Annotated in this window: 46 protein-coding genes and 1 riboswitch (2 of these 47 cut by a window edge); of the genes, 40 read left to right on the top strand and 6 right to left on the bottom strand. The window is 52.4% G+C overall.

All coding sequences use genetic code 11. The features are described 5' to 3' along the window. The 10 genes from MHI42_RS10765 to MHI42_RS10720 all read left to right on the top strand — a co-directional run. Positions 1-524, top strand: partial view of a precorrin-8X methylmutase gene (locus MHI42_RS10765; protein WP_342423750.1) — the 3' portion only. 142 nt of this gene lie to the left of the window's left edge; 524 of the gene's 666 nt are visible here — the last part of the coding sequence; its start codon lies off the left edge, out of view; the stop codon is at positions 522-524. A gap of 673 nt (positions 525-1,197) precedes the next feature. Next, positions 1,198-2,322 (top strand): cobalt-precorrin-5B (C(1))-methyltransferase, encoded by a 1,125-nt coding sequence (locus MHI42_RS10760; RefSeq protein WP_342424718.1) that lies wholly within the window; start codon positions 1,198-1,200, stop codon positions 2,320-2,322. Continuing rightward, entirely contained in the window at positions 2,315-3,538 is a 1,224-nt protein-coding gene (gene cbiE, locus MHI42_RS10755; RefSeq protein ID WP_342423749.1) for a precorrin-6y C5,15-methyltransferase (decarboxylating) subunit CbiE, read from the top strand. The genes MHI42_RS10760 and cbiE overlap by 8 nt, the downstream gene beginning before the upstream one ends. 230 nt (positions 3,539-3,768) lie before the next feature. Then, positions 3,769-4,518 carry a precorrin-2 C(20)-methyltransferase gene (gene cobI / locus MHI42_RS10750; protein ID WP_340989369.1) on the top strand — a complete coding sequence of 250 codons (750 nt, stop codon included), beginning with the start codon at positions 3,769-3,771 and terminating at the stop codon, positions 4,516-4,518. 5 nt (positions 4,519-4,523) lie between these two features. Beyond that, positions 4,524-5,318, top strand: coding sequence for a precorrin-4 C(11)-methyltransferase (gene cobM / locus MHI42_RS10745; RefSeq protein WP_342424717.1), 795 nt, complete (start codon positions 4,524-4,526; stop codon positions 5,316-5,318). Next, positions 5,266-6,420, top strand: a complete 1,155-nt coding sequence (locus tag MHI42_RS10740; protein ID WP_342423748.1) for a cobalamin biosynthesis protein — start codon at positions 5,266-5,268, stop codon at positions 6,418-6,420. Before cobM ends, MHI42_RS10740 begins: the two co-directional genes overlap by 53 nt. A gap of 36 nt (positions 6,421-6,456) precedes the next feature. Next, positions 6,457-8,079, top strand: a complete 1,623-nt coding sequence (locus MHI42_RS10735) for a cobyrinate a,c-diamide synthase (RefSeq protein WP_342424716.1) — start codon at positions 6,457-6,459, stop codon at positions 8,077-8,079. An 828-nt stretch (positions 8,080-8,907) separates the two neighbouring features. Beyond that, positions 8,908-9,789, top strand: a complete 882-nt coding sequence (locus tag MHI42_RS10730) for an ROK family protein (protein WP_342423747.1) — start codon at positions 8,908-8,910, stop codon at positions 9,787-9,789. A gap of 256 nt (positions 9,790-10,045) precedes the next feature. Then, a complete protein-coding gene (locus tag MHI42_RS10725; RefSeq protein ID WP_336102641.1) occupies positions 10,046-11,062 on the top strand; it encodes an HRDC domain-containing protein in 1,017 nt (338 codons plus the stop codon). A 169-nt stretch (positions 11,063-11,231) separates the two neighbouring features. Further along, entirely contained in the window at positions 11,232-12,173 is a 942-nt protein-coding gene (locus MHI42_RS10720) for a 1-phosphofructokinase family hexose kinase (protein WP_342423746.1), read from the top strand. Positions 12,174-12,263: 90 nt separating this feature from the next. Here the strand turns inward: MHI42_RS10720 and corA are convergent, their stop codons facing one another. Then, a complete protein-coding gene (corA, locus tag MHI42_RS10715; protein WP_042211571.1) occupies positions 12,264-13,199 on the bottom strand; it encodes a magnesium/cobalt transporter CorA in 936 nt (311 codons plus the stop codon). Positions 13,200-13,623: 424 nt separating this feature from the next. Further along, a riboswitch (SAM riboswitch) is annotated at positions 13,624-13,755 on the top strand. Between the two features lie 119 nt (positions 13,756-13,874). Between corA and metA the strand changes: the two genes are divergently transcribed. The 3 genes from metA (at position 13,875) to mqnC (ending at position 17,352) form a co-directional block, all read left to right on the top strand. Then, a complete protein-coding gene (metA, locus tag MHI42_RS10710; protein WP_042135138.1) occupies positions 13,875-14,792 on the top strand; it encodes a homoserine O-succinyltransferase in 918 nt (305 codons plus the stop codon). Positions 14,793-14,853: 61 nt separating this feature from the next. Further along, the gene (locus MHI42_RS10705) at positions 14,854-16,020 is read left to right on the top strand and encodes an aminotransferase class I/II-fold pyridoxal phosphate-dependent enzyme (protein ID WP_171718920.1); all 1,167 of its coding nucleotides are present in this window, start codon (positions 14,854-14,856) and stop codon (positions 16,018-16,020) included. 195 nt (positions 16,021-16,215) lie between these two features. Further along, positions 16,216-17,352, top strand: coding sequence for a cyclic dehypoxanthinyl futalosine synthase (gene mqnC / locus MHI42_RS10700; RefSeq protein WP_042135145.1), 1,137 nt, complete (start codon positions 16,216-16,218; stop codon positions 17,350-17,352). A 659-nt stretch (positions 17,353-18,011) separates the two neighbouring features. On the opposite strand, the gene MHI42_RS10695 is transcribed toward mqnC, so the two are convergent. Continuing rightward, a complete protein-coding gene (locus MHI42_RS10695; RefSeq protein ID WP_342423745.1) occupies positions 18,012-18,338 on the bottom strand; it encodes a hypothetical protein in 327 nt (108 codons plus the stop codon). 161 nt (positions 18,339-18,499) lie between these two features. Here MHI42_RS10695 and MHI42_RS10690 point away from each other — a divergent pair, with 161 nt between their 5' ends. Further along, positions 18,500-22,921: a bifunctional 2',3'-cyclic-nucleotide 2'-phosphodiesterase/3'-nucleotidase gene (locus MHI42_RS10690; RefSeq protein WP_342423744.1), complete on the top strand. Its 4,422-nt coding sequence runs from the start codon at positions 18,500-18,502 to the stop codon at positions 22,919-22,921. Positions 22,922-23,031: 110 nt separating this feature from the next. Here MHI42_RS10690 and MHI42_RS10685 read toward each other — a convergent pair whose 3' ends face one another. Further along, positions 23,032-23,214, bottom strand: a complete 183-nt coding sequence (locus MHI42_RS10685) for a hypothetical protein (RefSeq protein ID WP_039303325.1) — start codon at positions 23,212-23,214, stop codon at positions 23,032-23,034. A gap of 185 nt (positions 23,215-23,399) precedes the next feature. On the opposite strand from MHI42_RS10685, the gene MHI42_RS10680 reads away from it, so the two are divergent. From MHI42_RS10680 to MHI42_RS10585, 20 genes are all read left to right on the top strand, one after another. Further along, positions 23,400-24,242 carry an SPFH domain-containing protein gene (locus tag MHI42_RS10680; protein WP_042135152.1) on the top strand — a complete coding sequence of 281 codons (843 nt, stop codon included), beginning with the start codon at positions 23,400-23,402 and terminating at the stop codon, positions 24,240-24,242. Positions 24,243-24,254: 12 nt separating this feature from the next. Beyond that, positions 24,255-24,428, top strand: coding sequence for a toxin-antitoxin system HicB family antitoxin (locus MHI42_RS10675; protein WP_039303331.1), 174 nt, complete (start codon positions 24,255-24,257; stop codon positions 24,426-24,428). Between the two features lie 208 nt (positions 24,429-24,636). Continuing rightward, entirely contained in the window at positions 24,637-24,771 is a 135-nt protein-coding gene (locus MHI42_RS10670; RefSeq protein WP_342423743.1) for a hypothetical protein, read from the top strand. Positions 24,772-24,869: 98 nt separating this feature from the next. Beyond that, positions 24,870-26,807 (top strand): threonine--tRNA ligase, encoded by a 1,938-nt coding sequence (gene thrS, locus MHI42_RS10665; protein ID WP_042135157.1) that lies wholly within the window; start codon positions 24,870-24,872, stop codon positions 26,805-26,807. A 140-nt stretch (positions 26,808-26,947) separates the two neighbouring features. Further along, the gene (locus tag MHI42_RS10660; protein WP_042135159.1) at positions 26,948-27,709 is read left to right on the top strand and encodes a 3D domain-containing protein; all 762 of its coding nucleotides are present in this window, start codon (positions 26,948-26,950) and stop codon (positions 27,707-27,709) included. 130 nt (positions 27,710-27,839) lie between these two features. Beyond that, the gene (locus MHI42_RS10655; RefSeq protein ID WP_156118574.1) at positions 27,840-27,983 is read left to right on the top strand and encodes a hypothetical protein; all 144 of its coding nucleotides are present in this window, start codon (positions 27,840-27,842) and stop codon (positions 27,981-27,983) included. A 243-nt stretch (positions 27,984-28,226) separates the two neighbouring features. Beyond that, positions 28,227-29,312 carry a cell wall-active antibiotics response protein LiaF gene (gene liaF, locus MHI42_RS10650; protein WP_340988279.1) on the top strand — a complete coding sequence of 362 codons (1,086 nt, stop codon included), beginning with the start codon at positions 28,227-28,229 and terminating at the stop codon, positions 29,310-29,312. Next, entirely contained in the window at positions 29,313-30,383 is a 1,071-nt protein-coding gene (locus MHI42_RS10645) for a sensor histidine kinase (RefSeq protein ID WP_039303347.1), read from the top strand. Next, entirely contained in the window at positions 30,380-31,033 is a 654-nt protein-coding gene (locus tag MHI42_RS10640; protein WP_039303350.1) for a response regulator transcription factor, read from the top strand. Before MHI42_RS10645 ends, MHI42_RS10640 begins: the two co-directional genes overlap by 4 nt. A 461-nt stretch (positions 31,034-31,494) precedes the next feature. Next, positions 31,495-33,186: a trypsin-like peptidase domain-containing protein gene (locus MHI42_RS10635; RefSeq protein WP_171718925.1), complete on the top strand. Its 1,692-nt coding sequence runs from the start codon at positions 31,495-31,497 to the stop codon at positions 33,184-33,186. 128 nt (positions 33,187-33,314) lie between these two features. Then, positions 33,315-34,001, top strand: coding sequence for a response regulator transcription factor (locus tag MHI42_RS10630; protein ID WP_042135165.1), 687 nt, complete (start codon positions 33,315-33,317; stop codon positions 33,999-34,001). A 1-nt stretch (position 34,002) separates the two neighbouring features. Beyond that, entirely contained in the window at positions 34,003-35,454 is a 1,452-nt protein-coding gene (locus MHI42_RS10625; protein WP_342423742.1) for a HAMP domain-containing sensor histidine kinase, read from the top strand. A gap of 56 nt (positions 35,455-35,510) precedes the next feature. After that, a complete protein-coding gene (locus MHI42_RS10620) occupies positions 35,511-36,467 on the top strand; it encodes a 4-hydroxy-3-methylbut-2-enyl diphosphate reductase (protein ID WP_342423741.1) in 957 nt (318 codons plus the stop codon). A gap of 244 nt (positions 36,468-36,711) precedes the next feature. After that, positions 36,712-37,758, top strand: a complete 1,047-nt coding sequence (gene aroF, locus MHI42_RS10615; RefSeq protein ID WP_039303367.1) for a 3-deoxy-7-phosphoheptulonate synthase — start codon at positions 36,712-36,714, stop codon at positions 37,756-37,758. A gap of 282 nt (positions 37,759-38,040) precedes the next feature. Further along, positions 38,041-39,465 carry a type I glutamate--ammonia ligase gene (glnA, locus tag MHI42_RS10610; RefSeq protein ID WP_042135170.1) on the top strand — a complete coding sequence of 475 codons (1,425 nt, stop codon included), beginning with the start codon at positions 38,041-38,043 and terminating at the stop codon, positions 39,463-39,465. Between the two features lie 849 nt (positions 39,466-40,314). Further along, entirely contained in the window at positions 40,315-43,059 is a 2,745-nt protein-coding gene (locus MHI42_RS10605; protein ID WP_342423740.1) for a cellobiose phosphorylase, read from the top strand. A 241-nt stretch (positions 43,060-43,300) separates the two neighbouring features. After that, on the top strand, positions 43,301-44,185 hold the full coding sequence (locus MHI42_RS10600; protein ID WP_342423739.1) for a hypothetical protein: 885 nt from the start codon (positions 43,301-43,303) through the stop codon (positions 44,183-44,185). 107 nt (positions 44,186-44,292) lie between these two features. Beyond that, on the top strand, positions 44,293-45,384 hold the full coding sequence (gene serC, locus MHI42_RS10595) for a 3-phosphoserine/phosphohydroxythreonine transaminase (protein WP_171718992.1): 1,092 nt from the start codon (positions 44,293-44,295) through the stop codon (positions 45,382-45,384). A 159-nt stretch (positions 45,385-45,543) separates the two neighbouring features. Continuing rightward, entirely contained in the window at positions 45,544-46,008 is a 465-nt protein-coding gene (trmL, locus tag MHI42_RS10590; protein ID WP_039303379.1) for a tRNA (uridine(34)/cytosine(34)/5-carboxymethylaminomethyluridine(34)-2'-O)-methyltransferase TrmL, read from the top strand. Between the two features lie 175 nt (positions 46,009-46,183). Continuing rightward, positions 46,184-46,438 carry an AbrB/MazE/SpoVT family DNA-binding domain-containing protein gene (locus MHI42_RS10585; protein WP_039303382.1) on the top strand — a complete coding sequence of 85 codons (255 nt, stop codon included), beginning with the start codon at positions 46,184-46,186 and terminating at the stop codon, positions 46,436-46,438. Positions 46,439-46,795: 357 nt separating this feature from the next. Here MHI42_RS10585 and MHI42_RS10580 read toward each other — a convergent pair whose 3' ends face one another. Together MHI42_RS10580 and MHI42_RS10575 are read right to left on the bottom strand one after the other, a co-directional pair. Beyond that, entirely contained in the window at positions 46,796-47,863 is a 1,068-nt protein-coding gene (locus tag MHI42_RS10580; protein WP_342423738.1) for a phosphodiester glycosidase family protein, read from the bottom strand. Beyond that, positions 47,860-48,267: a hypothetical protein gene (locus MHI42_RS10575; protein WP_039303387.1), complete on the bottom strand. Its 408-nt coding sequence runs from the start codon at positions 48,265-48,267 to the stop codon at positions 47,860-47,862. The genes MHI42_RS10580 and MHI42_RS10575 overlap by 4 nt, the downstream gene beginning before the upstream one ends. A gap of 277 nt (positions 48,268-48,544) precedes the next feature. Here MHI42_RS10575 and MHI42_RS10570 point away from each other — a divergent pair, with 277 nt between their 5' ends. The 5 genes from MHI42_RS10570 (at position 48,545) to MHI42_RS10550 (ending at position 55,379) form a co-directional block, all read left to right on the top strand. Continuing rightward, complete coding sequence (locus tag MHI42_RS10570; protein WP_340988270.1) at positions 48,545-49,201, top strand: response regulator transcription factor; 657 nt, start codon at positions 48,545-48,547, stop codon at positions 49,199-49,201. 67 nt (positions 49,202-49,268) lie between these two features. After that, positions 49,269-50,486, top strand: coding sequence for a PLP-dependent aminotransferase family protein (locus MHI42_RS10565; RefSeq protein WP_039303393.1), 1,218 nt, complete (start codon positions 49,269-49,271; stop codon positions 50,484-50,486). A 241-nt stretch (positions 50,487-50,727) separates the two neighbouring features. Beyond that, a complete protein-coding gene (locus MHI42_RS10560) occupies positions 50,728-52,185 on the top strand; it encodes a 6-phospho-beta-glucosidase (protein WP_342423737.1) in 1,458 nt (485 codons plus the stop codon). Positions 52,186-52,480: 295 nt separating this feature from the next. Next, positions 52,481-53,335, top strand: a complete 855-nt coding sequence (locus MHI42_RS10555; protein ID WP_340988267.1) for a PRD domain-containing protein — start codon at positions 52,481-52,483, stop codon at positions 53,333-53,335. Between the two features lie 148 nt (positions 53,336-53,483). Beyond that, positions 53,484-55,379, top strand: coding sequence for a beta-glucoside-specific PTS transporter subunit IIABC (locus MHI42_RS10550; protein ID WP_342423736.1), 1,896 nt, complete (start codon positions 53,484-53,486; stop codon positions 55,377-55,379). 482 nt (positions 55,380-55,861) lie between these two features. Here the strand turns inward: MHI42_RS10550 and MHI42_RS10545 are convergent, their stop codons facing one another. Then, the gene (locus tag MHI42_RS10545) at positions 55,862-56,653 is read right to left on the bottom strand and encodes a DUF2161 family putative PD-(D/E)XK-type phosphodiesterase (RefSeq protein WP_342423735.1); all 792 of its coding nucleotides are present in this window, start codon (positions 56,651-56,653) and stop codon (positions 55,862-55,864) included. Positions 56,654-56,823: 170 nt separating this feature from the next. On the opposite strand from MHI42_RS10545, the gene MHI42_RS10540 reads away from it, so the two are divergent. Further along, positions 56,824-57,671: the beginning of a PrkA family serine protein kinase gene (locus MHI42_RS10540; RefSeq protein ID WP_039304496.1), read on the top strand. The gene runs 1,048 nt beyond the window's last position; the window shows 848 of its 1,896 coding nt (coding positions 1-848); the start codon lies at positions 56,824-56,826; its stop codon lies off the right edge, out of view.

The following is a 57,671-nucleotide window of genomic DNA, read 5'->3' as shown; positions in this document are numbered from 1 at the left end:
CTTCTGCCGATTTTGAGCTGGGGCGCAGTCTTGTTTTTCACCCGCGGGCGATTGAGGCCGGAATCAGCGCCATTCTGCAGGGCAAGCCGATTATTGCCGATGTGCGGATGGTGGAGGCGGGCATTGCCAAGGAGCGGATTCAGCGGTACGGCGGGGAAGTCAGGGTTCATATTTCAGATCCGGATGTGATGGAAGAAGCGAAGGCGCTCGGGACTACACGGGCCATTATGGCTACGCGCAAAGCTTGTGCACAGGCTCCGGGAGGGATCTATGTGATCGGCAACGCGCCGACTGCCCTGCTGGAACTGATTCGTCTGGTAAAAGAAGGCGCAGCGCAGCCGGGTCTTGTCATCGGCATGCCGGTCGGGTTCGTCTCGGCAGCGGAATCCAAGGATGAGCTGCGCAAGCTCGACATTCCTTACATCACGAATATCGGCCGCAAAGGCGGAAGCACGATCGTGGTCGCAGCGGTCAATGCACTGAGTCTGCTGGCAGACCGCCGGGCTGCGGGCGAATTGAATTAGGCCTGCGCAGGAATAAGCGGGACCTGTGCTAGCGCTGGGCCAAAACTCTATAAGGGTTGGGTCAGAGCGGGTTTTGAACAGGATATGAACAAGTTCTAATCTATATGCCAGGCTTATGAGGTATGTTTACTTAACTGCACTTTGTACAACTAAAACGTCTGATTTACAACCAATTATCCGTTTAGCTGTATTTCGTACAATTAAACTACTGTTTTTTGCTTGTTCTCACCCATTTGGGCAGATTTAGTTGTACAGAGTACAGTTATAAGATGCTAGCCTACCTTTTCGCTGATTTTAATTGCACAGTATACAACTATTATGGAATTTTCACTTGGAACTGAATACATCAATGACTACATTGTTGATTGAGCTCACTTATTTAATTGTTAACGTGTCTAAATATATCTAGGATGCTCCGAATAGGTTGCATATCATCACAAAGAGGGATTGCCATGAGCGAGGAAACACCAGACAACCGGACAGATCAGAATAGGAGGAAACGGAGGTGAAGCATGATAATGAGTCCGCGGCAGAGTACACTGCAAAGCGGGTGTCTGAGCATGATGCAGAGTACGCAGCGAATCGCGAGCCTGAGCATGATGCGGAGTACGCAAAGTATGCAGCAAAACGAAAATCCGAGCATGTTGTTGAGTCCGCAGCCAACCCAGGCGGTCTGTCAGCGTCACCTTCTGCTGCTCCTGCCTCCTCAACTCCTGCCGCCCCGCTGCGCAGGGGCTACACCACAGGTGCTTGTGCCGCCGCCGCTGCCAAAGGTGCGGCATTGCTGCTGATTACAGGCGACAGGCTTGCCGCTGTGGATATTGATCTCCCGGCGGGCTTCCGGCACTCCTTTGAACTTACAGGCTGGCAGCGCGAAGGAGCGGACTCGGCAATCTGTGCCACGGTTAAGGATGCCGGAGATGATCCGGATGCCACGCATCAGGCCTGGATTGAAGCAGCGGTGAGCTGGCTGGATCACCCCGGTGTGGAGATCGACGGCGGCCGTGGCGTCGGCCGGGTGACGAAGCCTGGGCTGCCGGTGCCCGTCGGAGCAGCGGCGATTAATCCGGTGCCGCGGCGGATGATACTGGAGGCGGTGTCCGAGGTGCTGGAGGAGCATGGCGCGGCGCGGGGGCTGCGGGTGGTCATCAGCGTGCCGGAAGGCGAAGCGATTGCCCTAAGAACGCTGAATCCGCGGCTCGGCATCATCGGCGGCATTTCTATCCTCGGCACGCGGGGCGTGGTTACCCCGTTCTCCACCGAAGCCTACAAGGCTAGTGTGGTTCAGGCGATCTCGGTTGCGGCCGCGACGGGGAACGGGCAGATTATTCTGACCACCGGCGGCAGCAGTGAGAAATATGCGATGGCGATGTTCGGCGGGCTTCCGGAGGAAGCTTTTATCCAGATGGGGGAATATGTAGGCTTCTCACTGGAGCATGCCAAGGCCTACGGAATCCGGAAGGTTACCTTTGTGGGCATGGCCGGTAAGTTCTCCAAAGTCGCTCAAGGCGCTATGCTGATCCACTCGAAGAATGCACCTGTTGATTTCGGATTTCTGGCAGCCGTGGCGGCGGAGGCCGGGGCAGATGACAAGCAGGTGAAGGAGATTGCTGCCGCCAATACAGCCTCGCAGGTGGTGGATATGATGACCGAGGCGGGGAATTCCGCTTTTTTTGAGAGCCTGTGCCGGCATGCCTGTGAACAAAGTCTGAAGCATATGAACGGGGGCATGGTTGTGGAAATGGTATTGATGACGATGAAGGGCCGAGTGCTGGGAAGGGCGGAGATCCGTGGGTAACCTGATCTATGTTATCGGTATCGGTGAGGATGGCGCCGGCGGCCTGACACCGGATAGCTTAAGCAAAGTGAATAACAGTGAGGTACTGCTTGGCGGAGAACGGCAATTGAATTTTTTTGGCGGATATACCGGTGAGAAAATCGTTCTGCAAGGCGGGCTGAAGCCCTTTACAGATAAGCTGGAGAGGTTGTGGAGGGAGCGGCGGACCGTGGTTCTGGCCTCGGGGGACCCGCTCTTTTTTGGCATCGCGGGGTATCTTGTCCGCAAGTTCGGGCCGGAGCATGTTGAGGTTATTCCGCACTATAGCAGTGTGCAGCTCGCGTTTGCCCGGCTAGGGGACAGCTGGCAGGATGCCGAACTGATCAGTCTGCACGGGCGCCCCATCCAGGGACTGGCCCAGCGCATAGACGGCAAGCTCAAGGTGGCTCTGCTAACGGACGAGAGTAATACGCCTGCGGTGATTGCCGCTTATTTGCGTGAGTTCGGGATGATAGAATATGAAGCGTTTGTGTGCGAACGGTTGGGGGGAGCGGAGGAAGTCTGCCGCTTCTGGACGCTGGATGAGATGGAGACTAGTGAATTTGCGGCGCTGAATGTAGTTATCCTGCGCAGAAGGCCGGGAACCGGCTCATCATTGCGGCGCGGCTTCGCTTATCCGGACGAGGAGTTCCAGCAGCGGAAGCCGGAGAAAGGCCTCATTACGAAACGTGAGGTCCGGGCTCTGGTCCTGTCCGAGCTGAATCTGTCCGAGGATGCGGTGGTGTGGGATATCGGCTCCGGCTCCGGTGCGGTTGCGGCGGAATGTGCGCGGATCGCCAGGCTCGGCAAGGTCTATGCCCTGGAAAAAGGAGCGGAGAATCTGCCGAACATGGAAGCGAACCGCCGGAAGTTCCGCGCCGATTTCCAGATCATACATCAAAAAGCGCCGCAGGGGCTGGAGAGTCTGCCGGATCCGGATGGAGTGTTCATCGGCGGCAGCGGCGGGGAGCTGGCGGATATTATAGCGCTCTGTGCCGCGAGACTCCGGCCGGAAGGGCGGATTGTCGTTGGAGCGATCACCATTGAGACGTTATATAGAAGCATGGAGGCGTTGAAGCAAGCAGGCCTGGATTGCGGGGTAACTATGCTTCAGGCATCACGCGGCAAGCCGATTCTCGGCATGACCCGGTTCGAGGGTATGAATCCCGTGTATGTGGTTAGTGGACGGAAGAGCTGAGGCAGACCAGAACAGATTAGATTTAGACCAGATCAGACGTTCAGATATAAGGAAACAAGAAGCGATCAGAAACAAAGGAGGAACATGCGATGAAGACCCATGTAACGGCGGCGAGTCAGCAGGCAGTGCAGGCTGTGGACGGGCAGGAAGCATCTGAGGGAGAAGGAATTGCCGCTGAAACGCAGCTGGCAGAAGCGGCGATGCAGGCCGCAAGTGCGCTCTATGATGCTATGGATGAGGAAGAGCTGAAGCTGGAGGAAAGACTGACTCCCCGAGCGATCGGGACGTTGTACGGTGTCGGTGTCGGCCCCGGTGATCCGGAGCTGATTACGCTCAAGGCCTGCCGGCTGCTGCGGGAATGTCCGGTGATTGCCTACCCGGCAACCAAAAAAGGCGGCAAATCCTACGCCCACGAAATCATCGAGATGCATGTGAAGCCGGATGAGAAAATCATGCTCGGACTGATCTTCCCGATGACGAAGGATCCGGTGCAGCTGGCAGGCGGCTGGAACCGCACTGTGGAGCTGTGCTGGAGTGAGCTGAAGCAGGGCCGGGATGTGGCTTTTGTGACGGAGGGTGACCCTAATCTGTTCAGCACCTTTATTCACCTGGCCCGCTTAATGCAGGAGCTGCATCCTGGTGTACCGATCGTCTCCATTCCGGGGATTTCCTCGGTGCTGGGCGCGGCGGCTGCCCTGGAGCAGCCCTTGGCGGACGGAGATCAGCGGGTGGGAATCATCCCGGCGACAGATGACCGCGAGGCACTGAAGGAAGCGCTGCTGCATCACGAGACGGTGGTATTCCTCAAGGTGGCCAAGGTGCTGGATCTGGTGCTGGATGTGCTGGATGAACTTGGGCTGTCCGGCAAAGCATCCGTCGTTACCAAGGTAACCTCACCTTATGAAACGGTATGGCGCGATGCGCGGGATCTGCGGGGCAAGGAGCTGGAGTACTTAAGTCTGATGGTGGTGAGCAAATGACAGATATCGTGCTCGAACCTAAAGTATACATTGTGGGTGCCGGACCCGGCGATCCGGAGCTGATTACGGTAAAAGGCAGCCGGATTCTGCGCTCTGCGGACCTCGTGCTCTATGCCGATTCCCTGGTCAGTGAGGAGCTGATCCACAGTGCGAAGCCCGGTGCAGAGGTGCTGCGAAGCTCAGGGCTGGATCTGGAGCAGCAGGTGGAGCTGATGGCGGCAGCAGTCCAGGCCGGTAAAAGCGTAGCCCGCGTCCACACGGGCGACCCGTCCATGTACGGCGCGATTCTGGAGCAGATGTCGCTGCTGAAGCTATGCGGCGTCCGCTATGAAATTGTGCCGGGTGTAAGCTCGGTCTTTGCATCCGCTGCGGCGCTTGGTGCAGAGCTGACCGTGCCTGATCTGACACAGACGGTAATTCTGACCCGTGCGGAAGGACGCACACCGGTGCCGGAGCGCGAGCAGCTGCGCAAGCTGGCCGAGCATCACTGTACAGTGGCGCTGTTTCTTAGTGCCTCCCTGGCCGGGCATGTGACCGGAGAATTCCTGGCTGCAGGCTGGAGTCCGGATACACCGGTAGCTGTTGTGAAGCGGGCCACCTGGCCGGATCAGCAGATTCTGCGGACAACGGTGCAGAATTTGGGGCCGGATCTGCGGGAGGCGGGTATCACCATGCATGCCATGATCCTGGCCGGCTGGGCGCTGGACCCCGGGCTGACAGACCGCGATCAGCACCGCTCCAAGCTCTATGACAAGGCATTTACCCATGGCTGCCGGGAAGGAATTGGCTCTGGTGAGTAAGCGGCGGTATGCAGCGGTCGCGATCACGCGAAACGGCATCGGGCTGGCGCTGAAGCTGGGAGCGGGGCTCGGGGAGACGGAAGTCTTTTGTTTTGCCAAGTATAGTATCGGGGTGGAGGCACGGCCTGGGGAGGTTTCAATTTTTGACGGGCCGGTAAAAGATTTGCTCCCCCGGCTCTTCCGGGATTACGAAGGCGTCATTCTGTTCTTCTCACTGGGCGCCGCGGTCCGGCTGATTGCTCCGCTGCTGCAGGACAAAAGAACCGATCCTGCCGTCATCGTCATTGATGAGCGCGGGGAGCATGTTATCAGCATGCTGTCCGGCCACCTCGGGGGGGCCAACAGACTGACGCTGCAGATCGCCGGGCTGCTCGGCAGTCATCCGGTAATTACAACGGCTTCTGATGTGCAGGGCACCTTCGCTGTGGATCTGCTTGGCCGGGAATATGGCTGGCGCGCGGACAGCTTTACCCGTATGAAAAGTGTCAGTGCTGCGCTTGTCAACGGGGAAGCGGTAGCTTTTGTCCAGGAGAGCGGAGAGCCGGGCTGGCTGCCGCCGGGGGCAGTGCTGCCTGAGCATGTACGCGTATTCGCCAGCAGGGATGAGCTGCGAAGCAGCGGCTTCCGCTTCTGTGCAGCGATAGTGGTTAGTGACCGGCTGCCGGATGAAGATGAGCCGGAGGAGGCCGTGCTTGCTGAATGCGCTGTAGTCTATCGTCCGCGCAGCCTGGTGCTCGGTTTGGGCTGTAACCGCGGAACCTCTGCGGAAGAGCTTGAAGCTGTAGTGCTGCATTCGCTGGCAGAACTCAGGCTATCGCTCTACAGTGTGCGGAATGTGGCTACTGCCGGGATTAAGGGCGATGAGGCCGGATTGCTGGCTCTGTGTGCCAAATACGGCTGGGAGCTGGCGTTGTATTCACCGGAACAGCTGAACACAGTCATGCTGGACAATCCTTCGGAGGTAGTGTTCAGAGCGACCGGAGCGTACGGAGTCTGTGAGCCTGCCGCACTGTTGTCTTCAGGTGCGCAGGCGCTCCTGCAGCGCAAACATAAAAGCGGAAATGTGACAATCGCCGTAGCGCGGGTTGTCTATGCCGGTTAGAGCGGGGGAGAAGCGGTGAGAGAGACATGGAATGAAATGAAGGACCGGGAGCCGTTCTTGCAGACACGCCCGCGCTTTGTAGTAGCAGGCACGGGCAGCGGCTCCGGCAAAACAACGGTCACACTGGGACTGATGCGGGCGTTTGCCCGGCGCGGCCTGAGGGTACAGGGCTTCAAATGCGGGCCAGACTATATCGATCCTGCGTATCATACTGCAGTCACTGGCCGTTCTTCCCGCAACCTGGACTCCTGGATGACTTCAAGCAGCTATCTGCAGGAATATTTCCTGCGCGTATCGGAGGATGTGGATCTGTCAGTCATCGAGGGTGTGATGGGGCTGTATGACGGCAAAGAGGACACAGCACTCACCGGATCAACGGCAGAAATCGCCATCCTGACGGACAGTCCGGTGCTGCTTGTAGTCGATGTCCGCAGTATGGGACGCAGTGCTGCGGCCATTGTGCTCGGCTTTCAGCAGCTGGAGCCGGAGCTGCGGATTGCTGCGGTCATAGTGAACCGCTGCGGCAGTGAGGGCCACTACCGGATGGTCCGGGCAGCGATTGAAGCGGCCTGCGGCATTCCGGTCATCGGCTGGCTGCCGCGCGACGGTGGTCTCGATATCCCGGAGCGCCATCTGGGCCTGCTTCCCGCTGTGGAGCGCGGAGAGCTGGAGCCTTTGTTCGAGCATGCCGCCGATCTGCTGGCGGAAGGCACCGATCTGGAGCGGCTGCTGGAGCTTGCCGCAGCTGCGCCTGCATTGCAGTATCCGCCGGAACCGGATGCGGTGCTGCAAGCGCAAGGGCCCTCGCAGGGCTGCCCGGGTATACTGGAGCCAGGAATGCCGGGGTTTACGGCGACTGAGACTCCGGGTTTGGGCAGCCCGCCGGCAATGGAGCCTGCATCACAGGAGCGGCCTGTGTCAGCAGGGCCAACCTTGTCTTCAACGGCAGTACGGATAATGCCGGCGGATACGGACAGGCCGGCACACCGTTCTGTCCAGCCGGTCATTGCCGTAGCCCGGGATGCGGCGTTCAATTTCTATTACGCCGACAATCTGGAGCTGCTCGAGCGCGCAGGTGCGCGGCTGGTTCTGTTCAGCCCGCTGAGCGGAGAGGGAATCCCGCCGGAGGCCGACGGAATCTATATCGGCGGCGGGTTTCCGGAAGAATTCGCTGCTGTGATTGCAGCGAATTCGCTCTTCCTGGACGGCGTAAGAGCTGCAGCTGCAGACGGAATGCCGCTGTATGCGGAATGCGGCGGCTACATGGTGCTGGCCCGCAGCCTTACTGACCGCTCCGGCGCTGTGCATGAGATGGCCGGGATCATTCCGGCGCACACCGTAATGCAGGAACGCCGCGCCGCTCTCGGGTACCGTGAGGTGACAGCCCTTCACGATTGCCTGCTGCTGAAGCAGGGCGGGCGACTGCGCGGCCATGAATTCCATTATTCCGGCATGAGCTACATTCCCGGCGAAGCCCGGACTTATGCCTATGAGAGCAAAGGCAGAGGGGGCAGTCAGCCGGAGGGCTACATCAGCGGCAACATTATGGCTGCTTATGCGCATATTCATTTGGCGTCCCATTTCCCGGCCGCCGGGCGGCTGGTGGAAGCCTGCCGTACTTATCGGGAACAGAAGAAGCAAGCGAAGCAGCGGCTCTGATTATTCCAGACCGGAGGAGAAGGCAGAAACTGGACTCCGTATAAATCCTGCACCTAATCCTGCATGAAATCCTGCACGAAATACAACATTCCCCACAAGATATCGATGATAATCGGACATTGTTGTATGAAAGGCAGGATTTCGCCTCCATCAGGTCGGTTAGCGGATTGAATTCTTGTATTTTCTGCAACAATCTTCATGAATACTCTAATATTAGTGAACTCAAGTTGTAATACTTACAACTTTTGAGCCTGTCCATACTGAGGGAGCCTAACAATCACTTCGCTGCCGGGTGAGACTCTAGGCTCATAGCTTAACCCTTGGCCGGATTGCCTAATTATATAGTCTATACAAGTGGTCCATACAAGTGGTCTATACCATGAGAGCTTAAGTCTCTTACTTTTCGGATGAACAAATTGGATGGCCTAAATTTATGGTCCGTAGGGATTTCGGCCATCAGTAAGACAGCCTTCTAAAGTCCTTATCTTGTATATTCAGGGCTGTTTGCCTGCTAATCAATATCGTTCGGGTAATTCGTGCATCAGCCAGCTCGTAATACTAACACCTTGCCCGAACCGCCATTGACTGGTTTTTCACTCCCCGCTGGAGAGTGGAATTCCAGAATATTTTTTAGCCGTACCATCTATGTCAACCGCTTGTCATACATCTGTAAGCCTCGTATAATAGGATCAAGAGAGCGCTTTATTACCCTGCTGGCAGGTTACCGGCTTATTTTTTATCAGGGGATAGATTGGATTATATGCTGCTGAATTTCAAAGTCTGGAAGCAATCACTTAATGATGGTAATGGAGAAGGGAGCACGCTGCAGTGAAATTGTTGGGAGCGATCGAAGCAGGAGGAACAAAGTTTGTATGCGGAATCGGGAATGAGGACGGGACGATTATCGACCGGGTGAGCTTTCCGACCACAACCCCTCAAGAAACGATGGGGCTGGTATTAGATTACTTCTCCGGTAAAGATGTGGAGTCCATTGGCATCGGTTCATTCGGACCGATTGACCCGGTGATCGGCAGTCCTACTTACGGTTATATTACAACCACACCGAAACCCCACTGGGGCGGATATAATCTCGTTGGAGCCGTGACGGAGCAGCTTGATGTTCCGGTCGGTTTCGATACAGATGTGAACGGAGCTGCCCTGGGCGAGTACACTTGGGGTGCCGCGCAAGGGCTGGATAGCTGCCTCTATATCACCGTAGGCACCGGCATCGGCGCCGGTGCAGTGGTCGGCGGGAAGCTGATCCATGGGCTGTCCCACCCTGAGATGGGACATATTCTGGTGCGCCGCCATCCGGAGGATCACTATGAAGGCTTCTGCCCTTATCATGGCGATTGCCTGGAAGGCCTGGCGGCAGGTCCGGCTATCGGCAAGCGCTGGGGCAAGCCTGCGGGCGAGCTGCCATCGGATCATCCGGCCTGGGCGATGGAGGCCCACTATCTGGCCCACGCCCTGATGAACTATGTGCTGATCCTATCGCCGCAGAGAATCGTGATGGGCGGCGGCGTGATGAAGCAGAGCCAGCTCTTCCCGCTGATCCATACCAAGCTGCAGGAATTGCTTGGCGGATATGTGCAGCATCCGGCGCTCAATGAAGCCATCGGCGGTTATATCGTCCCTCCTCAGCTCGGGGATAATGCGGGACTCTCCGGTGCGCTTGGCCTTGCGAAGCTGGCGCTTGACGGACAGTAGAATATCCTACAAAAAGGCATTGACTGTTTCGCAATATGTGGTATCCTAGGTTTTAACAGTATAGCATTTAAGAGGAAGCACCTCTTTCACGGATTTTCGTGGGAGAGGTGCTTTTTTTTGTGCAAAGATAAGAATTTATAGGCTCCGCGCAATAAATGTTCCTTATCTTTCCCGCTGAAACGGTATCGGCGGGGGCAGGTAATCCGGTCCGCACAAAGCTCATGCATACTGTAAGACGATGAAGGTAGGGATTCATATGCAGATCGTATTTATGAACCGTTTGTCCAGAATGTCAGGAGTAGACCAGGAGGTATTTGCCCAGTTGTGGATTGGAGAGGAGGAGGGACTATGGCGCCTGGGCTGGCGCGACTTCTCAGGAGAACAGGAAATGGGTGACAGCTTATGGTATGAAGGCGGTTCATGGAATGAGATGCTGTGTGTGTACCGGCATGAGCTTGCAATGAAGATGGGAGACGGTTACCGCCCCCTGATTGACGGTGTATTTCATGAAGATGAGCATCTTAACAGCCGCGGCCAGGAGCAGCTTAAGCTGCAGTATTACAGTGAGCAGTACGCAAATGAAACGGTCTATGAGGAGCTTTGCTCCTGGCGCAGGGGGAAGGCCTCAAGCGAACGCAAGGCACCTTACATCTTGGCCAGCAACCGTCTGCTGCGGATGATAAGTGCATTTCTGCCCCATACGGCGGAAGAGCTGCTGCAGATTCCCGGCGTAGGTGAAGGTAAAGCCTCGCAATATGGCGCCGACTGGCTCAGTATTACCTCCGGTGTGCAGCGTGAGCATCAATATCCGCTGGGCTGGGTAAGTGATTCGATCGACGAAGAGAGCTTTGTTTCCTGGCTGTACAAACAGAAGGAGCTGAAATACAAGAAGCAGCTGGAGCGGCTGAGACTGCGGCGTGTGCTGCTTCAGGGGATTGAAGAAGGGCAGGGAATGGAGCAGCTCAAGGGGCTCAGCGGGGTCTCCCGCCGTGAAGTTCTTGAAGCTGTAGAGGAACTGGAGAAGGACGGTTATTCCGTCGAGAAGCTCATTGCTCTTGAACTCAGTGAAGTTACTTCCCAGGAACAGAACAATATATGGACAGCCTATGAGCTGATCGGTGATACCTTCCTGAAGCCCGTCCTCTATAAGGCCTATGGCGAGGATTTCTCCCCCGCAGAGGGCCTCGATATGTACTATGAACGCCTGCGGCTGATCCGTATCCGCTTCCGCCGGGAGCAGCCGGCCTCGTTAGGACTGGCTACGAATCTGTAAGAAGCAGCCTTCTTCCCCGGATTAACCCTGCACAGCTTGCTTTTCCTTTCACGAGAGAGGAAGCGCGCTGCAGGGTTTTATCTGCGGCCGGCAGTGTTGTCCAGGTTATTAGGAGAAAGGGGCGATTAGCGGTACTATACCTGTATGCAGTTAAAAAGGAGTGGGACATATGATAGTAACGTTGACGGTTAATCCTAGCGTCGATGCCAGTACAAGCATAAGTAAGGTTGTTCCCGATCATAAGCTGCGCTGCCGTGAAGCCTCGTACAAACCGGGGGGCGGCGGTGTTAATGTGTCACGGGCAATTCACAGACTGGGCGGGGATTCCCTTGCACTCTATGCCTCAGGCGGACTTCATGGTCAGCTGCTGCACCATATGCTGGAACAGGAGGGCGTAAGGCATCAGGAGATTCCGATCAGCGGGCAGACCCGGGAGAATCTGATTGTCGTGGAGGAATCCACCGGGCAGCAGTTCCGGTTCGACATGCCGGGCCCGCGGTTCATCGAAGGTGACTGGAAGGAGTGCCTTGAGCAATTAACGGCGCTGCCGGATAAACCTGCTTATCTTGTAGCCAGCGGCAGTCTGCCCCCGGGCTGCCCGGCTGATTTCTATGCACGTGTCATTGAAGCAGCGAAGCCTTGGAAGGCCCGGGTGATTATCGATACTTCCGGCGAAGCGCTGCAGCTTGCGGCTGATGCCGGCGTATATCTGCTGAAGCCGAACGCACGTGAGCTGGAGGAATTGGTAGGGCATGCAATAACCGGTGATGAGGAAGTGAAGGCAGCCGCACTGCAGCTGATTGAAGAAGGCCGGACGGAAGTAGTGGTAGTCTCACTGGGCGGGGACGGGGCGCTGCTGATTACCAAAGACGGCTGCGAGCATCTGCTGGCACCTGAAGTTCCTGTACTCAGTGTAGTAGGCGCTGGCGACAGTCTGGTTGCGGGACTCGTGTACAGTCTGGAACGGGGCTGGCCGCTGCGCAGAGCCGTTCAGTTCGGCATCGCCTCCGGAGCTGCAGCTGTCATGAATCCGGAGCGTCAGCTCTGCAAGCGCGAGGATACGGAGCGGTTGTTTGCCGGCATGGATACCGGCGCAGCCGGACACATGTAGTTTTGTGGCCGCCATATACCAAAAAGACGAAGGCTTCCCTATACCCTGAGGTATCCGGTGCCTTCGTCCTGCGTATTCGTCCGCCCAGTTTCATAGCCAATCCTTCTTGCGGAAGATCACCAGCATTCCGCAGCCGAGCGTCACCATGACGGCGATGACTCCATAATAGCCGTACTGGGAATGGGTCTCGGGAATATTGTCAAAGTTCATACCGTAGATACCGGTAATAACGGTCAGCGGCATGAATATCGTAGTAATTGCCGTAAATACTCTCATGATTTCATTGGCGCGGTTAGCAATACTGGACTGATAAGCTTCACGTAAGTTGCCCATGAGGTCGCGGTACGTTTCAAAGGTTTCAGAGATCTTGACCGCATTTTCATAAATATCGCTGAAATACTTCTGCAGCTGATCGTCGATCAGGCGGAGGTCTTTTTTGTTGAGCGTGTTGATAACTTCCTTCTGCGGGCCCAGCATCTTCTTCAGCCAGAGAATTTCACTGCGCAGACCGATGATCTCGCTGAGATGCGATTTTTTGGTGTGCATGAGGATATCCTCCTCCAGCTTCTCAATCCGCGCTTCAATCCGGTCACCGACCGAGAAGAAGTTGTCGACCACAAGGTCGATTAACAGGTACAGGAAGCGGTCCGGCTCACTGACCTCCTGCTCCCATAGAATGGGCTTCAGGACGCGCAGCTCATGGATCTTCTGCTTCGTAACGGTGATGATGAAATGTCTGCCCAGGAATACGTTGAGCGCGCGGAGGAAGATTTCCTCGTCATCAAACCGGATGCTGTTGACTACGATAAAATAATGGCTCTCATAGATCTCCAGCTTCGGGCGCTGATCCTCTTCACTGAGACAGTCCTCGACAGCCAGATCATGCAGATTGTACAAAGGCTGAAGCTCAACAAGATCCTCAACATCCGCATCAATCCAGTAGAAACCCTCAGCGGGTGCGGTAAGTGTATCCTCAATATTGTCAATAGTCGTAAAAACCCCTGCGTTCACCAGCCGGATTTTCATCTGATTCACTCCTTCTGTCCCTGGTCTTCTCCAGGGATATGCTAATTAAAGCACAGAGAAAAAATCAGCTTGGCCGGTGGTACAATCATGGATGAAGGCCAAAAGACGGTCCGAGAGCATGAAGAAGAACTGCCCCCGCCGCCGGCAAGCTGATGTTAATCCTGTGTGGTTGTTCTTTCTGCACGCTTATTCGCGAGCCCGGGTCGCCTTCCATTCTTCTCTCACCTCTTCTTTTCGCCGTTTATGGTTGAAACACTTGTCTAGTATAACGCCGGGGTATGGCTCTTTCAAGAGAAATTCTTTTCATTCTCCAGGCCCCTTAAGCATTGTATGGACTTGACGAAAAGGAGGTTCATGATTTAAAGTGAATTTTAAGAAAAGTATCCGCGGATGCTTTGGAATAACCCCAACTGAATACAGCTAAATCTTATCAAGAGCAGGTGGAGGGACTAGCCCGATGAAACCCGGCAACCGGCGTGTGAACGCACGGTGCTAATTCTTGCGGAAGCTTTGCAGGACGTTATTCGTCCGGCGGAAGTTCTCTGGCAGATGAGAGAGGCGCATATGACTGCAGATATATGACCTTTCTCGCCCGAGAAAGGTCTTTTTTCGTTGTTTTACATCAGATTTAACCGCCAAGCGGAACCTAATTTCAGTTAAGGAGTGGAAACAGCAATGCCTATTAAAATTCCCGACAGTCTTCCGGCCAAAGAAGTATTATCCGGTGAGAATATTTTTGTAATGGATGAAAGCCATGCCTTTCATCAGGATATCCGTCCTTTGCGGATCGCCATCCTGAATCTGATGCCGACCAAAGAAACCACGGAAACGCAGCTGCTGCGCCTTATCGGGAACTCACCGCTTCAGGTGGACGTTGTTCTGCTGCATCCCAGCTCCCATACCTCGAAGAATACTTCGGCAGAGCACTTAAAGAGCTTTTACAAAACCTTTGATGAAATCAGTGACCGCCGCTTTGACGGCTTGATCATCACCGGGGCTCCGGTGGAACAAATGGAGTTCGAGGATGTCAACTACTGGGAAGAGCTGAAAGTGATTTTTGAATGGAGCAAGCAGAACGTAACCTCGACCATGCATATCTGTTGGGCCGCGCAGGCAGGACTGTACCACCACTTCGGCGTGCGTAAGGTGAGTCTGCCGGATAAATGCTTTGGAGTGTTTCCGCATACGCTGAGCCATAATAATGTGAAACTGCTGCGGGGCTTCGACGAAGTATTCCATGTGCCGCATTCCCGTCACACCGATGTCTCCCGTGAGGATATAGAGAATAATCCGGATCTGCAGATTCTGGCGGAATCAGAGGAAGCCGGTGTGTACCTGGTTTCTGCGCATGACGGCAAGCAGATTTTTGTAACCGGACATTCAGAATATGATCCGTTCTCCCTGAAATGGGAGTATGACCGCGATATCGCCAAGGGCATGGATATTGAGATTCCGAAGCACTATTATCCAAAAGATGATCCCACCCGTACACCGCCGGCCGTCTGGCGCGCCCATGCCAACTTATTATTCGCTAATTGGCTCAATTACTATGTATACCAGGAGACACCCTACGATATCGGAGCGTTTATTTAAAAAAATTATTTATATATAGAAGCAATGGTTACACGCACAAAACTTTTAGGAGGCAATGGAAATGGACGAGAAACTGAAAATTGAGAGCAGACTGGCACAGATTGGTTCGATGGAGGACCCCGCGACAGGGGCGATTAATTATCCGGTGTACAACGCGACGGCATTCCGTCACCCGAGACTCGGACAGAGCACGGGCTTTGATTACATCCGCACCAAAAATCCTACCCGCTCTGTGCTCGAAGATGCGGCAGCGGCGCTGGAATCCGGCGATGCCGGCTTCGCCTGCGCCTCAGGTATGGCTGCACTGACTACTGTGTTTGCTTTGTTTGGACAAGGTGATCATCTCGTTGTCTCGCTCGACCTGTATGGCGGAACGTACCGTCTGCTGGAACGGATTCTGTCCAAATACGGCATCAGCGCCTCCTATGTGGATACGAATGATCTGGATGCTCTCGAAGCTGCGCGCCAGCCGGGCACCAAGGGTGTATTCATTGAGACACCAACCAATCCGCTGATGATGATTACGGATATCGAAGCGGTATGTACATGGGCCCGCCACCACGGGCTGCTTACGATTGTCGACAATACGCTGCTTACCCCGTTCTTCCAGCGCCCTATTGAGCTTGGAGCAGATATCATCGTTCACAGCGCGACCAAATATCTGGGCGGACATAACGATGTCCTTGCCGGACTTATTGTGACCAAAGGTGCTGAATTGTCCGCAGAAATGGCGATTCTGCATAATTCACTGGGCGCTGTCCTTGCACCAAACGACAGCTACCAGCTGATGAAGGGGATGAAGACACTTGCCCTGCGCATGGAGCGGCATGAGAGTAATGCGCTGGCTCTCGCCCGTTATCTGCTGGAGCATCCGGCCATTGCCGAAGTCTTCCATCCGGGTCTGCCGGATCATCCGGGATACGAAATCCAGAAGCGCCAGTCCTCCGGCAACACCGGGATTTTCTCCTTCAAGGTGAAGGATGCCAGATACGTGGAGCCGCTGCTCCGCCATATCCGCCTGATTGCTTTTGCTGAGAGTCTTGGCGGTGTGGAATCGCTTATGACCTATCCGGCTGTACAGACTCACGCCGATATTCCGGCGGAAATCCGGGATGCGGTTGGCGTAGATGACCGGCTGCTGCGTTTCTCGGTCGGCATCGAGCATGTGGACGATCTGATCGCTGATCTTACCCAGGCACTGGAGGCTGCGCGCACCGAGCTGGAATAGGCATCCTGGAACCTTGGCAGCCAGATAGAATCACTGTATACATTGAACAGCAGCGCCAATGGGGTGCTGCTGTTTTATTTGGCGAAAGATTTTTCAAGCTCATCCGATTGTGATACGATGGGGGAACGAGTTTGTTTATTTTTTAAATTAAATTCATCTACTATACTTCATAGGATTAAGAGGAGGCTGCGAACGTTGAGTGCAATTGATCTTATTCTGGATAAGACACTTAAAGGTGAACGTCTTCAATTAGAAGACACAATCACGCTGTTCGAAAGCAATGAAATTGAGAAAATGGGCGCGGCTGCGGATATTATTATGAAGCGCTGGCACCCGGACCCGCTGGCTACATTCGTAATCGGCCGTAATATTAACTACACCAATGTGTGTGATGTCTATTGCCGCTTCTGCGCCTTCTACCGCAGACCGGGTTCGGAAGAAGGTTATGTGCTTCCCGATGAAACGATCTATCAAAAGATAGCCGAGACGATCAGCGTGAACGGGACTGAAATTCTGATGCAGGGCGGAACGAACCCGAATCTGCCGTTCAGCTATTACACCGATATCCTGCGCGGAATTAAGCAGCGCTTCCCGGAGATCACCATGCATTCCTTCTCACCGGCAGAGATCATGAAGATGGTCGAGGTCTCCGGACTGCCGCTGGAGCAGGTCATGCGTGAGATTCATGCCGCAGGCCTGGATTCCCTGCCCGGCGGGGGAGCGGAGATTCTCGATGACCGCACGCGCCGCAAGATCAGCCGGCTCAAAGGCTCCTGGCGCGAGTGGATGGATGTCATGCAGACTGCGCACCGGATCGGCATGAACACGACAGCCACGATGGTGATCGGTCTGGGCGAGAGTATGGAAGAGCGGGCGCTGCATCTGCTGCGTGTCCGTGAAGCCCAGGACGAGTGCATAGCGAACAAATATGACTCCGAAGGATTCCTGGCCTTCATCTCGTGGACCTTCCAGCCGGATAATACGAACCTCAAGCTGGACCGGCAGACACCGGAGGAATACCTCAAGACCGTGGCAATCAGCCGTCTGGTGCTGGATAATATCAAGAACTTCCAGTCCTCCTGGGTCACGATGGGCCCTGAGGTCGGTAAGCTTTCCCTGCAATACGGCTGTAATGACTTCGGCAGCACGATGATCGAGGAGAACGTAGTTTCCTCGGCGGGCGCAACCTACAAGGTTAACATTGAGTCGATTACCCAGCTGATCCGCGAAGCAGGCAAGATCCCGGCGCAGCGCAACACGCGCTACGACATCCTGCGGACGTTCGAGGATGCGAACGCCAAGATCGACAATGACTTTATCATGCAGAACTAGAGGGTAGCTATAGTGTGTTTTTGGCATAATAGGGTATATACTTCAAGGGTAAAATAGCGGGTATGTGCTACAGATAATGTAGTGTTTACCCCGTTATTTTCATAATTTCAACTACAACGCTTGTTCAATATTAATCCATTTGGAGGGATTAGTTATGGACAAGCGTTCTTTGTCGTCTGGAAGAGACATCCGGGAGAAAGAGGTGCTATTATCCATATAATCCATTATGCGTTAATTTTTAATTGTGAAATCACTTAAATAAGCATGTGGGAGGCTGAAGATGAAACCAATACATTTTGAACGCCCAACAGAGCATTATGATGAACGAATTACCGATATAAATACGTTGTCTCCCCGCCATTACCTGACGATGCTTCAGGATTGCAATTGAGGTTCACACAATACATCAACCCTTTCAAGAAGAGCGAGACAGGCGACGAGATAGTATTTGAGATTTAGCAAAAGCGAAAGATAGCCCTTCAGCACATATTAGATGTGTAAGAGGGCTGTTTATCAATGTCTTTTTTCCATCTATTCCACCGGCACCGCTAGCATCAGCTACGGGCGAGCCAATTGTATTCGAAATTTCGAATACATTATGCTCATTGAGCCACGTGCGAGCCTTCGCTTAGCTTTTCCGGTATTGGCACCAGCCCCCATCAACTCACCCAAACCTTAAATATCGTTTGACCATCCCGCTCCTCTTCATCAGCATAGATATCATTAAAAGAAGCGTGGCCCAGAGTCTTCAGGCGTGTCAGGTTATAGACCAGCGCAAACGCCAGCTTAGGATCACCAGTCCAATAGCCGTCAAACTGGTCTCCGCCAATTTTATTATAGGCATCACTCATAACCCATTCTTCCGCTTCCCGTAAAGTATCAAAGGTGAGCATTTCCTCAAACCAGCGGATATCTTTCCGGTTAGTGCTCCGGTTCTCGTCTTTGATCCAGAATAATTCTTCATGTGTATTCTTTCCCTCGTCCATAGTCAACCCTCTCCTTATAAAAATATGAATGCAACATATCCTTTTTTACATTTTACACAATTCGCAATTCTAGTTAACCCAGTTTGATAGATAGGAATAAGTTGATATGTTACGCTTTGACGGTCAATTTAAAGAGATTAACTGGGAGGGTATAAGATTCTATGGTACAAAAACGTTGGAATAAGCCTATTGCTTCAATATTGGCTACCGCTGTGATTACAGCACAGGTGCTGGGCGGAGTCGTTGCCGGTTCAGTACTGGGAGCCGGGAAGGCAGCAGCTGAACCTGCGTCAGGCGCGATCAACCTGCGGCTGATGAGTACTACAGATGTGCATACCAATGTGATGGGCTGGGATTACTTTAAGAACCAACCGTCTCTGACGGTAGGACTGGACCGGACGGCTACGCTGGTGAAGCAGGCCAGAGCCGAGGAGAAGGGTGTTAACAACCTTTTGCTCGACAACGGAGATTTGATTCAGGGTACACCGCTGGGAACGTACGCTTCGAAGCAAGTTGATGGAGACGGCAAGACTAAGCAGATCAATCCGATGATTGCAGCTTTGAATACCATGAACTATGATGCTGCGACACTCGGCAACCACGAATTCAACTATGGACTTCCTTATCTGGAGAGCATTACTTCTGCCACTTCAGCCACATATGAGTATACAGACATTCCTTTTATTAATGCGAATGTGTATGCCGTAGACGGGGACGAGGATGATTCCAATAACCCGAACTATTTCACTCCTTATAAAATAATCGACAAGGCAGTTACCGACAGCAACGGAGCTACCCAACATGTTAAGGTCGGCCTGATTGGTCTCGTTACTCCGCAGATTATGGATTGGGACAAGGTCAACCTGGAAGGTAAGGTCATTACTAGGGACATCGCTGAAACGGCCGCTAAATTCATTCCTCAGATGAAGGAAGACGGTGCGGATATTATCGTTGCGATGGCGCATACCGGATATGATAATAATGCAGTACCCGGAACCAAATCTGAGAATGACATCAAATCACTAAGTCTCGTGCCGGGGATTGATGCCATTACGTTCTCTCATACCCATAAGGTATTCCCGGCTGCGACTGTGGAAGCGCTGGACGCATCCTTCAAGGATTCTACGGGTAAAGCTGTACTGCCCGGCATCGATAATGCCAAAGGCCAGATCAACAATGTTCCAGCCGTTCAGGCGGGATTCGGCGGCGCCAATTTGGGTCTCATCGACCTGGCAATCGTTCCGGACCCACAGCGGAGCGGACACTTTATGGTGGACAAGAGCGCTTCGGTTTCGTCCACCCGTTCGATCTACAGAACGGAGAACAAGGTTAATATTGCAAACGTAGAGCCGGATGCTGAGCTGGATGCAGTGGTTGCCGCTGATCACCAGGCTACGATTGCTTATGTCAATCAACCCCTTGGACGTACGGATGTACCGATGAACAGCTTTTTCGCTATGGTGCAGGATGATCCGACGGTTCAGATCGTAACCTATGCCCAGAAAAACTATGTTGAGAAGCTGATCAATAGTGATCCTAACCTGGCTGCTTACCAGGGAATGCCCATCCTGAGCGTTGGTGCACCTTTCAAGGCCGGACGCAATAACCCGGATGAGTATACTGAAATTGAAGCAGGAGATCTGACCATCCGCAGCGCAAGCGACCTGTATCTCTATGACAACACGCTTAAGGCCATTAAGGTCAAGGGTGAGACTGTGAAAGAATGGGTTGAAATGAGCGCTGGTGCCTATAACCGTATTGATCCTGCGGTGACTACCGAGCAGCCGCTGCTCAACTCCGCATTCTCCGTATTTAATTTCGATGTTATCGACGGAATTAAATACACGATTGATGTCACCAAAAATGCAAGATACAAGCCTGACGGCACGGTGAATGACCTCACGTCTGAGCGGGTTACCTCCATTACCTATGATGACAAGCCGCTGGATATGAATCAGGACTTCATCGTAGTGACTAACAATTACCGGGCAAGCGGCGGCGGGAATTTCCCGGGTGTCAAAACCGGTGCTGCCGGTCTTACGATGGTGCTGGATACCCTGGAAGAGAATCGTCAGATTCTGATGGATTACATCAAGGAAGCAGGAAACGTTAACCAGCCGGCCGATAATAACTGGTCGATCGCTCCGGTCAAAGGCGATGTCAAGGTTACCTTTACTTCTTCACCTAAGGCTAAGAATGCACTTCCTAAACATGATAATATTACCGATACGGGAACCCAGAATCTCCGGGGTGACGAGATTTACAATCTCGACCTGAGCGGAAGCGTCAAAGTCCATCTGCTCGGCATCAATGACCTTCATGGACAATTGGATACGACATCCTTTGTAACTGTGGGTACGGAGAGCAAGCCTGTAGGAACTGCGGCGATTCTGGCAACCTACCTGAAGAATGCCCGTGCCAAATACGATAACACCCTGCTAGTCCACAACGGGGACTCTGTCGGTGCCTCTGCTCCGGTATCCTCCATGGAGCGTGACAAGCCGACCCTGGAATGGATGAACATGATGAAGTTCGATGTGGGAACCTTGGGTAACCACGAATTCGACCAGGGTGTTGAAGCATTGAAGGCACAAATTTTCGGCGGTGCGGACCCGGTTAACCCGAGCATTGTCCATGCACCTGTGAATTTCGATTACATTAATGCCAATGCGATCGACATGAAGACTGGAGAGCCGTTGATCAAGCCTTACACGATTAAAGAAATCGGCGGTGTAAAAATCGGGTTTATCGGCGTAGTAACCAAGGCAACACCAAGTAAGGTATCCCCAGCCGGTACAGCCGGTGTGAAATTCCTGAGTGCTGAGGAAGAAGTTGCTGCTATCGAAAAGTATGCAGCAGAGCTCAAAGGTAAAGGGGTCAACACGATTATCGTGCTTGCCCATGATCCGGCAACCACGAAGGTTGATGCGGCAACGAAGAAAAATGTATCCACAGGTGAGGCTGTAGATTTGGCGAATGCCCTCCCGGCTAATTCTCCGGTAGATGTTATTGTGGCTGGTGACAATCATGCCTACGCTAACGATATAGTGAACGGCAAACTGGTTGTTCAGGCCTACTCTTACGGTACTGCCTATGAAGACATCCGCCTGGCTATCGATCCGGAGACCGGAGAGGTTAAGAGCAAATCTGCTGAAGTAATTACTACCTTCCAGGAGAATGTGACGCCGGATGCTGAAACCAAAGCACTGGTTGATCATTATCTGGCTCTGCATCCTGAGCTGGCTAAGCCTGTAGGGACTACAGATGGCACAGTTACCCGTACAGATGTATATCTGAAGGAAGCTCCCCTGGGCAACCTGATTGCGGATGCTATGCGTCAGGCTGATTTCAAAGACGGTGCTGCTGGTCCTGCTGACTTTGCATTTATGAATCCGGGCGGTATCCGTGCCGATCTTCCTAAGGGGAATGTTCTCTTCGGTGATCTGGCCAAAATCCAGCCCTTCGGCAATACGCTGGTGAAGCTGACGCTTACCGGTGAACAGATCAAAACCTTGCTGCAGCAGCAATGGGCAGTTAAGGCTGATGGAACAGCAGACATCAAGACACTGCAAATTTCCGGCCTGAAATATACGGCCAATATGTATCTGCCGGTTGCCAGCCGTGTGGCCAACCTGACCAAAAGTGATGGGACACCGATTGAAATGTCCAAGAGCTACACAGCTGTCGTCAATAACTTCATGGCTGCAGGCGGAGACAACTATAAGGTATTGACCCAGGCAAGTAAATCGCTGGCCGGACCAATCGATCTGGATGTATTCTATGATTATATTGTGAAGAAATTCAATGGCGGAGCTATTACTGCTGCAATTGAAGGACGGATTACCAACAAAGCTGCTCCAGAAACAGATCCAGGCACTAACCCGGGTACTAATCCTGGTACTGGCACAGGGCCTGTAGCAACGGCGACACCTAAACCGACTGCTTCACCATCAGCTTCTCCTAGTCCAGCCGCATCAGCTACTCCGGCTCCGGCTGCAACCACCGCTCCAACACAGAGCCCGGCCGTTCCTGTTACTGCATTCAAGGATTTGGGTAAGGTAGCGTGGGCTGCAGAAGCTATTAATGCACTGGCGGCTAAAGGTATTGTAAAAGGCATCGACGGCACGAACTTCGCACCCGTGAAGAGTGTAACCCGTGCTGAATTCGTAACTATGCTCGTTCGTTCGCTTAACTTGAGCAATACTGCATCAGCAACTACTTTCAGCGATGTGAAACAAGGTGTCTGGTATACAGATACGATCGCTGCTGCTGTAAACGCCGGTTTGGTGAGAGGCTCAGGGAACGGTAAATTCGAGCCGGGCCGTGAGATCACCCGTGAGGAAATGGCGATTATGATCGCTAATGCCCTCAAGGATCAGCTGCAGCCGGTTGATCCTGCTGCTCTGAATAAGTTTGCCGACAAGGCCAAGATTGCAGCTTATGCGCAGCAGCCTGTGGCGCAGCTGACCCAGTTGGGGATTGTCAACGGTGTGGATGCCCAGAAATTCGCGCCGAAGAGTATCGCGAACCGCGCCCAGGCGGCCGTCATCATCTACCGGATGCTGGAGAACAAAGCTTCCTGATTTCTATACGAATACCATTGAATCAGGCAAAAGGCCCGTGCACATTGTGCGCGGGCCTTTCCGTTTACGAGGATGCTCAGGCTTGTCCAGCCCAGACCATAAACGTCCCGTTATTTCACTGCAGCTTCCCATTTGCAGCGGATGGGGGAGACAATCGCATTTTCTTTTTTGAGCTCGGTGAAGGCCTTGTCGACCGCTTTGCGTTCCAGTCCCGACAGCTTTTCAACTTCACCTGCAGTTACAGGAGCTGCTGAAGCTTTAATGATTTCCAGTACTTGATCCTTAACACTCATGAGTTACACTTCCTTTGTTAGTTATGAATGGGTCTATCCTGATGCTTCGTAACATTCGTATTGTCAGGCAAATTATAAAAGAAAAACGGTAAACAGGCAGTGATATTTTTATATTATCAGTTTACAGTTGTATCCAAAAGTGATATCATAATTATATCAAATACATATCTAATGGAGGCATCTTTATGAAAGAGAAAACATTGCATCCTGTCAGCGGATTCTGGGTTGTGGCTCTAATTGCCATTTGTATCGGGGGCGGAATTTACGGTGCCGTTCAGGAATACGTGGCATTGCCTGTCATCCTGTTTGTTGCAGCCGGTATTCTATGTACGAGTATTACCGTAGTTCAGCCGAACAAGTCAGTAGTCGTGACCTTCTTTGGCCAATATGTCGGTACGATTGCAACCAGCGGGTTGTTCGCTGTCATTCCGTTCAGCATCCGCAAGACCGTATCACTGCGGGTCCGCAACTTCAACAGCGTGAAGCTGAAGGTCAATGATGTGGAAGGTAATCCGATTGAGATTGCTGCAGTGATTGTATTCAAGGTCATTAATTCGGCCAAAGCGCTGTTTGATGTAGATAAGTATATGGCGTTTGTGGAAATTCAGAGTGAAACGGCGCTGCGTCATGTGGCAAGCAAATACCCTTACGATAACTTCAATGAGACTGGCATGTCCCTGCGGGCCAATGCCGATGAGATTGCCAAAGAACTTGCGGTGGAGCTGCAGGAGCGTCTGTCCTTATCCGGTGTAGAAGTGATTGAAGCCCGCCTTACCCATCTGGCCTATTCCACAGAGATTGCCAGTACGATGCTGCAGCGCCAGCAGGCTTCGGCCATTCTGTCTGCACGCCAGATCATCGTGGAAGGTGCTGTCGGCATGGTGGATCTGGCGATCCGCCAACTCAAAGAGAGCGGTGTAGTTGAACTGGACGAAGAACGCAAAGCGGCGATGATCAACAATCTGATGGTTGCGATTGTGTCGGAGCGCGGAGCGAGCCCGGTTATTAACGCCGGCTCGTTGTACTAAGGCGGTAATATTATGGCGGCCAAAAAAAGCTTTCCGCTGCGGATCGATCCCGAACTGCACGAAGCGCTGGAACGTTGGGCGGGAGAAGAATTTCGCAGCGTAAACGGACATATCGAATACTTGCTGCGTGAGTCTTTGAAGCGCGCAGGCCGCTTGCCGGGTAAGAAACGCCGGGAAGAAGAATGAACAGCCTGGGGCGGCGGCGCTTCAGACTTGTATGACATGCCGGTTCCACTTGACGGAAGATAAGCTGAGATTTATAATTACCGTAATTCACGTTATCAGCTTCGACAAAGATATGAATCGATGTTCAGGACCGCTTCAGAGAGAGGAAACCTCAGGCTGCAATTTCCTCCGGTACCGGCTTTTGATTTACCCCTTTGTAGCTGCGGTTATGAATTCCTGGGAATATCCGTTTACGGACATCATTACGCAGGATAGTAAGAACCGCCGGTTCATGGCCGTTATCTCCATGCTGACGAAGGATTCTATTCTGCAATGCCGCTGCTCTGCAGCAGCTTTTGCATAATGGTATCGAATTTGGGTGGAACCACGGGTGCAATCACTCGTCCCTTTGCGGGACGGGTGTTTTTTGTGTGCAGAAGCTAACTTTTAGGAGGAAGAAAAATGTCAGTAAATATCAAACTTCCGGACGGTTCGGTCCGGGAATATGCCGATGGCAGTAGCATTGATGATGTAGCAGCCTCGATCAGCAGCGGACTGCGCAAGAATGCCGCAGCAGGTAAGATCAACGGAATCGTCGTGGATCTGTCCACTCAGCTGCAGGAAGGCGATCTTGTAGAGATCGTTACCCTGGATTCCCCGGAAGGCCTGGAAGTGATGCGTCACAGTACAGCTCACCTTATGGCCCAGGCGGTAAGACGCCTGTTCGGGACTATGGAAGTTAAGCTCGGAGTAGGTCCGGTCATTGAAGACGGCTTCTATTATGATATGGATCTGGAGCATCCGCTTAATCCGGAGGATCTGCTGAAGATTGAGAAGGAAATGGAGCGTATCGTTTCAGAGAACCTGCCGATTGTCCGCCATGAGGTGAGCCGCCAGGAAGCACTGGACAGATTCGGCGAGCTGGCTGATCCTTACAAGCTGGAGCTGATCCAGGCGCTGCCGGAAGACAGTGTGATTACAATCTATGAACAGGGCGAATTCTTCGACCTCTGCCGTGGTCCGCATTTGCCGTCCACTGCGAAGATCAAAGTGTTCAAGCTGATGAACGTAGCCGGTGCCTACTGGCGCGGAGACAGCAAGAACAAGATGCTGCAGCGCGTATACGGAACAGCCTGGATCAAGAAGGCCCAGCTTGACGAGCATCTGCGCCTGCTGGAGGAAGCGAAGAAACGCGATCACCGTAAGCTGGGCAAGGAACTGGAAATCTTCACGTTCAACCAGCTGGTTGGACAAGGCCTGCCGATCTGGCTGCCTAAGGGCGCCAAGCTGCGCAGCATTCTGGAGCGCTATATTGTAGATCTGGAAGCCAGCCTTGGTTACCAGCATGTCTACACTCCTGTACTGGGTAATGTAGAGCTGTACAAGACTTCTGGACATTGGGAACACTACCAGGAAGACATGTTCCCTAAGATGACTATCGATAATGAGGAGTTCGTGCTCCGTCCAATGAACTGCCCGCATCACATGATGATCTATAAGAGCTCGATGCACAGCTACCGCGATCTGCCGATCCGTATTGCCGAGCTGGGTATCCAGCACCGTTATGAAATGTCGGGAGCCCTGACAGGCCTGCACCGTGTCCGTTCGATGACACTGAATGATTCCCATATCTTCTGCCGTCTGGACCAGATCAAAGGCGAGTTCATCCGCGTGCTGGAGCTGATCAAGCAGGTATACAGCGACTTTGGGATTGAAGATTACCGTTTCCGCCTCTCTTACCGGGACCCTAAGGATACAGAGAAGTATTATGCCAATGATGAAATGTGGGAGACTGCACAGCGCATGCTGCGTGAGGTTGTCGAAGAAGCCGGCCTGCCGTTCTACGAAGCCGAAGGCGAAGCAGCCTTCTATGGTCCGAAGCTGGATGTTCAGATCAAAACAGTATTGGGCAAGGAAGAAACACTGTCGACTGTACAGATCGACTTCCTGCTGCCTGAACGCTTTGAGCTGGAATATGTCGGTGATGACGGACAGAAGCACCGTCCGGTTGTCCTGCACCGCGGGATTCTTGGAACCATGGAACGTTTCGTAGCGTTCCTGCTGGAGAACTTTGCCGGATCACTGCCGCTGTGGCTGTCTCCGCAGCAGGTAAAGATTATTCCGGTATCCTCGGCCTTTGATGAATATGCGAAGGAAGTGGCTGCCAAGCTGCTGCGCAGCGGCATCCGCGCCGAAGTCGACTTGCGCAATGAGAAAATGGGTTACAAAATCCGTGAAGCACAGCTGGAGAAACTTCCATATATGTTCGTTGTAGGCGAGAATGAAATGAATGCCGGGAGCGTATCGATCCGCAAACGCGGAGAAGGTGACATCGGTGCCAAACCGCTCCAGGAAGTCATTGATTCGCTTGGACAGGAAATTGCGGGACGCGTAATCTAAAGCATACACAAGCTGTTAATAGTACGTATAATTACCAATAAATAACCTCTGTTATAAGCCGCATGGGACCGCTATTATCCGGTTTCAGGTATAAAATTTTGTGAAACGGGAAACCTTCGCTATATGGGGAGGTTTAACTAATGAACAAAATGGGCTTATACCAGAGGTTTTGGTGTCTTTTCGTCACCATCGTGCTTCTGCTGACAGCAGCCGGGATCTACCCGGATTATTCGCGCAAATCGGCACAGGCAAGAGGGACGGAAGACACTGCAGGACAACTGAGTGCAGTCACCACGAATTCTCAGGTTCAGCGTCAAGAGGCTGGTTCGGCATCCCGTCTGGGAGGCTCTTCGCGGTTAAGACAGCCGGTTACCGTCCAGGCTCCTAAGCCAGCACAGGTGCCGGAAAGTAAGCCGAAGGCGAAGGCAGCCGCCAAGCAGCCGGATTCGGTACCGGTAGCTGCACCTGCGCCGGAGCAGATCATCACTTCAATGAAAGTAACAGCGACCGGCTATACGGCCGGATACGAATCCACAGGCAAGACCGCGAAGCATCCGCAGTACGGAATTACGTATTCGGGTGTCAAGGTACGCCGGGACAAGAATGCCGTATCCACCATTGCTGCAGACCCGAAAGTTCTGCCTTTGGGAAGTATTTTATATATACCGGGTTACGGATATGCTATAGTGGCCGACACCGGTTCGGCGATTAAAGGGCGGAAGATTGATCTGTACTTCAGCACCACCAAGCAGGTGTATAAGGAATGGGGCAAGAAGACCGTTGTCGTCCAGCTCATCAAACGAGGCAACGGAAAATGTACGGAGAGTATGCTGAAAAGTCTTGGACATGCAATCCAGACCTATAATGCAGTGCCGCAATATTTGCTGGAAGAGGTTATTTAAGGGTTGGGCCGGCCTCACTGAGTTTGAATTATTTTTCACGTAAGCATGCATAATACGGCTTCACATTTCCCATAATATCGACTGGGGCAAGCGACTTGCCTCTTCCGAGATGAGGGAGGTGAACAATTCCGTGGCTAATTCCAAGAAACCAAAGGTACAAGAGAACTACAAAACACCGAATGAAAAATACAATGCTGAGTTTGCCGTTGAGAACGACGGTGCAACTACTAAGAGCAACACGTTCTCCAAACCGGTACAAAAACCGCAGCAGTAATGCTGGGGTTGCCGGTATGAGCATTTGAAGCGTCAAGGCTGTCCTCTCAAGTCCGGATTATGGGCTGGAAGGGCAGCTTTTTTATGGGCATCATACAATTTACGGAATATTCCAGCCGCCTCGGTCTGGAGACTGAGGCCTGTTTCCTTCTCACGCCGCTGTTCCCCGCAGCTTTCTTCCTGTAGACTAGGACTATAAGCGTGAAGAAGCAAGAGTTACACTAACTACTGGGGGGAATGACATATGAAACGACGGTTCACCAGCCAGGTGCTCGGCGGACTGATCCTTATCGGTCTCGGAGGCCTGTTCCTGCTGAGACAGATGGGCTACACTGATTTCAGCCTGGGCTCAATGATATCTACGTATTGGCCGGTTATTCTGATTATATTAGGGGTTAAACGCTTTTTGTCCCCGGACGATGAGCATTCGAGATTCTCTGCGACACTTGGCGGATTTTTCTTTCTGGCCATCGGCGTGTTTTTCCTGGGACGGAATTTAGAATGGTTTGACTTCTCGGCAGGCGATTTCTTCAAAATGCTGATCCCGGTTATGCTGATCGGCGGCGGTTTAGCTGTTATTTTCAAGCCGCGGGGGACAACGCCGCCGGTTCCTCCGGCACCGCCGGCACCACCAAATTTCTATCCGCCCGGACCGGGCAAAAGCCCGCTGGATGCGAAGCCTCCTGCACCGCTGGAATCGACGCTCGATGAGCAGTTTGAGCAGAAGTTCGGCAAGTCTGCCGGTGCCGGCGGGCGGGACTGGAATGATTATCTGCACAAAGACACTGAGGATGAAGACGGAGAACAGGGAGTATCCTCCTCTTCGGCGGATGCCCGGTGGCAGGAGAAGCAGGAACGCCATGAACGCAGACGCCAGGAGCGCCAGGAACGCCATGCCCGCCGCCACGGCGAATGGCATGAGGAGTTTCAGGATTCCGGGCAGGACAAAGAAACGACGAACCGCTCGGCTTTTATCGGCGATGTCCATATGGGCCGTGAGCATTTCCAGCTAAAACAAACCAACATTTCGCAGTTTATCGGGGATACAGTGCTGGATCTGACCAATGCGCAAATTCCTTACGGTGAGACCAAGATCAACATTTCCGCTTTTGTCGGTGATATTAAGGTTTATATTCCGGATGATATGAATCTTGGTGTATCGGTTAACGGCAGCTCGTTCATTGGTGATATGCAGGTGCTTGAGCAGTCGCGCAGCGGATTCATGAGCAATGTGCAGTGCAAGACGCCTTATTATAAGGAGGCAGGTAAAAAAGTCCGCATTAACGTCAGCTGCTTCATCGGTGACATTAAAGTCAAAACGGTGGGCTAAATGGGGACGATCTTCAGCAATACCAAGTGGATGCTGCTGGTGTATTTCCTGCTTAGCGGCGGAGTAACTGCCGGACTGATGTATGCCGGGACATGCCTGGGCTATATCCGGGTGGTGGATACCAGCATGTGGCTGTACCTGTGTCTGGGCATTGTGCTCTTCACCGTGACTATCGGCTATATTGCCGGACAGCGGATTCAGCGGCGGATCGACCATCTGGACCTGAATATGCTGCAGGTGGCCAAAGGCAATCTGTCCGTACGGATGCCGGAGAGCGAAGACCAGTCTTTTGCCCGGGTATATCACGAATTCAATATTATGATGGATACTGTAGAGAAGAAGATGAAGCTCCTGCAGCAGCTGGGTGAACAGGAAGTCATTGAGAAGGAAAAGGCGGCGGAGAGCGCGGTACTGGAAGAGCGGAGGCGTATGGCCCGGGATCTGCATGATACGGTGAGCCAGCAGCTTTTTGCGATTCACATGTCCGCTTCTTCGCTGCCTAAAGTGCTTGAACGGAGCGCAGAGCATGGGCAGACGGTCATGGACCAGCTGATCAGCATGTCCCAGATGGCGCAGAAGCAAATGAGGGCATTGATCGCGCAGCTGCGTCCGGTGGAGCTGGAGGGGCGCAATCTGTTCGAGGCGCTGGAGAAATGGTTCCCGGATTACTGCCGCCAGAACGGGCTCAAGGGAGTAAAGGAGCTTGAACTGCAGGGTGAGCTGTCCGAGGCGATTGAACATCAGCTGTTCCTGATTATTCAGGAGTCGATGGCGAACATCGTGAAGCATGCCGGAGCACGGGTAGTCAGCCTGTCGCTGCGCGAGGTGCCGCGCCAGGTTGTGCTGAGCATCAGCGATGACGGTCAGGGCTTCGAGCAGGTGCAGCATAAACAGGGCTCCTATGGACTTACCACCATGCGCGAGCGTGCCGAGAAGCTCGGCGGCCAGGTAGAGATTATCAGCCGCAAGGGGGCGGGAACGACGATCCGCGTACATATACCAAAGTTTGTGCAGGGCATCCCGGAGCCGGTTGATGCCGAATCTGAGCCTGATAGGGGGAGTACAGAATGAGTCTCATTAAAGTGCTGCTGGTGGATGATCATGATATGGTGCGGATGGGTCTCAAAACTTATCTGATGCTTGATCCGATGTTTGAAGTTATAGGTGAGGCAGAGAACGGGCATAAGGCGCTTGGCATGCTGCGTGAACTGGGGCATGAGGCCCTGCCGGATCTGGTGCTGATGGATTTGATGATGCCGGTCATGAACGGGGCGGAGACAACGCGCGCAGTGCTGGCCGAATTTCCGGGTCTCAAAATTGTCATCCTCACCAGCTTCCTGGAGGATGATCTTGTTGTAGACGCGATCGAGGCAGGGGCGGTCAGCTATGTCCTCAAAACCGTCTCGGCAGAGGAACTGATCTACGCGCTGCAAGGCGCGTACCGCGGCATGCCGGTGATGACCGGCGATGTCTCGCAGGCACTGACCCGCGGCATCCGCCAGCGTACCGTACAGGGCGACTCTTCCGGCTTGACCGAGCGGGAGAAGGAAGTGCTGCTGCTGATCGCTGAGGGCAAAACCAATAAAGATATCGGCGAGGAGCTGCATATCAGCATCAAGACGGTGAAGACGCATGTCAGCAACCTGCTGATGAAGTGTGAGCTGGATGACCGCACCCAGCTGGCTATCTACGCCCACCGTAAGGGCTGGGCGCAGAGTTAGCTCCTTCAGCCCAGTGAATCCTGCACAGAATACAACATTTTCCTCTATATATTATCTATAATCGAAAATTGTTGTACGAAAGGCAGCATTCCACCTCGTTCAAGCGGCTAAACGGGGCAATTCTTGTATTTCGTACAACAATTCTCCTTAACACCCCTGTTATCTAGGAGCAAAGTTGCAATATGTACAACATTCATGCCTATTGTACGTATGCGTATAAGCGGTAACCTGCAATACCCCGGCGCTATAGCGCCGGGGTATTTACTTGTCCTCTACGTCCACCAATTGCCTCAACAACCGTATTTCCTGCGGTTCTCCCTCATATTCTCTTTTAATTGTTCATATCTTTTATCTCCGCTTAAATTGTTTTTAATGTGACCTTAAGGTTTAAAGTACAAAATAAGAACAAGAAAACAAATAACACTTTGCCGGATGCGGCAAAGCGCGGGAGGAAAGAAAACATGGACGATAACAAAAACAATTACAATCGTGAGAACAACTTCAATCGTGATAATGAACCGGGACCGCAGCGGGAATGGGACAGTAATGATAGCAGTAACTTTAACAACAATGGCAATAACAACAGTAACAGTAATTCATCAACCGAAGCAGGCTCTTCCTACTACTATTCTTATGGGCCGTTCAAATCCTTGAACAATGATGAGATGAATGGTGAAGATCCGCAGCATTACAACCGCCGGGAGCCGGAACGTGTAGAGATTTCACCTCCGCAGCCGGTCAAGTCTTTACCTTACAGCACTTCGCTCCGCACAACCGGATATGACGGAAATGGCGGAAATGGCGGACGCGGCGGTAACCCCCCTGAGGGAAGTAACGGCTGGCAGTATAACCGTAAGCCGAAGAAGCCGGTCAAGGCGGTACTTATCTCTTTTCTTGCCGGAATGATTGTATTATCGGGTTCGATGTTCATGGCGGACCGGGGCAACTGGTTCACAGGCGATCAGGCAGTTACAGCAGCCGTTACGAATACAGCAGCTAAGACAGCGAACGGAAGTGCTACCATTACGCCTTCCACTTCCACAGCAGCACTGGTTACCGGATCGGGTGATGTATCCAGCGTAGTGGATGGGGTGGGGCCGGCAGTTGTCAAAATTGAGACGCTGGTTAAATCAAGCAGCAGAAGCAGCAGTAATCCGAATATGAGCGATCCGTTCTCCCAGTTCTTCTTCGGTGATCAGTTCGGTGGCAGCGGATCTTCCGGCTCCAATTCAGAATCCCAGCCGGAATCCAACAATTCGGATTCATCCCAGCTTACTCCTTATGGAATCGGCACAGGCTTCATTTATAATTCAGACGGTTATATTCTGACCAACCAGCATGTGGTGGATAATGCAGATGTCATTCAGGTTACGGTTGACGGCAATACCAAACCTTATGAAGCGAAATTGCTCGGCTCCAGCAAAGATCTGGACTTGGCCGTGCTCAAAATTGAAGGAACGGACTTCCCTACAGTGGCGCTCGGTGATTCTGACAGCATTAAGGTAGGTTCAGAAGTCGTAGCGATTGGTAACCCGCAGGGCTTTGACCACACGGTTACAGCAGGTGTACTGAGTGCCAAGGGCCGCAGTATTGATATTAATGAAGAAGACGGAAGCGGCACACGCAATTACAAGAACCTGCTGCAGACGGATGCTTCAATTAATCCCGGGAACTCGGGCGGACCGCTGCTTAACATGAATGGTCAGGTCATTGGGATGAATGTGGCGGTTAGCACAGACTCCCAGGGTATCGGTTTTGCTATCGCGGTCAATACCATTAAAGAAGTTGTAGAGAAACTGGAAGCCAACCAGGAAATTCCGAAGGAACCGGTACCATTCATCGGCGCTTCGCTGATGACCATTACCGATGAAGTCGCTAAGCAAATGGGCACTGACCTCAAAGAAGGCTCCGTAGTCGCCGAGATTGTCTTCAAATCTCCAGCGTATACCGCCGACCTCCGCCCATACGATATCATCACAGGTGTGAACGGTACGAACTATGCCACCAGCCAGGATCTGATTACCTACATCCAGACGCTCAAAGTTGGCGATCAGGTGACACTGAATGTGGTTCGTGACGGTAAGAAGCTGGACCTTCCGGTAACGATCGGCAACAAAAATGATTTTGACACGACTCAAACTCAGAAGCAATAAACACACCGGACGGTGAGCAGCACAGCGGAAGGGGAGACCCTTCCGTTTTTGCTGCATAGGCTGCGGATGCGGATAAACGTATTCATGATACAATATAGATATATGAACTGAACAATGGGGGCTGCTTGATGCGACCGAATATTTTAATTATTGATGACGATGAGAAAATTATATCCATGCTGCGCCGCGGGCTTGCCTTTGAAGGGTATGATGTCAAAACAGCCGCTAACGGGGCAGATGGGCTGCGTGCTGTTCTGAACAGTGATCCGGATGTGGTTATCCTGGATGTAATGATGCCGCAAGTGGACGGGTTCGAGGTCTGCCGCCGTCTGCGTGAGGGCGGAAGCAGTGTTCCGGTACTTATGCTGACGGCCAAGGACGAGATTGAACACCGGGTCAAAGGGCTCGATCTGGGTGCAGACGATTACCTGGTGAAGCCGTTTGCTCTGGAGGAGCTGCTTGCCCGGGTACGGGCACTGCTCCGGCGCAAAAGTGAGCAGGGCGGAGGCTCGGACCAGGCGGTTTCCTATGAGGATATCACACTGGATGTAGATTCGCGTGAAGTGACGCGTGCAGGCAAACGTCTGGAGCTGACGGCGAAGGAATTCGAACTGCTGCATCTGTTCATGCAGAACCCGAAGCGGGTGCTGTCCCGTGATCTGATCATGGACAAGATCTGGGGTTACGATTACAGCGGTGAATCCAACGTGCTGGAGGTATACATCGCAATGCTGCGCCAGAAGACGGAAGAGCATGGCGGCAAAAGGCTGATTCAAACGATCCGGGGAGCCGGCTACATCCTAAGAGGTGACTAATATGTCTATACGTTTGCGGCTGACTGCCTGGTATTCAGGGATTCTGGCCATTATGCTGCTGGCCCTGTCCGCGTTAATCTACGGGTTTGTCTATATTAATACGTACGGTGACTTGAAGGACCGGCTTAAGAATCAGGCCAATCAGATCGAACTGCAGCCGGTTACTTATTATGACGGATCTTCGAATCTGTATGTGGGCGGAAGTCTTGAAGGCCAGAACTTATTTGCACAGTTGTATATATACGACATTTCCCGGATTGTTCCCAACAATAACATGAAGACGTTTGATCTGCGGTTTAATATTCCGGAACAAGCCGCTATAGTCAGCCAACAGGGCTTTGTTAGAGAGAGCTACAAAGGAAATTCTTTCTTAATCTATCAGCGGGCTGTTGATATTCCGGGGTATGAAGGCAATCCTGCCGCAGTCCTGCAAATGGCCGCGTATACAGGTGAGCAGGACCGGCTGATGCTGAGACTGAAGAATATCCTGCTCGTTGGTTCTTTTGCGACTCTGATCGCTGCCTTCACCTTCGGGCTCTTCCTCGCCCGCAAAGCAATGAGTCCGATTGGCAAGGTTATTGAGGCGGCAAACGGGATACAGACCGGGACGGATTTGAGCTCGCGCATTGAATACGACGGGCCGCAGGATGAGATCGGCCGGCTGATCGATACGGTCAACAACATGCTTGGGCGGATGGAGGGCTTCTATACAGGGCTGGAGGAGGCTTATGCCACTCAGCGCCGCTTTGTATCCGATGCTTCGCATGAACTCCGGACACCGCTTACAACGATACGGGGCAACATAGATCTGCTGCAGAAGATCTGGGAGATGGAGCCGGATGACAGCCGGATGACCGAGGCGGAAATCCGCCAGCTCTCCATTGAATCGGTGAAGGATATTGCTGATGAATCCAAGCGTATGAGCCGGCTGGTGGCGGATATGCTCTCTCTGGCCAGAGCGGATACAGGCCGGACCTTTGATATAGAGCCGGTAGCGCTGGAGCCGATGATGACCGAAGTCGCACGCCGTGCTTCCTTCCTGCCGCGTCAGGCGGAGTGGTCTGTGGGCGAAATGGGCCAGTTGAACGGCAAATATATTCTTGGCAATAAGGACTATCTGCAGCAGATGCTGTTCATCTTCATTGATAATGCCTTTAAATACACACCTGCGGGTGAGGTTACGCTGGATGCCGTCTTTTATCAGAACCAGGTGGGAATCCGTATCTCGGATACCGGAATCGGGATGGACAAGGACGAAGTGCCGCATATCTTTGACCGTTTCTACCGTGCGGATGAATCCAGAGGGATTACCGAAGGGATCGGTCTGGGGCTGTCCATCGCCAAATGGATAATTGATGAGCACGGCGGTTCTGTAGAGGTGGTCACACGGCAGGGTGAAGGGACGACTTTTGTGATCTGGATGCCGCTTCTCTTTGCCCCGCCGCTGGAATAGGGTATAATTAAACGGTTCCTATTACAGCAGTCATTGACAGCAGAAAGCGGTGAATCATGGAAGTCATCAAAATTTCTCCCCGGGGCTATTGCTACGGCGTCGTCGATGCTATGGTAATGGCACGGCAGGCCGCACAAAATCTTGATTTGCCACGGCCGATTTATATATTGGGCATGATTGTGCATAACAGCCATGTCACGAACTCCTTTGAGGATGACGGAATCATTACGCTGGACGGGCATAACCGTCTGGATATTTTGGATAAAATAGAAAGCGGGACGGTTATTTTCACTGCTCATGGTGTGTCGCCCGAGGTACGCAAGATAGCACGGGCCAAAGGGTTAACTACAGTCGATGCCACTTGTCCCGATGTAACAAAGACTCATGACCTCATCAAGGAAAAGGTTGAAGAGGGCTACGAGGTTATCTACATCGGCAAGAAAGGTCATCCTGAGCCGGAAGGTGCGGTGGGGATTGCCCCTGAACATGTCCATCTGATTGAGAAGGAAGATGATATTGCCGGTCTCTCGGTCCCTTCCTCGCGTATTGTAATTACGAATCAGACCACCATGAGCCAGTGGGATATTAAGCATATTATGAAAAAGCTGCTGGAGACCTTCCCGGGAGCCGAGGTCCATAATGAGATCTGTATGGCGACCCAGGTCCGCCAGGAAGCGGTAGCGGAGCAGGCAGGCCAGTGTGAGCTGGTCATTGTTGTCGGTGATCCGCGCAGTAATAACTCTAACCGACTGGCACAGGTGTCGGAGGAAATTGCCGGCGTACCGGCTCACCGGATCTCAGATGTATCTGAACTGAATAGGGATTGGCTGAAGGGGATTACCAAGGTAGGGGTAACCTCAGGTGCGTCTACGCCAACACCGATTACCAAGGAAGTTATCAATTATCTGGAGCAGTATGACGAAGCGAACCCTGATACGTGGGAGATCAAGCGTACGGTGAATATGGCGAAGCTTCTGCCGCCTGTGAAGAACAAGAGTACGAGTGCTACCTGACTTGATAGCAAAAATGAACTTTTAGAATAGGTATAGCGGCAGTGCGGCCTGTATTCAGGTGTGCTGCCGTTTTTTCGTCCCCCGGCGGTTTTGTTATATATACTATTGGGGTTGACTGGAACAGAAACTTGCGGTAAAATCTCTTTAGTGCTTAAAAGCGTACACGCGTCGTAGCGAGATAGTATCAAATTTGATTGATTATACCCGTTTATAAGAATAAGTGTCCAAAAAGGGGAGCTATAATATGATCGTTATTACATCCAACCAAACACCGCAGGATCAGGTAAATGATATTATTGCCGTAATTGAAAAAGAAGGCTTGCAGGTACATCTCTCAAGGGGAGCAGATCATACTGTAATCGGTCTTGTCGGCGGCGTGACGCCGAAGCTGGCCGAGCATCTGCGCCAGATGAAGGGCGTCGAGAACGTCGTGAAGATTACCAAGTCTTATAAGCTGGCAAGCCGTGATTTCCATCCGGAGGATACGGTTATCGATATCCGCGGGGTGAAGATCGGCGGAGAGAATCTCGTTATTATGGGCGGTCCTTGTGCCGTGGAATCCCCGGAGCAGATTGATGAAATCGCACGGCTGGTTAAAGCTTCCGGCGGCCAGGTGCTGCGCGGCGGAGCTTTCAAGCCGCGTACCGGACCTTACAGCTTCCAGGGTGTAGGCGTGGAAGGTCTTACGATGATGGCTGAAGCCGGCAAGCGCCACGGCCTGCTGACCATCACGGAAGTGATGACGCCGGAGTATGTGGATATCTGTGCGGAGCATGCGGATATTCTGCAGGTAGGCACACGTAACATGCAGAACTTTGACCTGCTGCGCAAGCTGGGAACCTGCGGGCGTCCTGTCCTGCTGAAACGCGGTTTCAGTGCGACTTACGATGAGCTGCTGAACGCAGCGGAATACATTCTCGCCGGGGGCAACCGTGATGTTATGTTATGTGAGCGCGGAATCCGGACTTTTGAAACCTACACACGCAATACGCTGGATCTATCAGCTATTCCTGTGCTGCAGAACCTCAGCCATCTGCCGGTGATTTCCGATCCAAGCCATGGAACTGGACGCCGTGAGCTGGTTGCGCCTATGGCCAAGGCTTCGGTTGCTGCCGGAGCCAATGGTCTGATCATCGAGATGCATACCGACCCTGATAATTCCATGACAGGTGACGGAGTACAGTCTCTGTTCCCGGAACAGTTCGACAGCCTGCTTAGAGATCTTGAGAAGCTGGCGCCGCTTGTCGGACGCAAGTTCTCTCCTTCACTGGAAGCAGCCCCGGTAGTTTAAACTTCTGAGTGCGAATTAGCTTCTTACAGGCTCTCTTCTCCCGCTTTGGGCGGAGGAAGGGGGCTATTTTTATTGAATATGGGACAAAGGTGACATGGGAATCGGATGAACTGAGTTTTTTCACCAAAGCGTCAGAATATCTTACATTGTCGTAAGAAATACCTGACATAAGCATTGACGATGTTAGGTTTGAGATTTATAATGACGACAGCAAAAAAATAAAAACAAGAACATTTGATACTGTGAGCGGCCTAATGTTCGGAACTTGGGGAGGAATAAAGCATGTCGGTTGAAAAAGTATTGCAGACGATCAAGGAGAACAATATCGAATGGGTGGATTTCCGGTTTGTAGATTTGGGTGGACGTGCTCACCACATCTCACTGCCAGCATCCGCAGTTGAAGAAGAAACATTTGAGAATGGTGTAGCATTTGATGGTTCTTCCATTACAGGGTTCCGGGGTATTGAAGAGTCGGACATGGTAATGATGCCTGATCCAAGCACTACATACATCGATCCTTTTACAGCTCACCCAACGCTTAACATCATGTGTGATATTTTCACACCGGATGGCGAACGTTACGAGCGTGACCCGCGCGGTATCGCTGTGAAGGCTGAAGAGTTCCTGCAATCGAGCGGTGTAGGTACAGCGGCATTCTTCGCACCTGAGTCTGAATTCTTCATCTTCGACGATGTTCGTTATGAGAGCGGAATGAACAGCTCTTCCTACTTCGTTGATTCCGAAGAAGCAGCTTGGAACACTGGCCGTAAAGACGAAGGCGGCAACCTGGCATTCAAAGTTGGCGTTAAAGGCGGATACGTGCCTGTAGCTCCAGTGGATTCCCAACAGGATATCCGCAGTGAAATGTGCCGTTTGCTTGCTGAAGCAGGCCTTGAAATCGAACGCCATCACCATGAAGTGGCGACTGCAGGCCAGGCGGAAATCAACTTCCGTTTTGACACCCTCAAGAAAACAGCTGACAATCTCCTGACTTACAAATACATTGTGCAGAACACTGCACGTCAATACGGCAAGGTAGCAACCTTCATGCCAAAACCGCTGTTCGGTGATAACGGTAGCGGTATGCACGTTCACCAGTCGATCTTCAACGGCAGCGAGCCATTGTTCTACGAAAAAGGCTCTTATGCTAACCTGAGTGAATTGGCTCTGCACTACATCGGCGGTATCCTGTATCATGCTCCTGCATTGATCGCGCTGACTAACCCAAGCACCAACTCGTTCAAACGTCTGGTTCCTGGTTATGAAGCACCAGTTAACCTTGTTTACTCCAAGGGTAACCGTTCCGCTGCTGTCCGTATCCCGGTAGCTGCTGTAACACCTAAGGGCTGTCGTATCGAATTCCGTACACCTGACTCCACGGCCAACCCTTACCTGGCATTCTCCGCAATGCTGATGGCGGGACTGGACGGAATCAAGAAGAAGATCAACCCTGAAGAAATGGGTTACGGTCCACTGGACAAGAACATCTACGAATTGTCTGATGCAGACAAAGAGAAGATCCGCAGCGTTCCAGGTACACTGGACGAAGCACTTGACGCTCTGGAAGCTGACTACGAATTCCTTACAGAAGGCGGCGTATTCACTAAGGACTTCATCGATAACTACATCGCTCTGAAACGTTCTGAAGCTCAAGCCGTTGCGATTCGTGTTCATCCGCATGAATACTCCCTGTACTTTGATGTATAAGATAAGTTAATTTGAATAGAGCTTGATGAAGAAGCCTCCGGGATCATTTGATTCCGGGGGCTTTTTCTGTTGTGTTCTGGACACCAAAGCTGTACCTGTCCCGCCTCCTGGTTGTGCCAGGCTATTCTGTAGCTGGACGGGGAGTAACTGTTATTGCCACAAGTAGATTGTAGGGTAGCGGCATTGGCAGAAACGGGGCGGTTACAAAGGCTGGGTAGCTAATCGTGCCGGGACGGAGGAACATCAGTAACTTCACGCGGACTGAGAGGGCGCTATTTCGTCAAAAAAAACCATAACGGGGTCTAAACGGACTGAGATTCCGTTATGTTGTTCATTCGAGCCCGAAATGAGGGGGAGATGCTCATTTAAAGGAATCTGAGTCCGCTTGGCTAAAAAATAAGCCGAATTGGATCAAATAACGGATTCTCAGTCCGACTCTCTAACTTAGGGAGCGTGGAGAGTCCAGTCCGGCATGCTTATGAGTAGTCGTGATTTCGTGATTTTTCGTGTTATTTAATAGAATATATTCTATTAAATCTCAACTTGATCATATATAACGTTTACATTTCATGTGTATTTCAGATGTGTGAAATTTCAGGCTTGTTTTGTACTATGTTTAAGTCAGATTTATATAGAATATAAGACTGATAACGAAAGTGGTTTCGTCACGGATGAAATACACATAAAGGCCGTAATATCAGCTTTTATAGTAACAATTTTGCACATTATAGAACATGAAAAAAACCTTTACAAAGATTTATAACGATGCAATAATGAAAAACGAAACCGATTTCGGAAAGTTCCATTAAAAATGCAATCTATCTTTGTAGTAGAGAGAGGATGAATACAGTGAATCACGATCACAAGATAAAATCAGGCTGGAGCTTCACCGGCAATAATGGGGATTTCAGGCTGGAGCAGCCGGACCGGAGCAGTTTTTTGTATTTTCCGCTGGTGAATGAGGGGGGCATGATGTCCTCGGTCAGCCCGAAGCTGCATGGTCAGGTGACTTCAGGTCATAATACATTCCTTACTCCGCCGCTCTCTGTGGAGGATCTGCACAATTCCCGCGCTTCCCGCAATTTCTGGGTATATATCGAAGGACAAGGCGCATGGTCAGCTACGGGAGACTCCGCCCGGCAGAATGCCGCGGTATATGGCGAGGGTGCTGATGAATCTCTGCTGGAAGCCGGACTGTTATGGCATAAAGTGACCCGGGGCAATAAGGAGCTGGGGGTAGGAGCACAGATCACGAGCTTCGTACCCTGCGGTAATGACAAAGTAGAGCTGATGAAGGTTGTGCTGACAAACAGCGGCACGAAGGAGCTCACGCTGACTCCGACGGCTGCCATTCCGCTGTATGCGCGCTCTGCAGATGATCTGCGGGATCACCGTCATGTTACTTCGCTGCTGAACCGGACTTATACATCCGCTTACGGAGTGGAGGTACAGCCGGCACTTTCCTTCGACGAACGCGGGCACCGGGTAAATCATACCTCTTACGGGGTATTTGGTGCTGCGGAAGGCGGAGCACAGCCGGTTGGCTTCTTCCCGGTGCAGGAGGAGTTCATCGGTGAAGGCGGAAGCCTGGACTGGCCGGAAGCGGTGGTACGCAATCTGGCTCCGGAGATTGGTGAAGGGGGCGGAATACACAAGGAAGGGTATGAAGCGCTTGGCGGACTGCGTTTTGCCGAGATTACACTAGCTCCAGGACAGAGCCATTCCTATGTAGTTGTACTTGCGATTGAGAATGACAGAATCGGCGTGCCGGCTTTGATGGCCAAGTATGGCTCAACCGCTGCTTTTGATGCGCTACTGGAGGAGAATAAGACCTTCTGGGCAGAAAAAGTGAATACGGTAGAGTTCCATACGGGAGATCATGCCGCTGATGAATGGATGAAATGGGTAACTCTGCAGCCCGTGCTGCGCAGACTGTACGGCAACTCCTTCCTGCCTTATCATGACTATGGAAGAGGCGGCCGCGGCTGGCGTGATCTCTGGCAGGACTGTCTCGCTCTGCTGATCATGGAGCCTGCTGATGTGCGCAGCCTGCTGCTGAACAATTATGCCGGTGTCAGAATCGACGGCAGTAATGCAACGATCATCGGGCAGCAGCCTGGTGAATTCATAGCGGACCGTAATAATATTCCCCGCGTCTGGATGGATCACGGTGCATGGCCGTTCCTAACCACGATGCTGTATCTTGATCAGAGCGGTGATCTCGACTTCCTGCTGCAGGAGCAGACCTATTTCCGGGATTCCTTCATGAGCCGCTGCAAGGAACGCGATACGTCCTGGGAGCCTGGAGCCGGCAGCAGCCTGCGGACTGCAGCAGGTGAAGTGTATACAGGCACCATTCTGGAGCATATCCTGCTGCAGAACCTGGTTCCATTCTTCAATGTGGGTGAGCATAACAATATTTTGCTTGAAGGCGCAGACTGGAATGACGGCCTGGATATGGCCGCCCAGCGGGGTGAGAGTGTAACCTTCACCGCTTTCTATGCCAGCAATCTGCTGGATCTCTCCCGGCTGCTGATCACGCTTAAGGAACGTACCGGTGGAGACACCCTGGAGCTCGCGGAAGAAATGAAGCTGCTGCTGGATTCGCTTGGCGAATCTATTGATTATGAATCTATCCCTGCCAAACACGGGCTGCTGGACCGCTACTATGCCGCAGCACCGAATAAGGTTAGCGGAATCCGTACCCAGCTGAAGCTGGAGCAGGTTGCAGCAGATCTGGCCCGCAAAGCGGAATGGATCTTCGATCACCTGCGCCGCAATGAATGGGTAACAAGCGGGCATGGCGACGGCTGGTTCAACGGCTATTACAATAATGACGGGGAACGTGTGGAGGGTGAGTTCGCTGAAGGTACCCGCATGACGCTGACCGGGCAGGTCTTCCCGCTGCTGGGTCATGCTGCTGCACCGGAGCAGATTGCAAGCATTGTCTCGGCGGTGGAGCGCAATCTGTTCGATGACAAAATCGGCTACCGGCTGAACAGCAACTTCGGCGGTATTCAGCAGAATCTGGGCCGTGCGTTCGGCTTCGCCTTTGGCCACAAAGAGAATGGAGCTATGTTCAGCCACATGACTGTAATGTACGGCAACGCGCTGTATAAACGCGGATTTGTCAAAGAAGGCCGTAAAGTACTCGATTCGCTGTACAGCCTGAGCGCGGACTTTGAAGTCAGCCGGATGTACCCCGGTATCCCGGAATATATCAACGAGCAGGGCAGAGGGATGTATACGTATCTGACCGGTTCGGCAAGCTGGATGCTGCTGACGATGGTCACAGAGGTATTTGGTGTCAAAGGCAAGCTGGGCGATCTGCTGCTGCAGCCGAAGCTGGTTAAAGAACAGTTTGATGCCGAAGGCCGTGCTTCTATCAAAACTATCTTTGCCGGACGCGAGCTGAAAGTCGTCTATACGGCTTCAGGAAGCGCTGAATACGGAGAGTACCAAATACATGCTGTGAAGCTGAGCGGGGCTGAGGTAACGCTTCAGCGCGTCTCAGAAGGGGCTGTGATCTCGCGTAGCCTGCTGAGCGCCCTGCCTGAAGGCCAAGTCCATCTGCTGGAGGTTGAACTGGCGTAACGCCGGACGATAGGAATTTAAGACGCCTGCTCTGCCGGTCCGCCGGGAGCGGGCGTTTTCATATGAGATGCCCTATAAACAGTGCAGTAGCTGCGGACAAGAGCTTAACTTCAGGAAACCTGCAGGAAATTGCAGCCGGAAGCTTGTGTATTCCCCGTAGTAACGGGTAAGCTTAGAATCCATAGGTTAAGCATAGGTCGATCATAGGCCAAACATAGAAAGTAGAAAGGAAGGGCATTAAGTGGCACATATTCTATCAAACGGAATACTTACAGTGGAGATAGCAGAGCCGGGAGCATATAGCGGCACCCGGTTTGATTGGAGCGGTTTTATTACAGGAGTGACTCTGGAGCAGGGGGGGCATACCTTTTGTGTGCCGGAAAGTCTGGTTCCGGGACAGGGCAGCGGAGGCATAGGCCTGTGCAATGAGTTCGCCATTTCCCGGGCAATCGGCTATGAGGATGCCGCTGCCGGTGAGTGGTTCCCGAAGCCCGGGGTCGGGCTGCTGCAGAAGCAGAGCGATGAAGCATACGATTTTTTCGGGAAGTATCCGCTTATCCCCTTCACCATAAATCAAGAGCTCAGCAGGCATTCGGTCACTTACACCGTCCAGCCGATGGAATGCCGGGGCTACAGTATGCGGCTGACCAAGACGATTACGCTGAATGAGGACCGGCTGGATATTGCCTACGGGATTGAGAATCTAGGGGACAAGCCGCTGCGCATAGAGGAATATATTCATAACTTTGTCGGAATCAACGGCGCGGCTGTCGGCGGGGAATATGAGCTGAGGCTGCCGGGCACACTCCGTATTGCAGCGCCGGAATCCTCATATACGGACAATTTGCTGAGCCTGTCCGGTAACAGTCTTACATGGAAGGAAGCGCCGGACCGTCCCTTCTATTGCCGGCTGGAGGGCTGGGAGAACGCGGCGGCTGATCATTATTGGGAGCTCGTCCATAAGCCAAGCGGCGCCGGAATCCGGGAGAGCGGGGATTTCACGGCGGAACGGATCATTCTATGGGGGGAGAAACATGTAATTTCTCCCGAGGTTTTTATTGACATCACCATTTTACCGCGTCACAGCAAGGGTTGGAAGCGCAGCTATCAATTTTTTGCCTCCTGAAGCCTGCCCTAGCTTACCTCCTATGTGAATAATTATACTTGCTGCTGTTTAATGTTATCTGCTATCATAGCGATATCCATATTCATAGGAGAGAAAGGGTGGGAGTAATTTTGAGCAAGAGAGCATACAATTTTAATGCCGGACCGGCGGCACTGCCGCTTACAGTATTGGAACGTGCACAAGCGGAGTTTGTTGAATTCCGGGAGAGCGGAATGTCTATTATGGAGATGTCACACCGCGGAGCTATATACGAATCCGTGCATAATGAAGCTCAGGAACGCCTGCTTTCACTCCTCGGCAATCCGCAAGGCTACAAGGTATTGTTCATTCAAGGCGGAGCAAGCACACAGTTCGCTATGGTTCCGATGAACTTCATCTCTGCAGGCCAGGTCGGCAGCTATGTCATGACAGGAAGCTGGGCGGATAAGGCCCTGAAGGAAGCCAAGCTGGCTGGCGGCGGGCATGTTGCCGCATCCTCAGAGGATAAGAAGTTCCTGGCGATTCCGGAGCTTGGCAGCATCAAGGCTGCTGACAATGCCGCATATCTGCATGTTACTTCGAATGAAACGATTGAAGGGACACAATACGCAGAGTATCCGGATGCCGGTTCTATTCCGCTGATCGCAGATATGTCCAGTGACATTCTGAGCCGTTCCTTCGACATCAACAAATTCGGTCTGATCTATGCAGGTGCGCAAAAGAATCTGGGACCTTCGGGCGTCACTGTAGTGATCGCCAAGGAAGAGCTGATTTCCAGTTCTCCTGCGAATATTCCGACGATTCTGCGGTATGATACACATTATAAGAACAACTCTCTCTACAATACGCCGCCATCCTTCTCTGTATATATGGTTAATGAAGTGTTAAAATGGATTGAGGAACAGGGCGGGCTTGCCGGTACCGAAGCCAAGAACCGTGATAAAGCAGGTCTCCTCTATGACTATATCGACGGCAGTGACGGCTTCTACCGCGGAGTTGCGGAAGAAGGCAGCCGTTCCATTATGAATGTAACGTTCCGGATGCAATCGGAGGAGCTGGAGAAGCAGTTCATCAAAGCTTCCGAAGCGGAAGGATTCGTTGGCCTCAAAGGTCACCGCAGCGTTGGCGGCTTGCGTGCCTCCATCTATAATGCGGTTCCTCATGAGAGTGTTAAGGCACTTGCCGATTTCATGAAGCATTTCCAGCAAACTCAAGGTTAATGAAAGAACGCTCCTGACCTTCCGCCTGGCGGTGGAGGGTCTTCTTCTTGCCCGCAGCTCAGGATTTCCGGGGTCCGCCTGTACCTGGAGTCATCATCAAGAATTCATTACAGGGCCAAGTAAGTCTTTAGGACCCTACAGAGAGGAAGCATCCGAATTATGGCATTACACATTGTGCTCGTAGAACCGGAAATTCCGGCGAACACAGGCAATATTGCCCGCACCTGTGCGGCTACGGGAACCCATCTCCATCTCGTGCGTCCCCTCGGTTTCCGTACAGATGATGCAACACTGAAACGTGCCGGACTCGATTATTGGCATGCGGTAACCATTGAGTATCATGATTCCTTCAGTGAAGTACTTGAGAAGTATAAGGAGGGCCGCTTCTTCTACGCCACCACTAAGGCGGAGAAGCGTTATACGGATTTCACCTTTCAGGATGGTGATTTCTTTGTGTTCGGCAAGGAAACCAAGGGACTGCCCGCAGATATTCTGGAAGCCGGCAAGGAAACCAGAATGCGCATGCCGATGAGCGAAGCAGTAAGATCGCTTAATTTATCTAATTCTGCAGCGATTATTGTTTATGAAGCACTCCGGCAGATGGATTTCCCGCAACTTTTCTAAAAGTTGACATCAATTTTTATTTTTTTCAGCAGGATTCGACATTTTAGTAACGAAATAGTTAATTAGTGCCGAAATAAGTAGTATAGAACGTGAGCTTAAGAATGAGAGTTCTCATTCTTAAGTTTATCTTATGTAGCTACTAATTATCAGTTGAACAGGAGAGTGTAAGTTAGATATGAAACCTGCTGGCGTTGTACGTAAAGTAGATCAGCTGGGTAGAATTGTTCTGCCTAAGTCCCTGCGTAAAAGGTATTCAATGAATGAAGGCGACCCTGTAGAAATTCTGGTTCAGGGCGACCATATCATTCTGGAGCGTTACCGTCCGAAGTGTGTCTTTTGCGGAGGTATGGAAGGCGTAAGCGAATATAAAGACCGTTATATTTGTGCAAGCTGCCTTTCGGAAATGACTCAATTGCCAAGACACGCGTAAGTACAAACAGTATTACTATCTACATAGGAGAAGCGCTGAACGGCGTCCTGTAACAGGCTGCTGATTGGAAAAGGCTTTTCTTCACACCAAAAAGAGCGCCGCACATCAGTGCGGTGCTCCTTTTTTTGTAAACGCTCAGCGGACTCTTATAAGCCCTTGGTCTTGTCGTCGTTGTAGGAAGAAGTAAGGATGCCGGCCAGAAACAGCAGAAAAACCAGGGTCACGATCCAAAAAGTCAGGGAGAACGACATGCTGTGCACCTCCGTTAGTGACTGTTATTCGTTAATCTGATTATACGCTTTCATTCCGCAAAAATAAATGAAAATGTGATTTATGGCATTGACGAACTCCAGTCACTTACTTAAAGAACAGGAAGTTCGTCGGTACTCGCCGCAAATTGCCGTCAGAAGGGTTATTGATGACCTTCCCCCGGAAGATCAGCGAGGAAGATCCGCCTCCATCGAGATTGTAGGCATCAATGACGCCAAGGTTATACAGCTTGTCCTGAAGCTCTGCCAGAGTAGCCCCGGAATTGCCGTTCTCGTCATAACCGTCGGCCACCAGAATGAGCAGCTGATCATCCTTGAAGTTGCCGATCACGGTGCGCGGTGCGCGCAACGGAGTGAGCTGCCATTTCTGCGGGATCACAGTCTTGGTGTGATTCTTCAGCAGAACCGGCACGAAGGTGGCGCCAAAAACGGGCTCCAGCTGATCCAGCTGTGCCCGGCTGCTGAACTTGCCGCCGATCAGCTGCCCGGACTTGTTCAGGCCGACGAAGCTGAGATCCTTGTAGCTGGGTTCGAAGCCGTACAGATACTGGCCGCCGACAATGGTTGTAGACAGCGGATATCGCTTGCCGTTCTGATCGGCGAACCCGCCGGCGTTGATGCCTGCGGATGCACCATAGCGGTTCACGGCCTGCATGGTGGTCTCGGATGCGCCAGTGCCGTCACCGGCCAGACTCATCTTCATGGCGGCAGGATCCTTCAGCCTGATCTTTAACGCGTATGCTTTATAGTTTCCGGGGTTCAGCCGGTACAATTCAATGGTAATCCGGTCACTGGTAATTACATCGGCAGGTATGCCCAGCCGGGAGGTAATCCTGTTATTGTAGATCCGCTCCGGGCGGGAGGTCTGGGCTGCCGCCGTACTGACCAGCGCATTCATGGCATTCGTGGTCTGCTTGTACAGCAGGGCACTGGCGCTGATCGAATCGATGGTGTAAGACGCATAGCTCTTGGCTACGGCCAGATCCTGCTTAAGCTTAGCGGTCTCACTAACAGGGCCGGAGACAGCAGTAAAGGGTCCGGTATCCAGCTTGAGGTCGAGCGGCGGCTGATACAGCCACAGGCAGAGCAGCAGTCCGAAGAGCGGCGCGGTCAGGAGCATGAAGAAACGGTTTACTCTTTTGACAGGAGTCATCATTTGAGCAGATCCATCTCTTTCTTAAGCGCATCCAGCTGCTTCTTGACCTCGCTTAATTGCGTATACAGTTTGTTGCTGTTGTCGGTCTTGTTGCTGGCGTTATCTTTGGTGAAGGTCAATAATTCATTAAAGGTCTGCACCGTGCTCTGCAGTTCCTTCACCTGTTCGGTCAGGACGGCGATCTTGGATTCGTAATCGGTCTTCAAAACGGTAAGCTGCTGCTGGCTTTGTGATCCAAGCTCGCTCAGCACCTGATCTTTCAGATGGTTCGTGTAGCTGTACACGGCATAAACGCCGAGTGCAATCATCAAAATCCAGAACAGTAGAAACCATTTTACGGAAGGTCCGCTTCTCTCTGCGCTCCGGCGCGAGTGTACCCGGGTCGATTCCGCTAGCGGTTGCATTTCATCACCTCAAGCCATTTTTTTTCAAGTCCCCATTCTATCAGACTTTTACTATTTTCGCAAAAGTGAAAGAGCTTGTGAAAACAAGAAAAAGTAATTGCATCCTGTTAAACTACTGCGATACAATTTCTATAGATTGGAATATCTGAGGGGCGTATTCAAGGTAAAAGTAGGAAGAACAGACAAGACATCATAGTTCCTTGCTTGCGTGTTAACCGGAAACGCTTATCGCGCTTTCCATTCTCGTAAATTATATAGATAGCAGGAGGTCTGGGCATTGATGAAAGTCTGGCGGGTGGTCATCGTGGGATGTCATCCCACAAGTATGTTGGGAACAAAATTGATTCTGGAAGAAGGGGGAGAGCTGGAGGTTGCAGGTATGTATTCCACCTGGAGCGAATGCGTTTCCATGGTGCGCGATACCGGGCCGGACCTGGTACTCAGTGATTATCAAATGCCGGAAGGAACAGTAGAGGATGTTCTGCCAGAGATGAAGAAGAGCTCACAGAGATCCCATTTTATAATTATGACCGAAGAGAACGATAAAGAAATGTTTCAGCCGCTGATTGAGCTTGGGGCCAGCGGAGTGCTGTCCAAGGGGGCGACTCCGAATCAGCTGCTGCAGATGATTAGCGGAATCCGTGAAGGCTTCCTCTCCATTCCGCTGGAATGGATTGAGAAGGGGGTACGTCCGGTGACCTCTTCCAAAGGGCTGGACGCTGTAATGCAGCTTACACAGACAGAGATGTTTATTATGGAACGCATTGTGCAAGGAATTACATACGATAAGATCGCCCTGGAAATTGAAGTCAGCCGCCGCTCGATCGATAACTATCTGCGCAAGATTTATGTTAAGCTGGAAGTATCTACGAGGGCACAGGCGATCGAGAAGTTCGCCCTATTCTCAAGACAGAACAAGCAAATCTACGCCTGATCCCCGTATAACGACATAATGCCGTCCGGGCTGGAATATTCTTAAACCAGGGTAAAGGGGGGAGCGTATGAAGTATGAATTTTCTGCGCGCGCACATACGTTATTGTCATCACCACTGCTGAGTATCCGCAAACAGACGCGGCGCGGCACACTGATCTCGCTGGCGGAAGAACTGCCGGCGGAGGAATTATTCCCGTTGCCGCTGTTGTCTGAAGCGGCGTCGACGGTGATATCGGCAGATGCCGGAGCTCTGCAGTACGGTGATCCCGAGGGCTATGGCCCGCTGCGGGAGTGGCTTACCGGAGATTGGCTGGGAGGCAAAGGGGTTAATGTGGCCGAAGGCGGAGTTCTTCTGACAACGGGAAGCCAACAGGCCATCGATTTGCTGGCCAGAGTCTATATAGATCCCGGGGACCGGGTGCTGGTCGAGAATCCGACCTCTCCGGGCATTCTGCAGGCGCTGCGGATGCAGGGTGCCGTGATCATTCCGGTGCAGGGGGATAAGGACGGCCTGCTGCCCGATCATCTGCGCAGCGGAATCCGCCAGCACCGGCCCAAAATGCTGTTTGCCACGCCGAGCTTTACCAATCCGAGCGGTGTGCTGTGGAGCCTTGCACGGCGCAAGGAAATTCTTGAGCTGTGCACCTCGCATAACGTGCTGATTATAGAGGATGATTCTTACGGTGATCTGCATTTCCAGCGATATGATGAGCATCCTTCACTGAGATACCCTTCCCTCTACGCGCTGGAGAATGTCAGCGAGGGCGGGCATGTGCTGTATATCGGTTCATTCAGCAAAACGGTTGCGCCGGCGCTGCGGACGGGCTGGGCGGCGGGAAGCCGCGAGCTGATCGGGATGATGACCGCTGCGAAGCAGATGGCGGACTGGCAGTCCAGCTCGCTGAACCAGCGGCTGCTGCATCATCTGCTTAGTGTAAGCGCCTTTGATCTGCGGGAGCATATCACCCTGCTGAACCGGGAATACAATACCCGCCTGAAGCTGATGGCCGAGCTTCTGAAACGCCCGGCCTGGAAGAGCAGCGTGTATGATATGCCGGTTGGCGGGATGTTCCTCTGGGTGTCGCTGCCGGAGGGGCTGGATGCCATGGCACTGCTGCGTGCCTCATTGGCTAAAGGCGTAGCCTTTCTGCCCGGACCGCTCTGCAGTGTAAGCGGAGGCTCGGACCGGATCCGGCTTAACTTCAGCCACCCCGGCCGGGATGAGCTGCTGCTGGGCATGAATCTGATGAGTGAAGCGGTATCGGAGTTTACGGCGCGGAGCTGAGAGGAGCGCAGCAGATTTTAATTTGAAATTTCCAGGGTGCTGTGTTAGGCTGAAATCAATTAAATCTTCCATAAACACATCGTTTACTGGATTGTTACTGGCCGGGCCAGGCAAAACCTAAACTGATGGTGACTGATTTGAACCCTTTAACCGGGCCTTCAATGACATTGCCATAGGTTTAGGTTTTTCTGTTTTCCGGGCCTGCTGATCTGAACAACAACTTGGAAAAGGGGTAATGACAATGGCTGCAGTACAAAACGGATTTCCTGAGAATTTCTTATGGGGCGGCGCAACCGCTGCCAACCAGCTGGAGGGGGCTTTTGACCAGGGCGGGAAAGGGTTGTCGACCGCAGATATGATCGCCTTTGTGCCCAAGGATAAACGCCAGGGAGACCATTCGATGGAAATCTCCACCGAGCGGATCGCCCGGATTCTTGCCGGAGAGACGGACGACTGGTTCCCGAAACGCGAAGGCGTTGATTTCTATCACCGTTACAAAGAGGACATCGCCTTATTCGCCGAGATGGGCTTCAAGGTGTTCCGGATGTCGATTAACTGGGCGCGTATTTTCCCGAATGGCGATGATGCCATGCCGAATGAGCAGGGCCTGCAATTCTACGATGATGTATTCAATGAACTGCTTAAATACGGCATTGAGCCGCTCGTGACCCTGTCTCATTATGAGACGCCGCTGGGACTTACGCAGAAGTATAACGGCTGGGCCAGCCGTGAAGTGATCGGCTTCTATGTGAAATATGCCGAAACAGTATTTACCCGCTACAGAAGCAAGGTGAAATACTGGCTGACCTTCAACGAAATTAATGTGATGCTGTTCAGTCCATACACCGGAGGCGGCATCCTTACCGATCAGGTGGAGAACAAGCTTCAGACCGTGTTCCAGGGACTGCACCACCAGTTTGTGGCAAGTGCTCTGGCAACCAAGCTGGGTCACGAGATTATTCCCGGCTCCCGGATCGGCTGTATGCTGGCTAGAATGGAGAGCTATGCGAATACCTGCAATCCGGCAGATGTGCGCAAAAGACAGCAAGAGGACCAGATGAATCTGTTCTTCACCGATGTGCATGCACGCGGCAAGTATCCCCGTTACATGGACCGTTATTTTGCCGAAAATAACATTGTGATCACCCGCGAGCCGGGAGATGATGAGATTCTGGCTGCGAATACAGTGGACTTCATCTCGTTCAGCTATTATATGACGCTTACGGTATCTGCCGGTCCGGAAGGCGAAGCCACCGCAGGGAACCTGCTTGGTGGAATCAAGAACCCTTATCTGAAAGCCTCCGATTGGGGCTGGCAGATTGACCCTGTGGGTCTGCGTATCACTCTGAACAACCTGTACGACCGGTACCAGAAGCCATTGTTCATTGTGGAGAATGGACTGGGTGCTTTTGACAAGGTGGAAGCAGACGGGGCGGTTCATGACCATTACCGGATCGATTATCTGCGAGAGCATATCAAGGAGATGAAGGAAGCGGTTAAAGACGGCGTGGAACTGATGGGCTACACAGCCTGGGGGCCGATTGATCTGGTCAGTATGTCTACCTCGGAAATGTCCAAACGCTACGGATTCATTTATGTAGACCTGGATGATACCGGAAGCGGCACGCTGAACCGCAGCAAAAAAGATTCTTTTGAATGGTACAAGCAGGTTATTTCATCGAATGGTGAAATTTTATAACATCATTGGGGCAAGCTTAAGAAGCCCAAGATCTTAAGTAAACCGTTTTCATAAAAGTATTGTCAATTTCATAATGATATGCTAAGATGCTGCTACAGGTGAATAACTGGATTGTTACTGTTCATTCAGGCAAAACCAGAAACGGGCATTGTTGATGCCGTTTTGGTTTTGCCTTTTTTTTAACCTATTAGGAAGTATATATTTGGAGGTCCCTGCAAAGTACCTGAGTTCGTATCCATGTTATATCCCCACTTTGTGGGGTGATTTTATTACTCTGACGGTGTAAGGTGATGGAATGAAAATTGCTAAGGTGCTCAACAACAATGTTGTAACTGTAATCGATGCCAGCGGGAAGGAACTGGTCGTAATGGGCCGGGGGCTTGCCTTCAAGAAGCAGGCTGGTGATGACATTGAAGAGGACAAGGTTGAGAAAGTATTCTCTCTGGAGAATAAGGAAGTATCACAGAAGCTGATGTCGCTGCTCTCCGATATTCCGATGGAGTATGTGGAATGTACCGATGAAGTGATCCGTTATGCCGAAACGGTCCTGGGAGAGAAGCTGCATGACAGCATCTATATCTCGCTCACGGACCATATCCATTTCGCCATCGACCGCCACCGTCAGGGGCTTCAAATCAAGAATGCACTGCTGTGGGAAATTAAGCGGATGTACCGTAAAGAGTTCTCCATTGGACGGAAGGCGCTGCAAATCATTGAGGAACGGCTTGGCGTGCTGCTGCCGGAGGACGAGTGCGCTTTCATTGCAATGCATCTGGTCAATGCGCAGATGAATGGTGAAATGCGTGAGACGGTGAGCATTACGAATATTGTGAAGGACATCCTAAACATTGTCCGGCGGACTTTTCTGATTGAGCTGGATGAAGAATCGCTCGGCTATTACCGTTTTTTGACCCATCTGAAATTCTTCGCGCAGCGGGTCGTTCAGGGTACCGCCGCTGAGGACCGGGATAAGGATCATGTGCTGCATGATCTGGTCATGCAGCAGTACCCGGCAGCATATGCCTGTACGATGAAAATTGCCGACTACACACGCAAGATTTACAAGCGGGTCTTGTCCAAGGAAGAAATTCTCTACCTGACTATCCATATTGAACGGATTAACCGCAATGAAAATGATGTAACTGAATAATGTGGGGCAGGATTGCTACTCTACCCGGAGGCAAAACCTAAACCCGGACAGTGATGAGCGTAAGTATGCATCACGGACCGGTGTTTAGGTTTTTATTTTGCCGAAAATACACAATAAACTACATAATAGACTAAAGGAGTTAGCCCATATGAATAAAAATGAGCTGTCTAAAGAAATATTGCGGCTGGTCGGCGGAGAAGAAAATATCGATCAGGTTACCCATTGCATGACCCGGCTGCGCTTCAATCTGAATGACAATAACCGTGCCGACAAAGCGGCGCTGCAGAAGACGGACGGCGTAATGGGAGTTATGATTAACGGCGGACAATTCCAGGTCATCATCGGCAATGATGTGCCGGTAGTTTACAATGAACTGATTGGCAACATGTCGGGTTCTACTGAGAAGAAGGCTACCGGTGAAAAGGTAGACAAGAAGAAGCAGAATCCGCTCAGCAAGCTGTTCGATTTCATCTCGGGGATCTTCACACCGATCCTGCCGGCCATCACCGGCGCGGGGATGATCAAGGGGATTGTAGCCCTGCTCGTGGCGCTGGGCTGGATGGGCACGGATAACTCTACTTATGTCATTCTCTCGGCCATCGGCGATGGCGCCTTCTACTTCCTGCCGATCGTCCTGGCGGTCAGCGCTGCCCGCAAGCTGGGCAGTAATATGTACATTGCTGCAGCAATAGGGGCTGCGATCCTGCATCCAACGGTTACTACGCTGCTGGGGTCCGGGGAGACGGTCACGTTTGCTTCGCTGCCGGTGGTGGCCGCAACCTATTCCTCGTCCGTGATTCCGATTGCAATTGCGGTCTGGCTCGCTTCCTATGTGGAAAAAGCCGTAGATAAAATCACCCACGCTTCCCTGAAGCTGATTATTGTTCCAACGGTAACACTGCTTGTCATTGTGCCGCTTACCCTGATTGCGGTCGGCCCGCTCGGTGTAATTATCGGGGATGGTCTTACCGGAGGCATCAGCTGGCTGTTCGAAAATACCGGTCTGTTCGCAGGACTGCTGCTCGGCGGAACGATGTCCCTGCTGACAATCACAGGGATGCACTATGCACTGGTACCGATTGTGATCGCTTCGATTGCACAGCTTGGTTATGACTATTTGATTCCTATAATGATGGTGGCGAACTTTGCCCAGGCAGGAAGTGCCCTTGGCGTGTCTCTGAGAACCAAGAACAGCAAGCTGAAATCTCTTTCGATGTCCACAAGTATTACGGCCTTTATGGGGATTACAGAACCGGCAATGTATGGTGTAAACATGCGTCTTAAGAAACCGTTTATCTCTGCACTGATCGGTGGAGCTGTCGGCGGTGCGTTCCTCAGCTTGTTCAAAGTAAAAGCTTATGTTATTGGCGGTCTGACCGGACTCTCCGGTATTCCGATGGTTCTGGGTGCTACGTTTGTCTATTCGGTAATTGGTTTTGCGATTGGTGTCGGGGTTGCGGCGATCGTCACTTATATTCTGGGCTTTGAAGATGAGCCTGAGGCCGCTGCAGCGCCGGTTGTGGAAGCAGCACCTCCGGTAGCAAGCGTGACGGCTGCGTCTGCTGTAACGCGGGTTGAACCGACGATGGTTAATGAAGAAGTGTTCAGTCCGATTGCAGGTGAAGTGAAGCCGCTGAGTGAAGTGAATGATCCGGCGTTCTCCGAAGAAATTATGGGTCAGGGTTTTGCCATTCAGCCCTCCGAAGGCCGCGTAGTATCGCCGGTTAACGGAACGGTGTTCTCGCTGTCGAAGAGCGGCCATGCGATTGGTCTGGTCAGTGACAACGGAGCGGAAATGCTGATCCACATCGGGATCGACACCGTGAAGCTGAAGGGACTGCATTTCTCGCCTAAGGTTACCGCTGGAACCAAGGTGTCTGTCGGCGATCTGCTGATGGAGTTCGATCATGTTGAGATCGAGAAGGCAGGCTACAGCACCATTACGCCGGTCATCATCACGAACATCCAGCAGTATAAGTCAATCCTGCCTTCCGGCCGTTCCTCTGTTAAGGAGAAGGAGCTGCTGTATACGGTGCTTGCTTAGGCCCGGTAGCTGGAAAGCTGAAAAGTTAGATAGCCGAAAAGCCAAAAGCATAAGGCGTGTGTGACTGCAAGGTGTGGGAGGATGTAGGGCTGAGAATTGTAAGACTGGCACGAAAGAAAAGGAAGAACGACTGGAAGAACGATTACAAGAACAAGTGAAAGAACTAGGGTGAAAAAAAGGAGTTGTCTCGCCACGCAGGGGGTCTGCGTACGGGATGACTCCTTTTGTATCTGTATGCGTATGCGTGCCTCTTTGCTCTGCCCAATTCTGCTCTGCCCTTCCTCACGGAATAGGTGGAAAAAGAGCATTTAATTCTTCTGAAACTGGAGATTTCAGGAATTTAAATGGAAATAATACATCTATTGATTCGGAATTCGCCATTCGAGTCGAAATCAGATCAAATAGATGCCTTTTATCCAACTAAACCGTTCTGACGGGATAAAGTCATGAAGTTAAGTGCTATTATTCCACTTGTTGGGTGGCTACAGCTTGCCCGCACTGATCTCCGCGATCGCGGCGTATTCGATCAGCGCTGCAGTGCCGGCGGCCGTGAGCGTGTAGCGGCCGCGCCCGACCCGGAAGAACCACGCATAGTAGTTCTTCTGCAGGTAGGCGGCGGCGCCCGGCACGCCGCTTCGCTTGCGCAGCGCGGCTGGGGTCACGCCGCGCGGGGCCTCGGGCGCGCCGCCCAGCGGGGCGCGCCCGTCTGTGAGGCCGGCCGCGCCAGCAGCGGCTTCGGCCTCGAGGGCCTGCAGCGCGGCGGCCACGCGCAGCGCCTTCTCGCGGTAGGCCGTCACGAGCTTGACGCGCGTGCTGCCGCCGGTGTTGTAGTCCCCGCTGCGCTCGCGGAACTCGTAGAGCAGGCGCTCGCGGCGGCGCCCGGCGCTGCGGGCCTGCGGCGGCGCCTCGCCCGGCTCCGCGAGCACCTCGACGAGCGGGGCCTTCGTCTTGTAGAAGACGACGGTGATCAGCCCGAGTCCGAGCCGGCGGCACAGCCCGCTGAGCTCGCCCCAGCGCTGGTTCACCGCGCCCTTCTTATCCCGCACGCGTTCCACCGCGAGATAGACGTTCGGGCTGAGGCGCAGCCGTTCCACCCCCTGCAGCAGCAGGGCGAGGTTGAACGATTTTTTCATCTCCACGATCAGCGGCTGATCCTCGTCCTCCCGGATGCCCACCAGGTCGCAGGTCCGCACCTCACCCTTGATGTCATAGCCCTGCCGCTCAAAAAAACTCTTCAAAGGAGCATACAGCTCCGTTTCCTGTTTGATCGCCATTGTACTCACTCCTGCGCTCTTAATGCAGCATAATTATTTAAGGGAAATCATGATTCTCTATTATAGCACAGCAAAAAAGAGGTCAACTATTCCGGGCTCGCCGCATAGGTATGTAATACACTTTCTAAGCTTGGTGGAGCAAGTAGGAGCGCAAGAGGAGGCAGCGAGCCATGGATATTTTTGAGCGTATAGCTTCGTATCGGGCTGAGAACGACCGTTTGGCGTGGAGCGGCACTTTCAAGGACTATATAGAACTGCTGAGACTAGATCCCTCTCCCGCAAAAACGGCTCATTCCCGCGTATACGACATGATCAAGTCACACGGCGTCGAGGACATCAACGGACGTAAACGGTATAAGTTTTTTGAGCAGGAGATCTTTGGGCTGGACCGTGCGGTAGAGAAGCTGGTGGAGGAATATTTCCATTCCGCCGCCCGGAGGCTGGATGTGCGCAAACGGATCCTGCTGCTGATGGGACCGGTCAGTGGAGGCAAGTCAACACTCGTCACTCTGCTCAAACGCGGACTGGAGCAATATTCGCGTACGGATGCAGGTGCGGTATATGCCATCGCGGGCTGCCCGATGCACGAGGATCCATTGCATCTGATTCCGCTGGAGCTGCGGCCGGAGATCGAGCGGGAGCTGGGTGTACGCATCGAAGGCAACCTCTGCCCGTCCTGCCAGATGCGGCTGAAGAATGAATACCAGAGTGATATCGAACAGGTTGGAGTTGTCCGGGTGCTGTTGTCGGAGGAAGAACGGGTAGGTATCGGGACCTTCAGCCCGTCCGATCCGAAGTCGCAGGATATTGCCGACCTGACGGGCAGTATCGACTTCTCGACCATCACGGAATTCGGCTCGGAATCCGATCCGCGCGCCTACCGCTTCGACGGGGAGCTGAACAAGGCTAACCGCGGGGTAATGGAGTTCCAGGAAATGCTGAAATGCGATGAGAAATTCCTGTGGAATCTGCTGTCTCTGACCCAGGAGGGTAATTTCAAGGCCGGGCGCTTCGCGTT

This window comes from Paenibacillus sp. FSL E2-0178 (assembly GCF_038593005.1).
Lineage (GTDB): Bacteria > Bacillota > Bacilli > Paenibacillales > Paenibacillaceae > Paenibacillus_AQ > Paenibacillus_AQ phytohabitans.
Note: the sequence above shows the minus strand (reverse complement) of the source record. Positions and strands in the feature narration are given on the sequence as shown.

Coding starts and splice junctions, on each gene's coding strand:
- cobI (WP_340989369.1), top strand. CDS start 3,769: ATGGATGAGGAAGAGCTGAAGCTGGAGGAAAGACTGACTCCCCGAGCG.
- MHI42_RS10740 (WP_342423748.1), top strand. CDS start 5,266: ATGACAAGGCATTTACCCATGGCTGCCGGGAAGGAATTGGCTCTGGTG.
- MHI42_RS10735 (WP_342424716.1), top strand. CDS start 6,457: ATGAAGGACCGGGAGCCGTTCTTGCAGACACGCCCGCGCTTTGTAGTA.
- MHI42_RS10725 (WP_336102641.1), top strand. CDS start 10,046: ATGCAGATCGTATTTATGAACCGTTTGTCCAGAATGTCAGGAGTAGAC.
- MHI42_RS10720 (WP_342423746.1), top strand. CDS start 11,232: ATGATAGTAACGTTGACGGTTAATCCTAGCGTCGATGCCAGTACAAGC.
- corA (WP_042211571.1), bottom strand. CDS start 13,199: ATGAAAATCCGGCTGGTGAACGCAGGGGTTTTTACGACTATTGACAAT.
- metA (WP_042135138.1), top strand. CDS start 13,875: ATGCCTATTAAAATTCCCGACAGTCTTCCGGCCAAAGAAGTATTATCC.
- MHI42_RS10705 (WP_171718920.1), top strand. CDS start 14,854: ATGGACGAGAAACTGAAAATTGAGAGCAGACTGGCACAGATTGGTTCG.
- MHI42_RS10695 (WP_342423745.1), bottom strand. CDS start 18,338: ATGGACGAGGGAAAGAATACACATGAAGAATTATTCTGGATCAAAGAC.
- MHI42_RS10690 (WP_342423744.1), top strand. CDS start 18,500: ATGGTACAAAAACGTTGGAATAAGCCTATTGCTTCAATATTGGCTACC.
- MHI42_RS10685 (WP_039303325.1), bottom strand. CDS start 23,214: ATGAGTGTTAAGGATCAAGTACTGGAAATCATTAAAGCTTCAGCAGCT.
- MHI42_RS10680 (WP_042135152.1), top strand. CDS start 23,400: ATGAAAGAGAAAACATTGCATCCTGTCAGCGGATTCTGGGTTGTGGCT.
- MHI42_RS10675 (WP_039303331.1), top strand. CDS start 24,255: ATGGCGGCCAAAAAAAGCTTTCCGCTGCGGATCGATCCCGAACTGCAC.
- MHI42_RS10670 (WP_342423743.1), top strand. CDS start 24,637: ATGAATTCCTGGGAATATCCGTTTACGGACATCATTACGCAGGATAGT.
- thrS (WP_042135157.1), top strand. CDS start 24,870: ATGTCAGTAAATATCAAACTTCCGGACGGTTCGGTCCGGGAATATGCC.
- MHI42_RS10660 (WP_042135159.1), top strand. CDS start 26,948: ATGAACAAAATGGGCTTATACCAGAGGTTTTGGTGTCTTTTCGTCACC.
- liaF (WP_340988279.1), top strand. CDS start 28,227: ATGAAACGACGGTTCACCAGCCAGGTGCTCGGCGGACTGATCCTTATC.
- MHI42_RS10645 (WP_039303347.1), top strand. CDS start 29,313: ATGGGGACGATCTTCAGCAATACCAAGTGGATGCTGCTGGTGTATTTC.
- MHI42_RS10640 (WP_039303350.1), top strand. CDS start 30,380: ATGAGTCTCATTAAAGTGCTGCTGGTGGATGATCATGATATGGTGCGG.
- MHI42_RS10635 (WP_171718925.1), top strand. CDS start 31,495: ATGGACGATAACAAAAACAATTACAATCGTGAGAACAACTTCAATCGT.
- MHI42_RS10630 (WP_042135165.1), top strand. CDS start 33,315: ATGCGACCGAATATTTTAATTATTGATGACGATGAGAAAATTATATCC.
- MHI42_RS10625 (WP_342423742.1), top strand. CDS start 34,003: ATGTCTATACGTTTGCGGCTGACTGCCTGGTATTCAGGGATTCTGGCC.
- MHI42_RS10620 (WP_342423741.1), top strand. CDS start 35,511: ATGGAAGTCATCAAAATTTCTCCCCGGGGCTATTGCTACGGCGTCGTC.
- aroF (WP_039303367.1), top strand. CDS start 36,712: ATGATCGTTATTACATCCAACCAAACACCGCAGGATCAGGTAAATGAT.
- glnA (WP_042135170.1), top strand. CDS start 38,041: ATGTCGGTTGAAAAAGTATTGCAGACGATCAAGGAGAACAATATCGAA.
- trmL (WP_039303379.1), top strand. CDS start 45,544: ATGGCATTACACATTGTGCTCGTAGAACCGGAAATTCCGGCGAACACA.
- MHI42_RS10585 (WP_039303382.1), top strand. CDS start 46,184: ATGAAACCTGCTGGCGTTGTACGTAAAGTAGATCAGCTGGGTAGAATT.
- MHI42_RS10580 (WP_342423738.1), bottom strand. CDS start 47,863: ATGATGACTCCTGTCAAAAGAGTAAACCGTTTCTTCATGCTCCTGACC.
- MHI42_RS10575 (WP_039303387.1), bottom strand. CDS start 48,267: ATGCAACCGCTAGCGGAATCGACCCGGGTACACTCGCGCCGGAGCGCA.
- MHI42_RS10565 (WP_039303393.1), top strand. CDS start 49,269: ATGAAGTATGAATTTTCTGCGCGCGCACATACGTTATTGTCATCACCA.
- MHI42_RS10560 (WP_342423737.1), top strand. CDS start 50,728: ATGGCTGCAGTACAAAACGGATTTCCTGAGAATTTCTTATGGGGCGGC.
- MHI42_RS10555 (WP_340988267.1), top strand. CDS start 52,481: ATGAAAATTGCTAAGGTGCTCAACAACAATGTTGTAACTGTAATCGAT.
- MHI42_RS10550 (WP_342423736.1), top strand. CDS start 53,484: ATGAATAAAAATGAGCTGTCTAAAGAAATATTGCGGCTGGTCGGCGGA.
- MHI42_RS10545 (WP_342423735.1), bottom strand. CDS start 56,653: ATGGCGATCAAACAGGAAACGGAGCTGTATGCTCCTTTGAAGAGTTTT.